We start from the raw sequence: 56,554 nt of genomic DNA, 5'->3' as shown, positions 1-56,554 counted from the left end.
TTCATATTCCTCATGCTTTTCTTTGACGTCTTTTATAATTATACTGCTTGTTCTTTTGTCAGTGCTTATAAATCCCATACTGGTAAGAACCTTGGCAGTTTCAATAGTGGATTTGACCTTGTCAACATCGGCGTAATTAATCGGGTAAACCCTTGTCTCAATGTCGCCTGATTTTATCTCCGCCTCTTTTGCCTTTGCCAGATCTTCGCCTTCCCGCGCTAAAACATTTGTCGGCGCAATACGAATGATATTGCCTTCAACTATTTTTGACAGGCTGTAGTTTCGGAGTATTATGTCAAGCGCCTGGTCCCAGGGCACATTTAAAATCCTCATTGAAAATTTGCCTTTTACCTCTGGATGTACGACTATGTTATAGCCGCTTACATCGGCAAGCAGTCTAAAGATGTGCAGGAGGTCCGCATCCTGAAAATCAAGGGATATTTTTTCTCCTGTATATTTTGCCCCGGCCTGCGGCGCTGCTTCAGGCTTTGACGCTTTTGGTTCTTCCTGAGCGGCAACTGCGGGTTTTTCCTTTAGCGCTTCTTTTGCTGATTCATCAGCGGAGGCTGAAGCGTCTTGCATTTCTAAGGCAGGCGGCTCGGATTTTGGGAAAGAAAGGACTAATGTGTTACCTCTTAGTAAAGGTTTTACTTCTACAGGCGACGAAAGGGCAATCTCAAGCCTGACTGTCTTTGCCGCGCCTTCAACTTCCATCGGGATTATTTCCATGACGCCGGACTTATCAAGGACCATCTTGTCTTTGAACCTGCCCAGTCCGACATCGCGAAGTTCAACCACAACCCTGAAAGGGTCGGAAGGTTTATATATTGTATAAGAAAGCGAAGCATTGCTGTCTATACGGATTTCAGTAATACTATCGCTTTCCTGCACGTCTATGCCTGTAATAACAGGACTCTGGGCCGCATCTTCAGCTTTTGCAATTCCTGTTGATGTACAGCATACAGCTAAAACAAATAAAAATAGAAATGCGCCCGTTAAACTGAAGAACGCTTTTAAATCTGATTTTATCATTCTGCCTCCTTACCCTTGCGGAGTTCTAAGACTACTTCGCGGGGTCTTGTTTTACCCGTATAATCTATACTATATTCAATTATTATTACTTTGTCATTTGTTATTTTTTTGACCGTTCCTTTATACAGTCCCAGGACAGTCCCTTCTTTTACGGTATAAGACTTGTTGTCAGGCGAAAGGATCAGCCCGTAACGCACGCCTTTTTTTTCAGCAATTGCCGCCAGCGTAAAATCATTTATGTCATAACCCTCAAGAGTCCCTGCAGTGCGTGCCTTCTTGCCTTTATCTAAACCGACGGCGATAAGCGGCGTAAAGGGGTCGCGCCGTCCCCTTGGGTCATAGGTGTAGCCAAGTTCTTCCGGCTTTGCGGATTCCGGAGGCAGCGGCTGTATCTGGGCTTCTTTTTTTACGGTCGCTGCGCCTTTTGCCTTCTGCTTTGCCTCTTCTTTTGAGCATCCGTATGCTGAAAGCATGAATGCCAGCGAAATTAAAACCGCAAAGGCCCTCATGGTTTTTTTGCCCCCTTAGTCACCGCAGGTTCAGGCACGGCAGAAAAAGTAGTGGCGGTAAAATTGGCAGTTAATACCCTGACTCCTTCCTTCAGCGCAGGATTAGAGAGCTTTATGCCTGATATATTGACAATTCTCGGCAGTCTGCTGATATAACTGAAGAAAACGCCGAGATTATGATAGCCCGTTACAACCTCTACGGTTACAGGTATTTTTACATAGAGACCGCTCGGGTCAGGTGATCTGCCTTCAGGTTTCCATAAAATGATTTTAAGCCCTGATTTGAGTCCCAGTTCTGAGATCTGCCTTAATAGACCCGAAACTTCATTTTCCTCCGGTAATTGCTCCTTTAATTTCGCAAGGCGTGTCTTTAATCGTGCATTTTCAATCTTGAGGTCGGCTAATTTCTTTGCCTTTATCTCGCTGGTTGCAATTTCGCTGTCAAGTTTGGCTATGCTGTCTTTCAGGCCGTTAATCTCAGCGCCCTTTGGCATATAAAGCAGGATGATGAATAAAATAATCAGCACAATTGAGGGCGCAGATAAAACGATTGCCTTTAAATAAGGCGGAAGATTTTTCAGCTTTGCATTTATTTTATTAAAATTAATGTTAAGAGCCATATTACACCTTCACCCTGAAGGTTAATTTAAATTGATAGACAGAAATATTGTCAATCGTTGCATTCCGCGATTCCAGCAGTGCAGCCTCTATAAGTTTTTCTGATTTTTTAAGGTTTTCCACATAATTGACGATATCAGGATTGGTATATGCATAGCCGGATATATTTACAACGCCTCCGGACTCATTTAAAGAAGTGAGCCATACGCCTTTTGGAAGCAGTTCGCTTATCTCATCCAGCAAAATTAAGGGTATGTTCTGATTTTTCCTCAACTGCTCAATAATGTTATTTCTATCCTGAAATGACTTGTTGTCTTTTTCGTAGTCTTTGATTTCTTTTATCATTGTTTGCAGTTCAGCAAGTCGCTTTTCTTTTAATGCCTGATCAGCCTTAAGGTCTGAGATTTTACTGGTTAAAAAAAATGTGATGCCTCCCAGCACAAGGATTGTCGCTACCGTAATAAAGGTGCTGATGACAAGGACTCCTGGTAGAGGTTTAACTTTTTTCCTTTGTTCCGGTGGAAGAAGGTTTACCCTTATCATCTGTCTCCAAGTCTCCTTAAAGCCAGTCCCAGCGCCACAACGGCAATAGGCCCCATTTTTTTAAGATGCGCTTTGTCAAAACTCTCGGGGATTTGGATATTTTTAAAAGGCTCTATGATTTTTACGTCAGCGCCGATTTTCTCATTCAGCAGTGAGGCAAAATCTTTTATCAGCACGCATCCGCCGCTTAGGATAATCTCGTGGATATCGTTCTCATTCGTGGCGCCCCTGAAGTAGTCAAAAGACCTGGCAATCTCGGCAATAATATCCTCGGAAGCGGAATTTACGGCCGGTGGTACGTTTTCCTTTGGAATTCCTTCAATGGACTCTCCGCGTTTTAAGCGTTCTGAATCGTTATATGAAATGCCGAACTCCCGCTGAACGGCCTCTGTGTGAAGATTGCTGCCGACCGGACTGTATCTTGTAAATACGGATACGCCGCCGTTCAGGATATTTATATTAATTGTCCCGGCTCCGATATTAACAAGGGCGGTATTTTCTCCGGGCTTTGACTCATAATTGACTTCATAGATATTTGCGAGCGCAAAAAGGTCTACATCAACTATTACAGGATTGAGTCCGGACTCCTTGACGACGGATACGTATTCGTTTATCTTATCTTTTTTAACGGCAACGATAACGACATCCATCTTGTTTTGTTCTTCGCCTGTACCGAGTATCTGGAAGTCAAGATTTACATCGTCTATGTCAAACGGCACATACGGCTCCGCCTCAAATTTTATTGAATCGTTCAACTCATCTTCGGTCATCTGGGGCAGGGATATCCGTTTGATGATTACAGAGGAATGTCCTGATACTGAGATGGCCGCATCCTTTATTTTTATCCCGGACTCCGAGATAAGCCCTTTTATTGCCTCCACGACACGCGGCGAATCTATGATGGAGCCGTCAACGATTAATTCAGGCGGAAGTGTGGCGATATTTAAACGCTCTAACTGATAGCCGTCTTTGACGTCTTTAAGCTGAACGACCTTGATGTGTCTGGAACCCACATCTAAACCTATGACCCCTTTGCTACGAAGTAGCATAGCATATAAATATCAAAAAGATACGATAATGTCAAGGGTTTTTCCACTTATCCTGAAGTAAATGGACAACGAGCGTATTCCCAGTGGTCTTGCTGCGGGGTTAGCGAGCGCATGTAATAAAAAGAAATTCCTTACATTAGATTCCCTGCGGTCTCTGACGCAGGGAAGATCAATTAAAAAGTTTTTAGAGCAAAAATACCATCTGACATAATAATCAGGGTAATGTAAAATATCATCAGAGGGCAAAAAAAGATGATCAGGAGGATCCGGATTTGTGGGTGATATATGCATTTCTGACTGCATTCCTGCTCGCTACGAGCGATGCGCTGACCAAGCGTCTTTTATTTTCCGTAAAGGATGAATATCTCGTTGCATGGCTGCGGCTGTTGTTTTCACTGCCTCTTCTTATGATAAGTCTTTTATTCGTCGGGATACCGCCTCTTGACGGAACGTTCTGGACGGCCGTTTTGATTGCGCTTCCGCTTGAGATTACAACCGTCATACTTTATACAAAGGCGCTTAAGGTTTCTCCGATGAGCCTTACAATGCCGTTTCTTGCATTCACACCGCTTTTTTTGATACTTATTTCATATGTGATTCTGGGCGAGAAGGTTTCTTTAAGCGGCGCAATTGGAATTATCCTCATAACAGGCGGAAGTTATGTGCTCAATATTCACAAGGCACGATACGCCTTGATTGAGCCGGTAAAGGCAATGTTAAAAGAAAAAGGCTCTGTGATGATGATTATAGTTGCGGCGGTATTCAGCGTTACATCAACTCTGGGCAAGCTGGCAATAGAACATTCATCGCCGGTTTTTTTCGGCAGTTTTTATATCGTGCTGGTGACTGCCCTCTTTACGCCCATTGCTATTGGAAAAAACAGGGACAGGTTTGAAAAGACCCATACCGGGATTATCATCACAAAAAAAGATATTATACTGTTAATTCTCATGGGGGCTTCCTATTCGCTGATGATTATCTTTCACATGGTTGCAATAAGCCTTACAAAAGTTGCATACATGATCTCGGTAAAACGCATGAGCCTTATCTTCAGCATTATTTACGGGTATATTCTTTTTAAGGAAGAAAAAATTGTCGTAAGATTTTTCGGCGGCGTTATGATGCTCGCAGGTGTTGTGCTGATTGTCTTAAGCGGGTAAAGGCGATAATCATTGACGGAAAGGCGCTGTTGGATTATTATATCTGCACGTCGTTTTATTTTGGAGGTGTATTTTGGATAAGAAAAAATGCCTGCTCTCAAAAAAAATCAGACATTTTGACCCGGTAAAAAACAGCAGGGTTAAAGATGTCCTTGAAGCCTTTCACAGCACGTCTTTTCAGAGCAGGAACTTAGCCAGGTGTTTTTCAGTTTTTAAAAATATGCTTTCGGATAAAAACACCGTTATCTATTTTGGATTGTCCGGCGCAATGGTCCCTGCCGGGATGAAAAAAGTTGTCAGGGACATGATTGCTCATAACATGATAGACGTGCTTGTTTCAACCGGCGCCAATATGTATCATGATTTTTTTGAAAGCCAGGGGCATAACCATTATGTGGCAGAGAGACATGTCGGTGATGAGGAACTCAGGGAAATGCGCATTGACAGGATTTACGATACCTTTGCCGACGACAATTTATTTATTAAAGTGGATGCCTTTTTTACTGCTCTCCCTAAAAAACTGGAGAAAAGGGCTTATTCCTCAAGAGAGTTCCTTTCAGAGATGGGAAAGAGGATTAAGGACCCCTCGTCAATAATAAGGACTGCTTATAAGACAGGCACTCCTGTTTTCTGCCCGACAATACATGACAGCGGCATAGGCATAGGATTGGTGGCTTATTGCTTCAGGGACAATCCTGACAGCGGATTTTACATAGACCTCCTGAGGGATAATTATGAGATTATGCAGATTGCAAAGAAGGCAAAATCCACGGGCGTGTTTTACATAGGGGGCGGTGTGCCTAAAAACTACATCCAGCAGATAGAGCCGATGCTGGAGGTGTTTGGTTATAATAATCACCCCGGGCATCAGTTTGCAATTCAGATAACAACGGACGACCCCAAATGGGGCGGGCTTTCCGGATGCACCTTTGAAGAGGCAAAGTCGTGGGGCAAGATAAAATATTCCGCAACTTCGGCAACGGTTTACATAGACGCCACAATAGGGCTTCCACTGCTTGTATCAGCCATGATGCAGGAAAAGGCTATCTTAAAAAACCGCGCAAAAAGACAGTTTGCGTGGAAAGGCTCGGAGCTGAAACAGATTAAGCTGGTGTAAGCCATGAGGCAGCCTTTAGATTTCTTTTAGGGTATTGCTACTTCCTTTTCTTTTACAAGACTGGAAAGAGAATTGAGAATAAAGTCTTTTGCATCCAGTATTTCAAGAAGTACCGGCTCGCCTTCTTTTGAAAAATGGACAATCATCTGCCCTTCTTCTTCAGCGTAATCTATCTTTTTATCTGAAAGTTCAATAAGAAGGGCGTCAACATCTTTACTATATTTAATCTTTCTCATATCGGGACCTCCTTCCCGGATAAACAGTTACGACGTAAAGTTTGTCTGGTAATGTTTCATAAACTACTCTAAGGACACGAGTTGCATCAAAACCCTTTTGAGCAATTAATCTGTTTTTATAGCCTACTTCTATTTTATCAGGGTTTTTGACAATATTTTCAATAATTTCTTTTGTTACAGGTAGATCGTGAGCCTTCAGTATCTCAATTTTCAGCAATGAATGTAAGCTAAAGTCAATATCTGTTGGCATAGAACTATTTTACCTCAATATATGAATTTTCTTTGCCCCTGTCGTCAACCGTCAGTTGCAGGCAGTCTTTAAAAAAACCGTTATGATAGTCCATTACCCATGTTTTGCCTCTTAAAGAAAGTATTTAAAAAATATCGTATATAAGGCGGTAATTAAAATCAAGTGAATTTTTATAGTTGCGAAATTGCCCCCGCATGTTTTTAAAAAGATATTGACAACAGCAATACCTTTAGGTAAAACTAATTTTGCAGTGAAGAAATTACCTGAATTAAAAACAGAGAGGGAAGAAAGAGAGTTCTGGAGGAAACACTCAATCGCTGATTATTGGGAGGAACTGCAGGAAAGTTCGGATATATTTAAAAGACCAAAGCTTGCGCCTGTCACATTGAAATTTGACCCGCTTGTGCTCAAGAAGATAAGGATGCTTGCAAAGAAAAGGGGCATATCATACAACGCATATATACGGTATCTGCTTGCCAAAAGCGTTGAATGTGATCTGGTGGCTGTTAGCAGATAACCTTTTGTGCGAGCCTTAAATCCTACAGCTTTGCTGACTGCATCTCGCTTGCAATGACCGTAATGCCCGAATTGTCCATGTGCGCCCGCATGTAATGCTCTTTACTGCCTTCTCCGATATGAACGCCCTCTTCAATTACATTGCAGCAGTCCACGATGACCTTGTTTAACCGGCAGCCTTTTTTGAGCGTTACGCGGTCCATGATGATTGAATCTCTGACCTCAACACCGTCTTCAATGGTAACGCCGCGCCTTATGATTGAATTTACTATCTGAGCATTTTTTATAAGCGCGCCTGAGGAAATCATGCTGTTTACAATCTCGCCGCTTAATATTTTTGCAGGAGGCATTTTACTGTAAGATGGTTGGATGGGCCAGAGTTCATTATGGATGTCGAAAACAGGTTTTTCGCCGAGCAAGTCCTGATGCGCTTCCCAGTAAGCCTTAATGGTCCCGACGTCCCTCCAGTACCCTTTTTCCTCATAAGGCTTAATGCCTTTGATAACATTTGTGGAGAAGTTATAGGCGAAGAGTTGTTTTGTTTTTACGAGATTTGGAATTACATAAGCGCCGAAATCATGCTGTCTGTTTTTCTGCGCATCCACAAGCGCATCAATAAGCACGTCTGTATTAAAAAGGTAATTGCCCATGGAACAGTATGCGTGCTTTGGGTCGTGCGGTATAGGGGTCGGCTTTGCCGGTTTTTCCTCAAAGCCCTTAATCCGGCCGTCGTTGTCAGCGGCAATAATGCCGAAGGAACTGCCCTCGCTTATGGGTATGGGTCTCGCAGCCACAGTAACATCGGCATTATTCTGGACATGGAAGTCAATCATCTGGCGTATGTCCATGCGGTATATGTGGTCGGCGCCAAAGATTGCCACGAGGTCGGGTTTGTGCTGGCGGATAAGATTGAGATTCTGAAAAACCGCATCGGCAGTGCCCTGAAACCACTCCGGTCCGATGCGCATCTGCGGTGGGACTACAGTGACAAAATGATCCTGTATGATGGATGACAAGACCCAGTTTTCCCTCACATACTCTATCAGGGACTGGGATTTGTACTGCACAAGGAGGTAAATGGAAAATATTCTGGAGTTGATGAGATTGCTTAATACAAAGTCAATTATACGGTAGCGTCCGCCAAAAGGGACAGCAGGTTTTGACCGCTCAAATGTGAGGGGAAAGAGCCTGTTGCCCCTTCCGCCTGCCAAGACTATTGCTAAGACTTTCTGTCGTGCCATAGTAGAATAAGATACATGATAAAGGATGCAAGATGCAAGAGTGAAAGAAACAGTATGCAATGATCAATTATCAATGCAAAATTATCATTTGATGACAATGAAAAGCACTCAAATGGATAGCGAGCCTGCCTGCCGGCAGGCGTATTCCACGTGGTCTTGCCACAGTGAAGATTAATTTGAAATGATAATTGTTAATTTTGCAATTTGAGATGATTTGGATAAGGCATATATGCCGTTATGCAGGTTGCGAGGATTGTGTTTCATAACTTTTAACTTATAACTCTTAACTTTCAGTATTGGTGGAGGCGCCGGGATTCCTCCTCCAAAACCCCCTCCTCACGCCACGCATTTGTTTGGGCTTCCAATTTTTTCAGCAGACTTATTTCGCAAACCTTCCTATCAAAGCATTTTGTTCAAACTCAAAATCTACTTCACCACTATTTCCAATACTATTGAAGTATGTGCCGATAAGCTTGTTCTCATTCGATAAATACTTAAGTTTGACAGTACCTTTGTGTGCTTGCATTGCACCAGATTTTAGTGAATTTGGCGCACTGTCGTAAGTGTAAAACAGATAATTTTCACTATTTAGTTCAGCAAAATTTGCGACCACACTTTCCGATTGTGATCGCTCATAGTAAGCGTACACAAAGATTTTTGAGAAGGTTTGCGAAATTTCCAAAGCCTGCTGATGTGTCCTATTGGGGTTACCCCTAAACAACCACTTCAGATCACTAATCTCAGCGTAGTTATTTGCCTTTTCAGGTTCTCTCATTTCATTCCAAATTGTAGCAATAACAGCCCTTGTTGTTGCAGTGTAAGTGCTTTTCTTGAAAAGAGTGTTCGGTAAAACATTCCAAACCAGGCATTCAAGAAAGAAAGAGGGCATACTGTTGGGCAAGATAGTTCCTTGACCCATAAGTTCATTCCGAATATTTTTAAGAATACGCGCCACTGATTTATACATTTTTTCGGTATCGTTGTTTTTTGTAACACCATTATCATAATGTTGTTTCGGAAAACTATGAATATGAATACCAGCATCAGAGACTAACTCAACACCCTCCACCTCTACAGATGAGAGCGCGCAAAATCGTTTATGGACAAAACAAGGAACAACATCAGCGTTTACCCTATAATCATTACCATTTACTCTAATACATTTATTTTTTCTGGTTACCATACTTGTCCCGAAAGTATCTTTCAGTAAAGCATGAATATCATTTTTGAATTGGGGAAATGTGTAATTGGATTCAGTGAAATTTTTCCAATAAGCTGTCTTATCGGATTCTGATAACCCACCAACATCAGGAAAATAATAGCTCTTATGTAAAACGACTATATCCACATCGCTATCTTGTCTGACATTTGTCCGGTTGCGATATGAACCTTGTAAAAACACTGAAACATCATTGCCAAATTTATTTTTCACGATTTCCGTAATCCTGTTTATAGTATTTTGGCACTTTCCTTCTTCTGTTTCGCTTGGTGCTTTTGCCCACCGACTTAGTTGTTCTTCTGATATGTTCATTATGGTTTGGGATAACTTGGCTTTGATTTTCTATTTTGTTTCGATTATACTAAAGAATATAAAAAATTTTCAAGTCTATGATTACAAAAAAACAAAAAGAAGTCCTTGACTTCGTAAAATCTTACTCAAAAAAGAAGGGCTACGCACCGTCTCTTGAGGAGATATGTAAGCATTTTAAGCTTTCCTCGGTTTCTACTGCCCATTTTCATATATCTAAGTTAAAAAAAGAGGGTTATTTGGAAAGGTTAAAGAATAGGGCGCGCGCAATTAGCATTCCAGAAAAGGAATATTTGGTAAAAATCCCTCTCTTGGGAACTATTGCCGCCGGTGAACCCATTGAAGCAATTCGCCAAAATGAGTTTATAGCAGTAGCCAAAACAAAATTACCCCAAAATGGCGATTTCTACGCCTTGCGAGTGAGCGGAAATAGTATGATTGACGAAAATATAAAAGACGGCGATGTTGTCTTGGTTAAACAACAAGAAGTTGCTGAAAATGGACAAAGGGTGGTTGCTTTAATAGATAATTATGAGGCGACGCTTAAAAAATTTTATAAAGAGCGTAATCAGATTCGGCTTCAGCCGGCAAATAGCGCATACGAACCGATTATTATAAGGAAAGATCGAGATATACAGGTTCAAGGTATTGTTATTGACGTCATACAAAACGAGTCACAACATGTAGAGGAGTTATTGACAACATCCTCGTTAAAAAGAAACAAGACGCTTCCATTAAACAAAATAATTTTAGGCGATGCACTCGCAGAACTTAAAAAACTTCCTGACGAAAGTTGCGATGTCGTAGTAATTGATCCGCCCTACAATATCGGCAAAGATTTTGGGAACAATCTTGATAAACGAGAATTGAGCGAATATGTTGCGTGGTGTAAAGAATGGATCAGTGAAAGCATCCGAACAATGAAACCAACTGGGACAATGTTTATTTACGGCTTTAGTGAAATTTTAGCTTATCTTTCTATTGAAATTCCTATAAACAAACGCTGGCTTATTTGGCACTATACGAATAAAAATGTTGCCTCTCTTAATTTTTGGCAGAGAAGCCATGAAGCAATTATCTGCGCATGGAAAGACACCCCAATTTTTAATAGAGATGAAGTGAGAGAACCATATACGGAAGGATTTTTGAATGGAGCAGCTGGAAAGGTACGAAAAGGAACAGTTGGCAGATTTAGCAAGAGTGGAATAGAAACTGTTTATAATGCCCATGAGGGTGGCGCATTACCGCGAGATGTCATCAAGGTCGCAGCTTTGGCAGGTGGGGCCGGAATGATTGAGAGGTGGTTTTTGTGTAAAACTTGCGATAGTGTTTTTGAACCGCGGCAATTGCAAAAACACAACGGTCACGAAATTATGAAACACCCGACACAAAAACCACTTGAACTTTCGAAAAAATTAATTAGATCAGCTATGCCTAAAAAAGACGGCGTTGTCTTAGTGCCATTTGTGGGTACAGGTTCAGAATGTGTTGCCGCCAAAGAATTAGGGCAATCATATATTGGTTTTGAGATTAATCCAGATTATGTGCGAATGGCGGAAAAGATGATAGATAGCACAAAGGTTGTACCGAAATTATTTTGATGATTGGTCTACCTCGTTTTTCTTTTGCTCAAAGATATGGGGTGTAAAGACAACAAAACCGTTTGGAAATACAGCAAGCATTTTGGTTTCTATGTACTTATTAGCAAAATCAGTATACGCTTTCTTATATCCCTCTTCTCTTTTCTTTTTTGGATATAAAATAACATCAAGGTTTGGAACCTCATACCGAATGGGAATCTTTTCTCCTGGAATTGGACGTTTTGGAGTATGCCCGCGCCCCATTACCCCCGTGTTTGCTATCTTTTTCACATCATAATTAAGAATAATTCCTTTATAATTTACTTGAATATCAGCGCCTTGACGGTCCAGTTCCTCTGACATTTTTATAGTGTTGGGACCAAATACTTGTTCGGCAACATACCCTGCGTGAATTTGTGTAATTAGTCCTGCCCATGTTCTGTATGTTCTTGCCCTTATTCCTTTTTTAAAGCACTTTGCGCACATGCCGGTCTTTTTTTGAAATTTGTGGAGATCTCGCACTTTTTCCTTTTCATAAATTTTATAAAAATTCTCAAAATCGATAAATTCCTTTTTGTCCCAATATACACGATATAACAGCTCAATTGCTTGAATATTTTTAGGTAAATTCATTTCCACAATCTTAATCGGCATGTATTTTTCTCTATATGCCTTAAGATCAACCGCTCGTAGAAATTTTTCAAATTTATTTAACAGCATGGTGATTATATAAAATAAGATACCGGCTTTTTATAAAGTTCTGTTAATTTTTTAAGCTCGGCGACATCAAGCCGTCTCTCACCGGATTCAATTTTTGAAACATAAGATTGTGGTTTCCCGAGTTTATCGGCTACTGCTTGTTGAGAAAGTCCCGCGTCAGTTCTCGCTTGTTTTAGGCGATTAATAATTTCCTTGTAATCTTTTGTATAAATTGATTTGCTCATATTTTTTAGTATATATCCTATTATGGTATAATCCCAAAATAGGATTATATATTTCAGAGAATTCTTTAACCTTTTCTGTGTTGGGAGTGCGAGATAAGGAAAAGAAAAATCCAGCGTAAAAATTGCTGTCGGAAGCAAGGGTATGGCGGAAAAGAGATGATGGTGGAGGCGCCGGGATTTGAACCCGGGTCCGGAAGCACTACATCTAAGCGTCTACATGCGTATCCTGCTTATTTAAGTTTAAGAATCAGGTCTGCCGGCAGGCAGGCTTTACTGATTCCGGCCCCCTCTTAAGTTTCATCCAAAGGTCAAGGGAGGATACCTTCAGACAAGCCCGCTTTCTGACGCCTCTTCTGAGCCGCAGACAGTCTCAGGGAAGCGTGCCGCTTAATTAAGCAGCAAGTGCCAGTTCGTGATTGGCTTTTGTGTTTTTGTTCTGCCTTTTTACGTGGTGACAGAGCCACGGCATGCAGCGTAGACCTCATAACCCCCGTCGAGGCCTGTCGCCCCCTATGTATTATTTATTATAGCATAAAGTGATTTTTAAGGTAGTTTTATATGGCGATAACATTAAATTATAAGGCAGAAAAGCTGTTGACAAAGGGCACTTAAAAGTATAAAGTAAAACGCCTTGTTTATAGTTAGAATTGTAAAAAAATAATAGGCAAACCAGAACGCTGAAAAAATATTCATTGTAAATTTAGCATTGCAAAGTTAGCATTTAAAATTTGCATTTTGAAATGATAATTGATAATTTTGCAATGCTAAGCACTCTGTGCACTTTGTGGTTAATTTTTGACAACATATCAATTTAAGGAGGTATTTTTATGAAACTTGCTGTTTTTGTCAGTGACCTTAGGAATACGGTTGACACATTGGACAGGCTGAAGGCTGAAAAGCTGGGCATAATACTTATTCAAAACGGCGTATATCATGCAGCCATAAAAGAAAACGGCGGCGCTTCTCCGCTTCTTAAAAAGTCTGCTGATTTTTATGCGCTCTCCGAAGACCTTGAGACAAGGGGTTTGAGCAGTTCCAATATTGCAAGCGGCATAAAGGTCGTAAATTACAGCGATGTGGTTGACCTGATATTCAACAACTACGAAAAATCAGTCTGGTTATAGGAGGAATTGGAAAATGGGGAAACTTACGATTGGTTGTTTTTCTTCACTTGTCGGCTCCATGAGCCTTGATTTTGCCGTAAAGCTTGCCGGGGCGGCTGTAGACAAGGGGCATAAGGTTGATTTATGGGTCTCAGGCAACGGGACCATGCTGTCAATAAAAGGGCAGAGGGCATTTAAAGATTACTCTCATCTTGAAAAAACCCTGAAAGAGCTGATGGGCAAAGGGCTTACCGCAACTGCCTGCGAGGCCTGCGCAGAAGCCAGAGGCTATCACAAGGACGGCACAATGGAAGGTTTTAAAAGACACAGCATGGACTGGTACCTTGCAAGCGCCTTTGATGCAGACAGGGTGCTTCATATAGGAGGTGAGTAACAATGGCAACTACAAAATTGGGTTTTATTGTTCAGAGACCGCCTTACAAGACTGAAAATCCGAAACTGGCCCTGACGCATGCAATCGCAAGCCAGTCGGTTGAGGTTTATCTGAAGGACGGCGATTTGGTTACGGCAGACCTCGCCTTTATAGGCGACGGGGTTTTAAACTGCATAAAAAACCAAAAGGCAACAGAGCACTACAATATTTCAAGCACAGAGTCGCATATTAAAAATTCGCTTCTCCTAGACCTGAATGTTCTTGTATGCAAGGAGGACCTTGAAAAATTTGGACTGTCTGAAAATGATATTATAATGGATGCTGAAGAATTCGGAGCCGACATGAAGGTTAAGGTTGTACCTTTTGCTGAGATTAATAAGATGATGGAAGACATGCACCATCTTCTTTTCTTCTAAAAAACTATTAAATATAGGAGGTAATGATTAATGGCGGATTTAAAGTCAATGACACCGACCGAAACACTTGATGTGCTTGGCAGGGTGTGCCCATACCCGCTTGTACTGACCAAGAAGACGCTTGAAAAGGCGGCGGCAGGCACTATTCTAAAGGTGCTTTGCGATGCCCCTGCATCTGCTGAAGACACAATCCCCAAGTACTGCGAGAAACATGGATATGAGTTTGAGTTAATCAAACTTGAAGATAAAGGTTACTGGGAAATCTTTATTAAAAAGCCTTAAGGAAAAATTAAGAAGAATAAAAAAAGGCGTTCCCGAAGCATCGGGACGCCTTTTTTTTATTACATTTCAGTTACAGTAATGGCTTTGTTAGGGCATGCCTCTATACAGCTCAAGCAGTAAGCGCATTCGTCTGACTTATGCGGGGATGATTTTCCGTTTTCAAGCTTGAAGACTTCAACCGGGCAGATATTTATGCACTCCTCGCACCCGTCGCATTTTTCATTTTCAATCGCAACTACATACATGTTGTTCACCTCCTGTTTTTTTGATTCAAGCCAATCCCTGAAAAATTAAGAGGCATTAAAGCCTAATGAGGATAAGGCAAGAATAACATTTATTAGCTAAAAACCTGTTTTTTAATTATACATAATTATTTTATTAAAAATCTACATGTAACATTGACGGGGTATAGATGCCTGAAAAATATTAGGGCAATACCATAATATGCGATGTTGTACGGCATACCCTATGCATTTACTATGAATTTTCTAACAAATTACAACATCGCATCTAATAATCTTAATTGCTTTTCTAAAATTTTGAAGGTATTTGTGCCCCGTCAGTGTCATTTACCCGCAAGGGCTGTTTTTAGTGAAGCTCGGGCCAGGAGCTTGTCTCTTCCCTCACTGTAACGGCTATTTTGTAAAGTATAGTGAGTATCAGGAACCCTATGCACCATACCGCAAGGGAGATTAACGCCTCTGGCAGTGTGGGCCAGTACTCTGTTACCCCTTCAAACGGGTTGGGAACAAATCCTCCGATAACCAGTCCGAATCCCTTGTCAATCCACAAGGATATAAAGACCGATGCACAGGTGAAGGCAAGAATATTTTCATTTTTCCTCATATTCGGATTAATCAGGAGGATAAGCGCCACAACTGCGAGTATAGATGACGCCCACATCAGCGGGACCAGTTTGGCATGCCCTTCAAGACCGGCATAGAGATAGTGGAAGGGATGCATGTGCCCCGGTATATTGCTGTAAAATGCAGTAAAAAACTCAAGTCCAAGCAGAAATACGTTGGCAAACATTGCATATGTGACTATTTTTCCCAGAGCCTGTATCGGCTCTTTGCCCGGGTCAAATTTGCTGACCTTTCTTACAATCAGGCATAAAATAATAAGAAGCGATGGTCCGGAAGCAAATGCCGATGCGAGAAACCGTGCCGCCATGACTGCAGTCAGCCAGAAATGTCTTCCGGGAAGGCCTGCATAAAGAAATGCCGTAACCGTGTGGATGCTGATTGCCCACGGTATTGACAGATATATCAGGGGTTTTACCCATGCTGAAGGCGGAACGCCTTTGCGGTCGGCGCCGAGGGTAGTCCATCCGACAATAATGTTAAGAAACAGATAACCATTTAATACAATGGCGTCCCAGAAAAGTATTGAGTTGGGAGTGGGGTGCAGTATGACATTCATAATCCTCATAGGCTGTCCCATGTCCACAAAAATAAACAGCATGCACATTGAAACAGAGGCCACAGCCAGAAATTCCCCGAGGATGACTATCTTTCCGAATTTTTTAAAGTCATGCAGGTAATACGGTATGACAAGCATAACGGCTGATGCCGCAACCCCGACAAGGAATGTAAACTGGGAGATATAAAAACCCCAGGAGACGTCCCTGCTCATGCCTGTAATGCCAAGTCCGTAGCTAAACTGGCGAAGGTAGTTAATAACACCGATGCCTATCAGGGCAAGCAAAAAGAATATCCAGACCCAGTATTTTTTACTGCCGGTCAGCGCCTTTTCAAGCATTTTCACTACCTCCTATAATGTAATAAACACTGGGCTGCGTTCCGATTTCCGGTTTGCGCCTGATGCTGTAATGTGTGCTTAAGACCTTTCTAACCTCTGAATTGGGGTCAGACAGGTCGCCGAATATCAGCCCGCCGTTGGACTTTTCCACACAAGCCGGCTGAAGACCCTTTGCAAGCCGTTCAAAGCAGAAGGTGCATTTTTCCACGACACCCATAGTCCTTGTGGGATATTCAGGGTTCTGCTCTTTGATAAACGGTCTTGGGTCTCTCCAGTTAAAGCTCCTTGCGCCAAAAGGACATGCCGCCATGCAGAACCTGCATCCGATACAGCGATGCTGATCCATCATGACAATCCCGTCTTTTCTTTTGAATGTAGCTTTTGTCGGGCAAACACGTACACAGGGAGGCTGTTCGCAATGATTGCACAGAAGGAGGAACGGTTTGTGTTTTAAGCCCTCAGGCATGTATTCATTTCCCTGCCCTGGAAAGGTGTGCTCATATGTGTCGGTCCATATCCATTTAACTTCATCTTTGGGATTTCCGATGTCAGGCACATTGTGTATGCTGTGGCAGGCCTGAACCACATTTTTATAGTCTGCCTCTGTCTTAAATTTACTTATGTCAATAACCATAGCCCATCTCTTTGCTGATAAAGCCTTCTCATCAACCATAACGTGCGATGCCCCGGCGCTGGTTTTAAGAAGCTCCTGTACTGCCGTTATGCCTCCAAGCCCTAACAGCGTGGAGGCCCCTGCAAATTTTAAAAATTCTCTTCTATCTATGCTCATGTCTTATTCTCCTTCGGCGCTATATGGCAGTTCCAGCAGTACGGCTTTACATTTGCGTAGGTGTGGCATTTATCGCAAAATTCAGCCTTGTTTGAATGGCAGTGCATACAGGTATTCTGAAGGCTTATGGTGAACTGTTTGCCCTGTGAGTTTACATAAATCCTGCTGCCGTCGCGTACGGCAGAATCTCTCCAGTCATTCAGAAGCTGCATATGGTTGGCCTTCATAAATTCCCTTGGTTCAACGCACTGTTTTTCAGCAAGCTGCCGGATTGCCGGGGTGTCAATACCGGGCTCCGGCTTAACAGAAGTTTTGCCGGAGTTATAAAAGAAAGGAGTCGCAACCAGCCCGACAAAGATGATGAGTCCGGTGATTATTTTCCCGCTGTTATACATTATTCCTTGCCCTCCATTCCGGAAAGGGGCTCGCCGCGCAGATTAGTCGTCCTCTCTTTTTCACCCGTCATGACGAGCGCATTTGCAACGAGTTCGTGAACGCCTGTGACAGCAGTTCCGGGCACCCAGTAGTCCATTATTGCCGGAAGCGCCGCCCTGTCAATGGCGCAGATATTGGCTAACATGTTTACGCCGTATTTTTCTACAACGTCTTTTACGGCATTGGCCCTCGGCAGTCCGCCCCTCATCCTGAGTTCCATGTTCTCGCTTGCATTTAGTCCCGAGCCGCTGCCGCAGCAGAAGGTCTTCTCCCTGATGGTATGTTCATCCATCTCGTAGAAATGATTGCATACGTTTTTGATAATGTAACGGGGCTCTTCAAAAATACCCATGCCCCGCGCGGTGTTGCACGAGTCATGAAAGGTTACCTTCAGGTGGTCGTTTCTCTTTGGGTCCAGCTTCAGTTTCCCGTGTTTTATAAGGTCCGCGGTGAATTCTGCAATGTGAACCATCTTGGTGGATTTTGCATTCTCAAATATAGTGCCGGTTATCGGAGACTTAGGCATCTGGAGAAAGTCTGCAGGACCGTTCCATGTGTCCATGTATTGATTCAGCACCCTCCACATATGGCCGCATTCACCGCCCAGAATCCATTTAACGCCGAGTCTTTTTGCCTCTGCGTATATTTTTGAATTCAGCCTCTTTGCAAGCTCATTTGATGTGAAGAAACCGAAGTTCCCGCCTTCTGAGGCATAGGTGCTCCATGTGTAGTCAAGCCCCAATTCATGGAACAGCATGAGATAACCCATTGCAGTATATGTGCCCGGGTCTGCAAAAAGGTCTCCGGAAGGCGTTACAAAAAGGATTTCAGCGCCTTTTCTGTTGAATGACGGTTTTATTTTTATGCCGGTTATTGTTTCAATATCATCCAGCATGTATTCAAGATTGCCGACAATTGTATGCGGCTCAAGACCGAGGTGGTTGCCCTTCATATAGCAGTTTGCGGCAGGCCCTGAGATCCAGTCTGTGTTTAATCCGAGTAGGTTAAGGAGCTCCCTGGCCATCATGGTGATTTCAGCAGTGTCAATCCCGTAAGGGCAGAAGACAGAACAGCGGCGGCATTCGGTGCACTGAAAGAAATAATACCACCATTCTTTAAGCACTGAATAAGTAAGCTTGCGCGCGCCAGCAAGTTTTCCAAGTATCTTTCCCGCTGTTGTAAAATTTCCCCTGTACACGGAGCGGAGCAGTTCCGCCCTTAAGACAGGCATATTCTTCGGGTCGCCTGAGCCTATGAAGAAGTGACATTTATCAGCGCAGGCCCCGCACCTTACGCATATGTCCATAAAGACCTTAAATGAACGGTATTTATCAAGCCGCTCTTTAAGCCCGTTCAGTAAAGTTTCCTGCCAGTTTTCGGGCAGTTTCCAGTCCTCATCCGCAGGCGACCACTGCCTTGGATTGGGAAACTCTAAAGTCTCAAGATTTTTGGGCTTTGAGCCATAGCACCACATGCCCTGCTTGAGTTCAGCGGGCGTGTCCATCCATCCGGTCTTAGGCGGAGTATAATCTACTTTAGACAGTTCATCCGGTTTGGGCGTTTTTGACATAATTACTCCTTCTCCACAGGGATTCCAGCCTGTTTCATTTTTTCCCTGAAATCGTTTTCATATTCTTCATAAGTGTGAACATGGACAGGATAATTCCACGGATTTATGTGCCGCTCCATACGGCTGTTATTAGGCATATTTCTGGTTGGACTTAATAAGACTCCGCCCAGATGCATAATTTTGCTGAAAGGTATGTAAGCAAGCAGGGCGCTTACAAGGAACAGATGAATGTAAAAAACGACGCTGATTCCTTCGGGGATTGCGGCATTAAAACTGACTAATCCCATTGTCAGCGCTTTTACGCCTACGATATCCACCTTTGTAAAATACCGCATGATGATGCCGCTTAAGGCAATGCTTAATATTAAAAACAGCGGAAAATAATCCGCCGCAAGCGAGATGTAGCGGACTTCGGGGATAAAAACCCTTCTGAGAAAAAGATATGTAACCGCAAGCAAAAGGACTACGCCGCTTATTAAAAGTCCGGGCGCGCCTATCTGCAAAAATCCGTCAAGAACTTCAAGCTTATTCAGGCATGAAGGCACAGGCTCTGTAAATAGTCTCAGGTGCCTGATGAGGACAATGAAAAAGGACCAGTGAAATGCCAGTCCGCCAAGCCAGAGCCACCTTGTGGAGCCGTAGGCTAACTTAGGGCCTTTTCTTAATTCAAATGTCGTATTGCTGAATAACGAACGGAACAAAAGGACCTCAAGAAGCATTCTTCCGATGACTCCTGAGGTTGTAGACGGGTTGTCAAGTTTGGACTGTTTAATCCATGGCAAAGACTTCTGCTGACCGCAGGTTGTTGGTATGCAGAATGGAACCGGCGAGCGCCCCCACTTTAAAACCCGTGAGATTACGCCGATGAGGAATACGGCAATAGCCGTATAGGGCACAGCTATTCCGAAGAGGAAATGAAGGTTTGCCGTTTTGACTCCCAGTAAAGCAATCAAAACTAATACTATTACGGCAATAAGGGAAAGAATGGCATTCATCTTGGTACCTCTTTTCTTCCAAATTCTATTGTTTCATTATAGATGTCTTTATGGACACATTCCTGCTTATATACTTCATCTGCTTTCTGCAGTCTCCTGAAGGTCCATCTCTGCAGTTCATTGACTTTGAGCTGATAAATCTTTTCCCTGCATTTCATATAGTTGTCAAAGGCAAGCAGGGAGATTTCGTCTATTTTATTTTCAAATGCCTGCAATTCATCAGAAAGCCAGCGCTCAGAGATTTCATTTATAAATGTTTCCCTGATGATTTTTTTCAGATGGAGGATAAAACCAACAGCTTGCGAGGGGGTAAAGTCCTGAATTGCCCTGATTCTGACGATATTGTCAAGGTGCAGGGAAATATTTTCGCTCCATGTCCCGCTGAGGAGTTCTTCAAATAGGTTCTCCATCCCCTGATATATTACAGCCCCCACAGGATTATGAAAGGGATTCTGCTGCCCTTTTAAAAAACGTGAGGTATCAGGCGGATAAGTTTTAACTATTGCATCAAACCATTGACTGACAATAGCAGATTTATTTTCTGACAGAAGATTATACAACTCCATGGTTAAGCCGTATAAACCGCTCCTCTATAAATTTGAACTTGTTAATTACTAACAGCTTGCTACAAGGTCTCTCATTCTGTCATTCTGGCTTGTCCAGAATCATTTTCTTATTCTCAAGAAGCGGAAAGATTCCCGACAAGCGGGAATGACAACAACAAAATAACCACTATCTTTCTGATACCATGTAGCTTGCTACATGGTATCTCATTATTTATACGCAGCCGGTCGGCTTTGGGAGCCCTGCATATCTGCACGCCTGCTTTGCAGGTCCGGCCGGATAAAGTTCATATAGATACTTGGTATTGCCCTTTTCAGGACCAAGAGACTTGCCGATTTCCTTGACAAGAATCTTAATCATTGGCGCTATCTGGTATTTCTGGAAATAATCCCTCAGAAATCTGATAACATCCCAGTGCGCAGATGTCAGATCAAGTCCGTCAAGTTTTGCCATGTGGCCTGCAAGCCCTTCGTTCCAGTTTTGCCAGTCTGAAAGATACCCTTCCTCATCAACGTCATAGCTCTTTCCTTCAAATTCTAATGTTGCCATTTTAAACTTCCTCCTTTTATTTTGTATTGTTTGTATTTGTCTTAGCCTGTGTATTTTTTATGAAAAATAGGCTGTACACAGCAACCAAAAGGTCTTAAATTCGTGGTAATAACCCTCAAAGTAAGGAACCACAGACCTAACACTTTAATATAACAGTCCATAAACGGTCAAATTAAAAAATTTTATAAAAGTATTTAGGAAAAAATACTTTTAATTTAACTGTAGTTCCCCGCTGTTTACAGGAATTGCCGCAAGCCTGTTCACCGCTTTTTTGCCTTTGCAAGCTGGATCCGTATCTTCCTGCCGTTGATAACGGCATTATCAACGGCGTCTATTACCCTTGAGGCGAGGTTGTGAGGCACTTCCACAAAAGTGAATTTGTCAAAAATAGCGATGTTCCCGATTTTTTCTCCCGGGATGCCTGCGGCAGATGCAATAGACCTGACAATGTCGCCGACCTTTACCCGGTCTGTTCTTCCGATAGTCATGAAGAGCCTTGCGTAATTATTTTTTGAAGATAAATCAGGCATGCCGATTTCCTCTATCTCCTCGTCTTCAATGTCTGAAAAAATGAGGCTCAGGGCAGATGCGGCTATATCGCGGAGCGGATATTTCTTGGACAGCTCATCCGTCAAATTCAAAAATCCCGAGTGTTTTGCATTTTCAATTACATTGTCAATCTCATTGATTACCTCCTGCTCGCGCGCCTTTTTGACGTCGGCAATCGTGGGCAGTTTCGCTTTTTTAATCTTTGTCTTTGCGGAAAGCTCTATGAGCCTTAACTGCCTGAGCTCTCTCGGCGTGACGAATGTGATTGCAATGCCGGATTTGCCCATCCTTCCTGTACGTCCTATGCGGTGAATGTAGCTGTCCGGGTTTTGCGGGATGCTGTAGTTAATTACATGTGAAACGTCTGGGATATCCAGACCCCTTGCGGCCACGTCTGTGGCGACAAGCACGTCAATATCACCTTTTTTGAATTTATACATCATCTCATCCCTGTGAGACTGGGTAAAATCTCCGTGTATCGCGCCTGCGGAATATCCCATCTGCTGGAGCTTGCCCGATACCTCATCCACTTCATTTTTGGTATGGCAGAAGACGAGCGTAAGAGAAGGTTCTTCAACATCAAGCAGTCTTGTGAGCGCCGTTATCTTGTTATCGTGCCTGACTTCGTAAAACACCTGATTAATTTTCGTAACAATCATGCTCTTTGCATCTACGGCGACCTTTTTGGGATTCCGCATGTATCTGGCGGCTATGTTTACAATCTCCTTAGGCATGGTCGCTGAAAAAAGCATGGTCTGGCGCTCTGCGGGGATTTCCTTTAAAATGAACTTAATGTCTTCAATAAAGCCCATATTGAGCATTTCATCCGCTTCGTCAAGGACTAAAAAGCTGATATTTTTAAGGCTGAGCGTCTTTCTCTGCATGTGGTCCATCACGCGTCCGGGCGTGCCGGCGACAATATCAACCCCTTTTTTAAGCGAGCGTATCTGCCTGTCAATGGATTGTCCTCCGTAAATGGGGACTGTTACTATGCCCTTGTTTTTGCCGAGCCTGTTCAGCTCCTGCGCTACCTGCACCGCAAGCTCGCGCGTAGGCGCAAGGACAATTGCATACGGGGTCTTGCCTCTTCTGCCTTTTTCAATCAGCGGGATGCCGAATGCGGCAGTCTTCCCTGTGCCAGTCTGCGCCTGACCGATTATGTCAAGCCCCTCCATGGCAGGAGGAATTGCGATTTCTTGTATGGGTGTGGGCTGTTCAAAGCCCATCTCAGAGACGGCGTTAAGCACCTCGTCCGAGAGATTGAAATTGTAAAATCTTTTGTACATGTTTCTCCTTTTTTAAACCACAGACCTGCCTGCCGGCAGGCAGGGGGCACAGAGTCGGCAGAAGATACAGATTAAAAAAAATTTTTGAAAAATCTGTGTTAATTTGTGTAATCTGTGGCTAAATTCAGTTTTATTTTTCTCTGAGTTCTCAGTGGTTAATTTCAGTGTTTGTGTTAATTCAAATAAAAAAGCCGCAAAGTCAAAAGCTTTGGCGGCTTGTTATTCGTCAAAAACTTCAGAAAGCTGGTTCAGTATGGCATAGACAGGGGAGTAAAAGCAAGCACGGCAGACAATTGTCTGCCGTGCTTGCTTTTACTCCGCGTTCAAAAGATATTTTGCTGCGACTGTCTGGATAGTGCAGGAGGCTTGCTGTCCCTTGCTGATCTGCCGGAGCACGTCTAAATCCGATTCCCATGCCAGATTTCCGAGCGCAAGCAGGCATACACTGCCGGGCTCGTATGTTTTGAGAACCCTGTCGTCTTTAAAATAAAAAAATTCCTCGCTCTGCCGTGTTGTGTATATGCGCATGGAGGTAGGGATGTCGTTTGGTTTGAACCAGAGCTTGATTTCGCGCTCAGCCTCTTCTATTGTCGCAGAAGCATGAATCAGATTATCCATACGTTCGCCAATTTTCTCTCCCTTGTCATTCAACAGCGGCACGACAGTCCCGAGCGAGCGGATACATCCGGGCTTCTGTTCCCGTGCAAGATGCGGATTTGTGGGACCTGCAATATCGCGTATCTTCCCCACTGCGTTTAGTCCCTGATAGACAATTGCAATGACCCTTTGCCTTTCAGGTTTGCCGGGATAATGAAGCTGTCCCATGATATATTCAATGAGCGAAGGAAAGAATAACTTCCCGCGGTGCTCCGAATAATGCTCCTCGGCAAGCATCTTTGAAACGTGGACTATCTTGGTGCCGGAAAAGCATAAGCCTGAATGGAATTCAGAAAGCTGTGAAAGCACATATCCGGTCAATGAATTCTTCAAAGCATCCGGTTTAATTAATACGAGTGTTTGTTCAAGTTCTTTATTCATAGCTTTTCTCCTTCTGTTATTTCTTAATTTTTAATTTTGATAAGAGATTTTTCAGCTCTCTGCAAAGATTTTCATACGGAAAATCTGCGTCATCAAAAGGGAATTAAAAAACTCCCCCGAGAAATCGGGGTCAAACAGTTTTAATTCCTTTTTCTTTTGATTTCCTTGATTTTCCTAAAATCTTTGAATGTTCGCTTGAAGAACCTCTTATCAATAACCCCTTATCAAACTAAATTCCTATTTTTTTAATCAGCTCCCTCACTGCCTCTGCTGACTTCATGAAGCCCTGTCTTTCATCATCAGACAGTTCAATTTCTATAATTTTCCCGGCGCCCTTTGAAGACAGCCTTACAGGCACGCCGGTGTAAACACCTTTTACTCCGTATTCGCCGTTCAGATAAACAGAGCACGGAAGTATATCACTTTTCAGTCCGAATATTGTTTCTATCATCTCAACTACAGAGGCGGCAGGCGCATAGTATGCACTGCCTGTCTTTAAAAGCCCTACAATCTCGGCGCCTCCGTTTTTTGTCCGCTCAATGATTTTTTTAATTTTCTCAACAGGCAAAACATCTGTTATTTTTTTACCGCCGGCAGTCGTTGTTTCAAACAAAGGCACCATAAGGTCGCCGTGTCCGCCTAAGACCATTGCACGAACGTCTTTGGGAGATATATTCATCTCAAGCGCAATAAAAGTCCGCATCCTCGCAGAATCCAGCACCCCGCCCATGCCGATAACCCTTTGAAAAGGAAAATTCGTAACCCTCTGCGTAAGTTGCGCCATTACATCCATGGGATTTGTGACAACGATGATAATGGAATTGGGAGAAAATGTGGCAATATTTTCCGCAACGCCTTTTACTATGTCAGCATTGGCTTTAAGCAGGTCGTCCCTGCTCATGCTGGGTTTCCTCGCAAGCCCTGCAGTTATGATGACAATATCAGAATCAGCAGTGTTAGCGTAGTTATTTGTGCCTGTGACTTTTGAAGAAGAATGCCACAGCGGGCATGCCTCCTGAATGTCAAGCGCCTTGCCCTGCGGTATGCCCTCAACGACATCAATAAGCACAACGTCCGCGAGGTTTTTCTCTGCAATAAGCTGCGCAGTCGTTGCGCCGACATTGCCCGCGCCAACGACAGTGATTTTTTTATTCAACCCGCCCTCCATGGTTTTGTCATTCCTGCGAAAGCAGGAATCCAGACACCGTTAAATAGTTAAGAATTATAGCCTAAGGGAGAAATTATTAACAAGAGGGTTTTGGGGAAAACTCATACCTTTGAAAACGTCCTGTTCAGAAGCCGGAGAAACCTGCTCTATAAAACTTATGGAATTCAATGCAGAACAAGGATATAATAATATAAGGATATTAATATGAGCAATAGAATCACAAAAGAAGAAGCCCTGAAGTTCAAAAAGCGCTGGGAAATGGTTAATGAGGCGGAACGGCAGGAATTGCGTAAAACTACTGCCAAACAAAAGCTGCAGCAGTTGACTGTTCTTATGGGATGGGTAGATGATTTCAGGTGGGGCAGCGCCTTAAAGGCAGAAGAAATAGAAGTAAGGGAATTGTGGATAAAACTCAAAAGGCTCTGTCATGTCTGAAAAGGAACAGGTGCAATTGCCTTTTGCCGTCTTGCGGGATTTTGTCAACTGGCTAAAGGAGGCAGGTGTTCTTGGCATTGTGACAGGCGGCGTAGCAGCCTCCCGAGAGATTTAGCAGATATAGAATCAGTCCTTGATGCCAATCCGGGTCTGGATTTACAGCGAATCCGGTCGTGGGTAAATGAATTTTCCTCTGTTCTGGAAATGCCGGAGATATCAGACGATCTGGAAAAAATTTTAAGCCGATACCCTTGAAAACGTCCTGTTTAGCAGCCGGAGGGCTTTTTTGATGAGTCGGAGGTCTTGAGGGGAGAACTTTGCCAAGGGGTTATTTTCTTTTACAGAAACCTTTTGCACTGAAATCTTTTCTTTTGAAAATAAATCGCCTATTTTTACCTCAAGCGCACCTGAAATTTTTACGATAGAATCAAGACTTACGTTTACCTGCCCTCTTTCAAGTTCGCCTATAAACTTATAATTCAATTCTGCCTTCTCGCCTAATTCTTCCTGTGTAATCCCTGCGGATTTTCTTAATTCCCTTATCCGACTGCCAAATTTCTTTCTTATATCGCCTGCCGCCTCTTTCATAGAGAGATTATATGTTCTTTTCAATACTCAATAAACCATGTATATCCATCTGATTATTCTTTTGACAAATACCACATATATATGGTAAAAACAATTAACAACATAGAGTTGGAATAGTCAAAATATCTACACACTGAAACTTGCTGCAATATGGTAAGAATAACAATGGGGTGAATAGTCTCCACAATCAGCCTTATACAGAGTTAAGACGTAATCATTAAATTTGAATGACGAGGGGCACTGCTATGTATGCGTGCCCTTTGTATTTTTTAGAATATCGTTAATTATGAATTGGGGGGGAGAAAATGAAAAAGGAAAAAAGATTAAGTATTGTTATTTGCTTACTGAATGTATTGTTCCTTGTAAATATTGCTTATGCAGTTGAATACACTTACACGGAATTATTTCCCGGCACAGATGCCAGAGGACTCAACAATTTCGGTGTAGTTGTAGGAAGTCCAGATGGCAGCGGTACACAGAGGACAGGCTTTATTTATAGCAACGGTTCTTACAGTGAATTGTTACCTACTGGCCAGACCTATGCGTCTGCTTATGGTATTAATAATAATGGAGAAGTTGTTGGAACAGGCTCTACTGCTTTGGGCTATAGAGGTTTTCTCTATAGTAATGGTTCTTACACTGAGATAAGGCCTTCTGGCTGGGGTGAACATGTTGTTGCCGTAGACATTAATGACAGTGGGGCTATAGTGGGATATGGCGAGCACAATAATGAGGGGTCAATGGGAAAAGGGTATTTATACAGTTCAGGGAATTATACCGAAATACTTCCTTCCGGTTGGTCAGCGTCAAGAGCTGTCGCGATAAATAACAACGGGGATGTAGCGGGAGATGGTTACGGATTCGGTGCATCAAGGGCTTTTGTCTACAGTAACGGTTCTTACACTGAGTTCATGATTCCGGGGTTATCTTATTTGACCCTTATTGATATCAATAATAATGGGGATATAATTGGCAATGGCTATGACGGGCAGGGATATAAATCATTTCTTTTCAGTAATGGCTCTTATTCAATATTACATATGCTGGGTTCGTTAGAGGTGGGCCCACAATGGCCATATACAGACGTTAGAGGACTAAATAACAACGGAGACGCAGTTGGGTGTGTATATGGTAGCAATAACACCATTAAGGGATTTCTTTACAGTGGTGGTACATATACCGAAATATTGCCTACCGGTTGGTCAGAGTCAAGTGCACAGGCAATTAATGATAACGGAACTATAGTTGGGTGGGGAAAAGACAGTACAGGCACTTCAAGAGGATTTATTGCATCGCCTGTTGTTCCCGACAATGATAATGATGGTTATCCCTCAGATGTTGATTGTGATGACAGCAATCCGGCAGTCAATCCCGGTGCGACTGAAATTCCCAATAATGGCATAGATGACGACTGCAACCCATCAACACCAATTGCCTCAGTTTCAGGCAATGCTTACAATTATCCGATACCGTTATTCCGTGCAAGCATGAGTGTTAATGTTAACGCATCTTCTCTTGGGACAAGTTATCTCAGATATTATTACACCCGAAACAGACTGAGCCTTGTAAGCACATCAATCACGGGAATTTCAGCGTCAGGAGGCACAGCGATAGTTACAGGCGTTGGAACGATTAATGGAGCTTCAGGCTACACGTTTACTGCAACAATTACTGATGGCAGTCCTGTCGGAGACTCGACTCTACGAGATACAATGGGCTTAGAAATCAAAAAACCTGACGGGACGAATTATTTCAGTGCGAGTAAAACCATTTCCTTAAAGTCATTTAAAAAATTACCTGTTTATTCATGCTAAAATAAAAACTAATGGGAAAAGTTTATAAGGATAAAAAATCCAAAGGCTGTGCCCTTTGCAAACCGCACAAACACGGTTGGGCGCCAAAGAAAAAAATAAAAGTCAGGGCTTTTGAGGAAGAGACGGATAAGGAAATAAAGCATGCGGCAGGCAATTCTAGTATTGTAAAATAAAACTGCGGGAATATATCCGCTCAAAACCCCATCGCTGACATTTTGGCAAGTTCTATGAGCACTGACGGAAAAACTCCTAAGATAAGTGTTGCTGCGGCGGTTACGGCAAGGGCGATGTATAACGCCGGAGTTGTTGAAAGGCTGACTTCTTTCTGAGGCTCTTTCATGTACATATACATGACGACCCGTAAATAGAAAAATGCGGAGATTGCGCTGAATATGACTGCGACTATCACCAAGGGCAGATAGCCTGCCCTGACCGCCTCCATGAAGATATAAAATTTAGCGATGAAGCCTGCTGTCGGCGGAATCCCTGTAAGCGAAAACATGAAAATAAGCATTAAGGCGGATGCAACAGGGTGGTTTTTTGCAAGCCCTTCATAATCCGATAATTCCTCGCCTCTGAAACCTTCACTCCTGAGCATAATCACAACTGCGAATGCTCCTATGTTCATAAAGGCGTAGATAAACATGTAGTTCATCATGCCCGAGAGCCCTCCTGATGTTCCTGCGATGATGCCTAAAAGCGCATACCCCGCATGGGCTATGGATGAATATGCAAGCATTCTTTTGATATTTGTCTGCGCAATGGCAATGATGTTTCCGGCAGCCATTGTAATAATTGACAAGGGGATCAGGATTTGCGACCACTGCACATGCATGGCTCCGAATGCATCAAACAGCACCCTTCCCAAAACCGCAAACCCGGCCGCCTTCGGGCCGATGGACATAAAGGCTGTGACAGGCGTGGGCGCTCCTTCATAAACATCAGGTGCCCACATATGAAAAGGCACAAGCGCAATCTTAAACCCGAAAGCCACGATCAGAAAAATCAGCCCTAATGAAAGAATAGGATTTTCCAAAAGGTTCAGCCCCTGCAATGCCATGGCAATCTCTTTCAGGTTTGTTGTGCCTGTAAGGCCATAGGTAAGGGAGATTCCGTACAGGAGGAATGCCGAGGAAAATGCTCCAAGGAAAAAATATTTTACCGCGGCTTCTGACGAGCGAATCTGTCTTCTTGTTATCCCTGTGAGTATGTAGGTTGAAAGTGCCATCAGCTCAAGCCCTAAGTAAAGCACGATTAAATCAACGGCTGACGCCATAATCATCATGCCTGATGAGGCAAAAAGGATGAGCGCATAGTATTCCCCGAATGATGCGCCGTCTAACGCCATGTATTTAAGGGAGATAAAGATTGTAAGGATGACATTGATATAGAAAATTAATTTAAAAAAATTAGCATATCCGTCAAATATAAACATTCCGGACAATATACTGCCCGACCAGCCCAGAGCGCACAGTCTGATATTCACATAAAAAGAGAGCAGGGCGCCGATGATGCCGGCAAAGGCAACCGTCTCTTTTCTTTTGACAAGCAAATCAAGCAAAAGGAGTATCAATGCCGTGCATATCAGTATAAGTTCAGGCGCAAGTATCCTGATAAGATTTAAATCCATCCCAAAATCTCCTTTATGAATTGTGCCAGATTGTTTGTTTCGGCTCCTGAGCCTGCCTGTTCAATAAGGTGTGTTACAGAAGGACGCATGAAGCTAAGGAATGCATCAGGGTAAATGCCTATCCAGAAGACAAGGATAATGAGCGGCGTTAATATTAATACTTCCCGCAGGTTTAAATCTGTTAGAGGGTGATGTTCGTAATTGGGATTAAGCTTTTCAAAAAACACCCTTTGATAAAGCCATAACATGTATCCTGCGCTAAGGATAATCCCTGCTGCCGCAAGCGCGCCTGTAAGCATTTTCACCTTGAATGCGCCGAGTATTATCAGGAATTCACCGATGAAGCCATTTGTGCCCGGAAGCCCTATTGATGCAAGGGTGAATATTATGAAAATTCCTGAGTACCAAGGAACGGCAGATGCAAAGCCTCCGTAGTCTGAAATTACCCTTGTGTGTGTTCTTTCATAAATGATTCCAACCATCAGGAAAAACGCGCCTGTGATAATGCCATGGTTTATCATCTGAAGTATCCCGCCCTCAACGCCCTGCTGATTAAGGGCGAAAAGCCCGAGTGTGACAAATCCCATATGGCTTACGCTTGAATATGCAATGAGCCTTTTTAAATCCTTTTGCGCAAGGCATACAAGCGCACCATAGATGATTGCAATTATGGACAGCAGAAGGAGCGGTCCTGTGAAAAATTTTACTGCGTCTGGGAACATCGGCATGGAGAATCTTAAAAATCCGTACGCGCCCATTTTAATTAGAATGCCTGCAAGTATGACGCTCCCGGCAGTCGGCGCCTCTGTATGGGCGTCAGGAAGCCATGTGTGAAACGGGAACATCGGGACCTTTACGGCAAAGGCGGCAAAGAAGGCAAGGAAAAGCCAGAGTTGAAGCTGAACCGGATACCTGAGACTGCTCAAGGCAAGAATATCAAGCGTTTTCCCTCCGTAAAAATACAGCACTACAATGCCTGCAAGCATGAGCACGCTTCCGACAAGTGTGTAAAGGAAGAACTTTATTGCCGCATAAATCCTCTGAGAGCCGCCCCAGACGCCGATTAAGAGGAACATCGGTATCAGCATTGCCTCCCAGAAGATGTAAAAAAGCAGGAAGTCCAGAGAGACAAAGACGCCTAACATTCCTGCCTCCATAGTTAAAATGGCAATGTGAAATTCCTTGACCTTTGTCCCGATAGCCCTCCATGAAACAAGCACGGAGAGGATGCTCAAAAGCGCGGTGAGAAATATAAAGAGTATGCTGATGCCGTCTATTCCCACAAAATAGTTTATGCCCCATGACGGAATCCACGGATACCTTTCCACAAACTGCATTTTGTATGTAGTCTTGTCAAAATTGCTTAATACTGGAAGTGCTGATAAAAACACGGCTGTGGTCACAATAAGCGCAGCCCAGCGTATTGCATTGTTGTTTTTCAAAAATAAAATAAGCAGTGACCCGATGACAGGGAGGAACACTATTACGCTGAGCACAGGATAATTAAGCTGATTTAAAATTATATTTTCCATTTTCTTTCAATATACTCCCCCTTGATGGGAGAGAAATACCTTATGTTCCCTCCCCCTTGACGGGAGAGGGTGGGGGTGTTTAAAAAGCTATTTTCACCCTCCCCTTCATCCCCTCCCGTCAAGGGAGGGGAGACTTTCTGTGTTAATCTGTGTAATCTGTGGCTAAATTCAGTTTTGTTTTTTTCTGTGCCCTCTGTGGTTATTCCTCCTATTTTGCAAAAATTACAATGCCGATTATAATCACTGCCCCGAGCGCCATTATCAGTCCGTAACCAGAAAGTATGCCTGTCTGCACCTTCCTCAGTTTTTGGCTGAAGGAGCCGATAAGCGCCGGGACTCCGTTTACAACTCCTTCTATAATCTTTCCGTCAAAGAATCCGAGTATGACTTTGTCAGATGCCTTAAGCACAGGCTGTACAATAGTTTTGTCGTAAAGTTCATCAATATAGTATTTGTTATAAAGCAGTTTATAAAGCGACTGAAATTTAGAGATGATTTTATCCGGCAGTTCTGTATTTTTTACATACATTTTATGTGCGATAAACCATCCGCCTAATGCAACAAGTATGGATATTCCCATTACCATTAATTCTTCTGCATGCGAGCCTTCCCCATGCGGATGACCGAGCGCAGGCGCAAGAAATTCTCCGACTCTGTCACCGTGCTCCATAAGAAGCGGCGGTATGCCGACCCAACCGGCGCCTACAGCGCCTATGGCAAGGAGCATCAATGGGATAGTTATGACCGGCGGTGACTCGTGGAGGTGATGCTCCTGTTCATGTGTTCCGCGGAACTTGCCGTGGAACGTCAGAAATATCAGTCTCCACGAATAGAATGCCGTTAAAAGGGCCGCTGACGCAGCCAGAATCCATAAAAATTTTCCAAGGTCACTGCTTGAGTAGGCCCTCCAGAGGATTTCATCTTTGCTGAAGAAACCTGCAAATCCCGGAATGCCTGTAATGCTCAGTGTGGCTAAAATAAATACTGTGTAAGTTACAGGCATATATTTTTTTAATCCGCCCATGTTTTGCATGTTCTGCTCGTTATGCAGGGCGTGAATGACGCTGCCTGAGGCGAGGAAGAGCAAGGCCTTGAAATAGGCATGTGTATAAAGATGAAATATTCCGGCAGAGTAGGCGCCTACGCCGAGGGCCAGGAACATATAGCCTAACTGACTGACGGTGGAATATGCTATGACACGTTTTATATCATTTTGCACAAGCCCGATTGACGCCGCAAATATTGCGGTTATGCCGCCGACTATAGCTACTGTGTTCATCGCAACTGCCGAGAGATTAAAAAGCGGATTACAGCGCGCAACCATGAACACGCCTGCCGTGACCATTGTGGCCGCATGAATCAATGCAGAGACAGGCGTCGGTCCTTCCATTGCATCTGGAAGCCATACATGAAGCGGCATCTGCGCGGATTTTCCGACAGCGCCGCAGAAAAGCAAAATGCAGATCAGGGTAATAGTGTTTATATCATATCCGAAAATGTTTGATGTCATGCCTGCGGCGCTTCCTGCATTTGCAAATACATTTGCGTACTCAACGCTCCCGTAAGTGAGAAATATAAGCATAATGCCCAGTCCAAAGCCGAAGTCTCCGAACCTGTTTACTATGAATGCCTTTTTGCCTGCATTGGCAGCGGATTTTTTTTCATACCAGAAGCCAATGAGGAAATAAGAGCATAAACCGACTGCCTCCCAGCCAAAGTAAAGGAGCAGGAAGTTATTTGCCATGACGAGCATGAGCATTGAAAAGACAAAAAGGCTCAGATACGCAAAGAACCTGTAATAGCCTTTGTCTCCGTGCATGTAGCCCACGGAGTAAATAAATATCAATGAACTGATGGAAGTGACGACTATGAGCATTATTGCCGTAAGCTGGTCTATGAGAAAGCCGATAGGCACGCTGAAACTTCCTGATATGACCCAATTGTAGATGTTTATATTGATGATATTCCCCGAGGTTACTTCAAGGAATGCGCTCACTGCAAGGGCAAAGGAGCCGAGGACCGCAGGCACGGCTATCCAGTGCGCCTTGTCTTTGATGTAATTGCGTCCGAATAAAATATTTATCGCAAACGCAATTAACGGAAGCAGTGGTATGAGTATGTATTTAAGCATTTTCTATTTTACTTATACAAAACATTGCAAATTGCAAAATTAACAATTATCATTTCAAATTTAAGTGCTTATCATTGTCAAATGCTAATTTTGTATTGCTAATTGAACATTGAATATTGCATCCTTCATCCTTTCAAAAGATTTATCTCATCCGCTTTGACCGTCGGATTATTTCTGTAAAGCGCTATCAATATCGCAAGCCCGATTGCCGCCTCGGCGGCAGCCACAGTAATTACAAAAAAGACCATAATCTGACCCCTTATGGACTGAAGATAATGACTGAATGCGGCAAGGCTGATGTTTACGGAATTCAGCATCAGCTCTATGGATATGAATGCAATAATCAGATTGCGCCTTGAGATAAAGCCTATGACGCCTATGCTGAAAACCACTGCGCTGAGCATTATGTACCAGCTTAAAGGAACCAATTAACCTCCTTAAAGACCGTAATCCGTTATGTGTAATCCGTAATGGGTAAAATCTTTATACTCATTACGCTTCAGTTTATATTTTTTTCTTTGCCAGCACCACTGCCCCGATTATTGCCACCAGAAGTATTACTGATGCGATTTCAAAGGGCAGCAGATATTCTGTATATAAGACCTTTCCTATAACCATGAGATTGCCTTCTGACTGCATCGCCTGAATACTGTACTGTCCGGGCGCCGGGAATACTGTAATCTTACGCAATATCAGTATCAAAAATACTGCAAAAAGCGCTCCGGCAAACGTGCTCAGCGCCCAGTGCCCTTGAAATTTCCTTTCGGTCTCTTCCTTCTTTAGGTTCAGGAGCATAATGACAAAAAGGAATAATACCAAGATTGCGCCTGCATAAACAATTATCTGTATTGCCGCTAAAAATTCGGCATTCAGAAATATGTAAAGCGCTGCTATGTGAAGGAAAAGCACGAGCATCCAGATGACGCTGTGCACTGGGTTTTTCCTCGTTATCACAAGGATTGAGGTCCCGGTAATCACAGCCGCAAAGTATGCAAAAAATATCTGTGGAAGCATAATCTCCTAAATTATGCTGTCATTCCTGCGAAAGCAGGAATCCAGAAGACATAAAAATCTGGATTCCGTGTCAAGCCGGAATGACAGAAGTTTGTTTATTTCTTCTGTGCGAAGTCTTTACTCATGGGACTCCAGAATTTTTTAAAATACTCCCTGCCTTTATCGCCTGACATGTATTTATCCCAGTTTTCCAAAAGCCGTTCTTTTGTATAGTAAAAGACACCCCTTGAATAGTTTGAATATTCGTAATGCCCTGTGAGCGCAACTGCGCCGTAGGGGCATGCCTCTACGCAGAATGCGCAGAAGACGCATCTTAAGACGTCTATTTCATAGCGGTCAACAATTTTCTTATAATCCTCGCCCTCGCTTGTATAAATATGTATGCACTGCGACGGGCACATTGCAGCGCAAAGACCGCAGCCCACGCACTTTGCCTGACCTGTTTGCTCATCCCTCACAAGCGCATGAAGCCCTCTGGCACCCGGGAATGGTTCCCGTTTTTCCGAAGGGTACTGCCTTGTGACGGCAGGAGTAAATAAATGCTTAAGAGTCAGGGCAAGACCCTGAAGGATTTCAATGAATAGAACTTTTTTTGTAAATTCTTTAACTGTCATTGACCCCTTGACTCCATTCTTCTCATAATAATTTCACGATTCCCGTCAATACTATATTTGCCAATGATAAAGGAATAAACAACTTCCACCCAAGCCCCATGAGCTGGTCATACCTGTATCTCGGAAGTGTGGCCCTTATCCAGAAATAGAAAAATATCAGGGCATAGACTTTCAGTAAAAACCATGCAACCGGAGGAATGTATGACAAAATCCAGAATTGCGGACCGCTCCATCCGCCAAAAAAACAAATAGTCACCATGGCGGACATGACGAACATAGCCGTATACTCAGCCATGAAAAACAGGCCCATGCGTATCCCGCTGTATTCAACAAAGTATCCTGCGACAAGCTCGCTTTCCGCCTCCGGAAGATCAAACGGCGCTCTGTTTGTCTCCGCAACCATCGCTATAAGAAATACAAAGAAAGAAATCCACATGAGCGGGTTTGCTATGAAAGGATATGCCGCCTGTGCCTTTACTATGTCTGCAAGATTTGCGCTTCCTGCCTGCATCATTACAGGCACAAGGCTTAAGCCCATTGCAATTTCATAGCTTATGACCTGCGCCGAAGACCTCAAACCGCCGAGGAACGGGTATTTTGAATTAGAAGCCCAGCCTGCGAGAATGACACTGAAAGCGCCTACAGAGGAAAGCGCCAATATGTAGAGAACGCCGATATTGATATCGGCAATGGAAAACCCGCGCCAGAATGGAATTACGGCAAGGGAAGATAAAACCGCAACCAGCCCGATGACAGGCGCAATATAAAATATGGGTTTATCCGATTGCGAGGGAATGATGTCTTCCTTGAAAAAAAGCTTTATGCCGTCTGCAATAGGCTGCAACAGCCCATGCGGACCGACCCTCATAGGTCCGAGCCTGGCCTGCATGTGGCCTATGACCTTGCGTTCAAAATATACCACATAGGCTACGTGCAGAAGTGTTATTAAAATAACAATTGCAATTTTAATTATGATACTTATTATATCCGTCATAGTTTATTAATTGTAACCTCACAGCCTTCTATCCCCGGAATGTTTGTAACCGGGTCAATATTATAACCCATGAGACTGAATACGCCCGCGCCTTCAAAATTATTACTGAGCAATGCCTTGTTGTCTTTTATTGTAGGGTCAATTGAGACAGGGACCTTGACACTTCCATGCGCTGATGAAACAGAAACGGCGTCACCTTCTTTCAGGCTGAGTCTTCCGGCATGATGCGCGCCGATCTTTAACAAGGGCTTAGGATATATCTTTCTCAATGTAGAGGCGCTTCTTGAAAGGGTTCCTGAGTGAAATAGTATGTTTTCAGGCGCAATGTAGAGGTCGGCATTGTATTTTTTAGGCTTGACAGATGCCGCAGGCACCTCGCCGAGCCAGCCCCTTAACGGCTCTCCATGATAGGGCCACAGGCAATTGCCTTTTGCAATCTCACTGTAAGTAAGGTCTTTGTAAAGCGGAGAGACGCGCGCAATCTCCTGCATTATTTCCTCAGCATCGGAATATGCCATTTTACACCCCATTTTCCCGGAAATCGCGGCGATAATCTTCCAGTCCTCCATGCCGGGTGATGTGTTTACTGCCTTTTTAAGAAGCTGTATCCTGCGTTCAAGGTTGGTGAAGGTCCCTTCTTTCCCGGGCCAGCAAGCCGCAGGAAGAACTACATCGGCAAGTTCTGCGGTTTCGGTCAGGAAAATATCCTGAACCACAAGAAAATCAAGCGAGCTTAAGGCTTCTTTTATTTGGGCGTTGTCCGGAAGATTGAATGCGGGGTTTTCGCCCATTATGTACATCGCCTTAATTTTTTTTTCTTTAGCCGCCTCTATAATTTTCATAAGGGTAAGCCCTTCTTTTGCAGGCACGGCTGTTTTCCATTCAGTCTCAAACCTTTTTCTGAAATCAGAGATGCCGAGAGGTCTTCCACCCGGAAGCGTATCAGGCAGACAGCCCATATCAATAAGCCCCTGTTCATTAGGCTTTTCTGAAAGGAGATAAAGTCTTGCCTCAAGCAGGTAGGTTAGTCCGGCGATTGCAAAAAGCGTTCTGTGTCCGTCTTCCCGGCGGGCGGCGTCAGCGCCCAGAACGATAGAAACAGACCCTGAGCGAAGAAGCACGTCTGCAATTTCTTTAAGCCCTTCAATATGTTGTTCAGGAGAGTTTTGTGAAATCCCGGCGATCATGCTGTCTATCGCTGGTTTTTCACCCCGTACACCCTTACCCTTAGCTACTGCAGCAAGCAAGGCTTCAAGTATTTCCGCCTCTTTAAATAAAGGAGGGATAACTGTATGCGTCTTAAACCGTTTAAGCCCGGGCATATTTCCAATGACGGCAATTTTTGCGCCTTCCCTTGCCGCGGCCCGTATTGATAAACCAAGAACGGGGTTTACGGCGGTAGGGTCTTCGCCGGCGGCCAGTATTGCATTGGAGTTTTTAAGCCCTGCTATCAGGTTTGACGTAATCCCCTGTCCTAAGAGGTCTTCAAAATATTTCTGCATGCCTGCAAATCCGGCCCTTGAAACCGAATCTATATGATTTGTGCGGCATGCTGTCCTCATGAACTTCTGAAATACATAGTTATCCTCGTTTGTGCATCTTGCCGAGGCAATGCCTGCAATTGCATCGCCGCTGTTTTTATCCCGTACAGCCGTTAATTCTTCAGCGATTATGCTTAAAGCCTCTTCCCAAGATGCTTCGCGAAACTGAGAAGCTGAGAAGTTATGAAGTTGAGAGGCTGAGTTTTTATCTTCTAAATTTCTTATCTTCTTAACTTCTATCTTTTCTTTTGGCGCTATCCGGACAAGCGGTGTCTTGAGTCGTTCGGGACTTCCGGCAAATTCATAACCAAACCTTCCATTTGAGCACAGGAGTCCGTTATTTAAACCGAGTCCTAATTTCGGGACTGCGCGCTTTACTGACTCATCCCGGACCTGAAGAACTAAAGAACACCCTACGCCGCAGTAAGGGCAGATGGTCTCAACTTCCCTGTCAATCTGCCATAACCTGTAACTGTGCAGATGAATGCGGCTCAATATTGCGCCCACCGGACATGCCGTAAGACAGTTGCCGCAGTATTCACAGTTAAATGATGTTGATGAAAACGGCTCAACTCTTGAGCCGCCCCCTCTGCCGATGACTGAAATTGCGAATGCGCCCTGTACTGTATCGCAGGTCCTCACGCATCTTGTACAAAGTACGCATCTTTCCATATTTCGCGAGATGATTTTATCTTCATGACTTGCAGGAACCTTTCTTTTTTCCTCTTTATACCTGCCTGAGGCAGCACCGTATTTGCCGACGAGGTTTTGCAGTTCACACTCGCCTGCCTTGTCGCACTGCGGGCAGTCAAGAGGATGGTTTATGAGAAGCAATTCCAGAAGACCGCGCCTTACATCGGAGATGGTATCGGATTCAGTCTTTATGACCATGCCGTCTGCCGCCATTAAGGTGCATGCGGTCTGGAGTTTCGGCAATCTTTCTACTTCTACAATGCAGAGCCTGCATCCTCCGTAGGGTTCAAGCAGTTCATAGTTGCAGAGAGTTGGTATTTTTATCCCGGCGCGCTTTGCGGCATTAAGGACGGTCACCGGCTTGTCCAGAGTAATCTCTTTTCCGTTGATGGTTATGGATATCATAATTTTAAATGACAAATGTCAAAATCCAAATAACAAAGCAATGCTATACCTATTCTTTTTTGGCATTTGAGCTTTGACATTTTGATTTTCTTTTTATGTGTTCCTCAAATTCTCCCCTGAAATGTTTTAGCATTGACTGCATCGCGCATGCCGCACCGTCTCCAAGCTGGCAGAAGGTTTTGCCCAGCATGGTTTCTGCTATACCGGATAAAAGTCCGAGGTCATCTTCCCTTCCTTTGCCGTGTTCAATTCTCTGAAGTATTTTTTCAAGCCAGCTTGTTCCTTCCCTGCACGGGATGCATTTGCCGCAGGACTCATGTTCAAAGAACTTCATTGACCTGTGCGCAACCTTCACCATGCAGACGGATTCATCCATGACAATGACGGCGCCTGAGCCGAGCATGCTGCCGTATTTTTGTATTGAGATAAAATCCATGGGGCAGTCTATTTTATCCACAGGAAGCACGGGTGTTGAGATTCCTCCAGGAATTACCGCCTTAATTTTTTTTCCTCCTCTAATACCTCCGGCATGGGTGTAAATAATCTCCCTGAGGGAAATCCCCATGGGGAGTTCATAAACGCCGGGTTTTTCAACGCATCCGCTTACGCTGAACAGCTTTGTGCCCGGACAATCTTTACTGCCTATTTTTGAATATGCTCCGGCTCCGGCGTCAATAATGTAGGGCACATTAGACAGCGTTTCAACATTATTTACAATAGTCGGCATTTTCCACGCGCCGGCATTTACAGGGAAGGGAGGCTTCAGCCTCGGATGCCCTCTTCTGCCTTCAAGCGATTCAATAAGCGCGGTTTCTTCACCGCAAATATACGCCCCCGCGCCCTGATACACGGCAAGATGGAATTTTATTTTTCCCCCGAGGATGCCCTTGCCGAGAAATTTTTTTTCATAGGCCTGTCTTATAGCCTTTTCCAAAATATCTTTTGCATGCGGATATTCACCTCTGAGGTAGATATAACCGTATTCAGAGCCGAGCGCAAATCCCGATATAACCATCCCCTCTATTAATAAATGCGGATTCTTCTCAAGTATATGCCTGTCTTTGAATGTGCCGGGCTCGCCTTCATCTGCATTACAGACAAGATACTTGGGGAATTTGGAGTCTGCGGCGGCAATGCTCCATTTCATGCCTGTCGGGAAACCTGCGCCGCCCCTGCCTCTTAGACCTGATTTCTTTATCTCCTCAATAATGTCAGACGGCTTTAGTTTAAATGCCTTTGGAATGCCTTTATAACCGCCGGTTTTGATGTATCCGTCAATGTCGGCAGAATCAGCGTTTTCAGTATTTTTCAATAATATTTTTTCCATTTTTGTTTATTAAATACGTTCAAATAGTTTAAACGGTTCAATTCGTTCAATTTAAACAATATTGAACCATGTTGAACCCTTGAACAATTATTTATATGTATTTAGTATCTCTCCTATCCTTTTTTCAGTAAGATTATCATAAAAATCCGTGTTAACAAGCATTGCCGGACCTGTGCCGCAGGAGCCTATGCATTCCATTATCATGAGAGAAAAACGATTGTCTTTGGTGGTGCCGCCTGATTCAAGACCGTATTTAGACTTGAGGAAATCCGCCAGTTTTTCAGCGCCTAAAATCATGCATGACACATTTGTGCAAAGCTGTATGAGATGCCTCCCCATTGGATTATGCTTAAACATCGCATAGAAAGATGCAGTCCCCCGCACTGCCGCCTCAGGCAGGTCTATAGCATGTGCAACGCACTGCATAGCCTCATGGCTCAGCCACCCGAACTCTTTCTGCGCAATATATAACGCCGGGAGCAGAGCGCTCCTCGGATTAGGGTATTTTGTTTTTATGCTTTCAATTTCCTTTAACACGGTTTCAGTAAACATCACCTGTCGCATTCTCCCAAAACTATATCTATGCTTCCGATATTTGCAACGACATCTGCAATTAGGCTGCCTTCACAGAGCTTGGGCAGGACTGATATGTGCACAAATGAAGGCGTACGTATCCTCAGGCGATAGGGTTTCCCCTCGCCGTTGCTTACTATATAAAAACCGAGCTCTCCCTTCGGGGCCTCTGTGGCAGCATAAATTTCGCCTTCAGGGGCGGCGTGATAGCCTTTTGTTATAAGTACAAAGTGATGTATGAGATGCTCCATATCAGTTAAAACCTTGTCTTTGGGCGGCAGTAGATATTTGGGGGCGTCAGCCATCACAGGACCCTGAGGGATTTTTTCTATGCACTGCCTTATGATGAAATTTGACTGGCGCAGTTCCTCCATTCTCACGCGGTAACGGTCGTAAACATCCCCGTTTTTACCCGTAGGGACTTCCCATTTAACCCTGTCATATGCCGCATACGGCATAAATTTTCTTATATCATACGGCACGCCTGAGCCCCTGATTACAGGGCCGCTTAATCCCCAGTTTATTGCCTCTTCGGCAGAGATAACTCCGATTCCCTTGGTCCTTCTGAGCCAGATGCGGTTCTGGTCTATGAGTGTTTCATACTGCTCAATCCTCATTGGGAATTCTCCGGTGAAATCGTAGAGGTCCTCCAGCCATTTTGTATCGGCGTTATTCCGTACGCCGCCTATCCTTGGATAGCTTACTGTAAGCCTTGCGCCGCAGAGGCGCTCAAACAGGTCAAGGAGTTTTTCCCTTTCCCTGAAGCAATAAAGGAATACTGTCATTGCGCCTATGTCCAGCGCATGCGTTGCAAGCCAGAGAAGATGGCTTGATATGCGGGACATCTCAGCCGTGATAGTTCTGATGAACTGCGCCCTTTCAGGCGGTTCAATTCCGAAAAGTTTCTCTACCGCAATGCAGTAGCCGATGTTGTTAGACATTGATGCTATGTAATCCAGCCGATCGGTGAGGGGTATAATCTGGAAATAGTTCCTGTGCTCCGAGAGCTTCTCAATGCCCCGGTGGAGATAGCCGATATAGGGAGTGCATTTGACCACGGTTTCGCCGTCAAGTTCAAGCACAAGCCTGAGCACCCCGTGCGTGGCAGGGTGCTGGGGACCCATATTGAGCGTCATTTCCTCAGTCGCTATGCGGGAAGTCCCCTGTGATTTATCTTCTATATTTTCCATAACAAAGACTATAGTTCAACATTGTTCAAAATTGTTTAAATAGTTCAAATTGTTCAACATGGTTCAAGATTTTATATTCCACTCCTCATCGTGTTTGTGCAGTTCCCTTGCTTCTTCATATCCCCTGTATTCCTTCCCCTCGGCGCCTTTCAGAGGATAATCTTTTCTAAGGGGAAAACCCTCCCAGTCCTCGGGCATAAGTATGCGCCTTAGGTCAGGGTGGTTGTTAAAAACAATGCCGTACATGTCGCAGGTTTCTCTTTCATGCCAGTTTGCGCCTGCCAAGACTGATACAATACTGTTAATTGACAATTCTTCTTCAGGGATAAGCGCCTTCAACCTCAGCCTGTGGAGGTGCTTTAAGGAGTAAAGATTATAAATCACTTCAAAACGGGGTTTCCTGCCCGGGTAATCAACGCCGCACAGGTCTGACAGATAATTCAGACAAATTGCCGGGTCGTCATGCAGGTACCGGCAGATATCAATAATTCTGCCACGTTTGACAATGACAGAGACCTGCTCCCCTGACTGCGTCACTCCGGCAACTTCATCAGGAAACTGCTCTTTCAGCCTTTCTGCAATCTCTAAAGGTTCCATTTAACTTAAATGCAGTGAATAATTGTCAGTGAATAGTATTTAGTCAATAACTGTTTACTGTTCACTGTTTACTGTCCACTGTATTTTTACCTCCACCTGCTCCATCTGAGATGTTCTTTCTGTATTTTGTCCTGAAGCTTCAGGATTCCCTCCATCAAGGCCTCGGGTTTTGGGGGACAGCCCGGGACATAGACATCAACCGGCAAAAAAGTATCGCACCCCTGAACAACGGAATAAGTATTGAATATCCCGCCGGAACATGCACAACTGCCCATTGCCATTACATACCGCGGCTCCGGCATCTGATCATAAACCCGCCTTATGACAGGCACCATTTTTTTTGTTACTGTCCCTGCGATAATCAGAAGGTCTGTGTGCCTTGGTGATGCCCTGAAGACAATTCCGAAACGGTCAAAGTCATAGTGGCTTGCGCCTGTTGCCATCATCTCAATTGCACAGCAGGCAAGACCGAAAGTCATGGGCCATATTGATGATTTTCTGCCCCAGTTGATGAGTTTATCAAGAGAGGTAATGATAGTATTTGCACCGGGGATAATTTTTACCCTGTCTTCTATTTCAATAACATCAGGCGATGCATTTATCAGCACTGCGCAAACCTCCGTAATTCGTCCTTTTTATTTATGTCATTCCGGGCTTGACCCGGAATCCAGTCTTTTTCTCTGGATTCCCGCTTAAGAACTGCGGGAATGACGAAAGGACGGACATTCTTTATACATTTTTCAATAATAACTTTTAACTTTCTTCATTCCCACATAAGCGCGCCTTTTTTCCATACATATATGTAACCGATTAAAAGGATGAATATGAATATCATCATCTCCACGAAACCGTACAGCCCGATTTTATCATATGCAACTGCCCATGGATAGAGGAAGACCGCTTCAACATCAAATACCACAAAAAGCATTGCGATAATATAAAACCGCACTGAAAACCTGTACCTGGGCTCTCCAACCGGCGGGTTGCCTGATTCATAAGGGGAGAGCTTCAGCGGATAACGCCTTGCAGGCCTGATGAGTATGCCTATGAGCAAAGGGGCTAAGCCCACAGAAGCGGCAATGATTATTATTATTAATACCGGCAGGTAATTTATTGGAATATATGTTCCTGGCATTGTGGGCTATTTTTATATATATTGTTAATCCATGTCAATACTATATTTGATACTATTTAACATGCTTATTCGTAATTTTAACTTACTTATCAGCCTGCCTCTTGAAGATCGCACTTTTTAAAAAAGTGGATTTTTATTATAATTTAAGGCAACCATGAAGAATATTTTTCTTCATCCCAAAAAGTCTCTCGCGGCAAAACTTATTATTGCCATAGGCTTATTGATGGCATTGGGAAGCTTTGTTTTCTGGTATGCTCTTTCTAAGAAGCAGGAAAAAGATTTTGTGGTAATTGCCGTCAGATACGGCGACTCCTTCATAGACTTCATAAAAAACAGCACTCGCTACAGCATGCTTACGTTTCACAGGGCTGCAATTCAGCAGACCATTGAAGATGTGGGCGCGACAGAGGACGTAAACATGGTAAGGATTTTTGACCACAAGGGGACGGTATTTTTTTCCTCGCAAAAGGGAGAAATCGGCAGTGAAGTTGACAGGGCGTCTGTTACATGTGGTGGATGCCATACAGAACCCGGGCGGTCATCCAGACTTTTGCCAAACCCCCAAAGGTGGGCTATCTACAAAAGTTCAAATGGTGTAAGGGTGCTGAAGGTCATCGGGACTATTCCCAACGAACCGTCCTGTTATACCGCAAGCTGCCATATTCATTCTGAAAAACAGAAGATCCTCGGATTCGTGGAGGCGGATTTATCACTCGGGCTCCTTGATAAGGCGCAGTTCAGGCAGGGGCTGGCCCTTACGGGCTATGTTGTGATGTTTATTGTGATGATTTCCGTATCGCTTGCCATAATCCTTTATAAAATTGTTTCCAGTCCTGTCGGTCATCTTGTGCACGGCATGAAAAGGGTTTCTGCCGGAGACCTTGATTATACAGTGCCCGTAGCCACTGAGGATGAGATCGGCGTTCTTGCCAATACATTTAATTCAATGATAAAGGACATCAAGGCGGCAAAGGAACAGCAGGCGCGGTGGACGCATGAGCTTGAGGCTGAGGTTGTCAGAAAGACGGAAGAAATACGAATAACGCATGCTGGGCTTATGCAGACGGAGAAACTTGCATCCCTCGGCAGAATGGCGGCAGGCGTAGCGCATGAAATTAACAACCCCCTGACAGGCATTGTGACTTTTGCCCATCTGATGCTGAAGCGCGTACCGCCTGAGGGCCTTGACGCAGAGGACCTTAAGATAATTATTGAGCAGGCTGAAAGGTGCACGAAAATAATCATGAACCTTCTTACATTTGCAAGGGCCATACCGGCTGAAAAGGGAGAAGTGGCTATTAACGATGTAGTAAGCCATACAGTTGATTTGGTTAAAAATCAGGCAAAATTCCATAACATAAAATTTGACATTAATCTGGACAGCCGGAGATTTATTACCCTCGGCGATCCGTCCCAGTTCCAGCAGATATTCCTGAATATGCTGATAAATGCAGCGGATGCGATAAGCGAACGCGGGACTATAACTATTGCAACGCGCAGGGTTGTGGCGGATGAAAAACCTTTTGTGGAAATAGAATTTACCGATACCGGAAGCGGCATACCGGAAGATTTGCAGAAAAGGCTTTTTGAGCCCTTTTTTACAACAAAACCGGTAGGCAAGGGAACAGGGCTCGGGCTCTCGGTAAGTCATGGAATAGTCAGGCATTACGGAGGCAAGATTAATGTAAAAAGCGTTGTTGGAAAAGGCACGAGCTTTTTTGTTAGACTACTGCTGATAGAAAAGGCAAAATGAAAAAAATACTGGTCATAGACGATGAGACAATTATAGGGTTAAGCTGTGAAAGGGCGCTTGCGATGGAAGGGTATGAGGTAAAGTCCGTATTAAGCGGCAAAAAAGGACTTGAACTGCTTGAAGAAGAGCCCTTCGGCATAATACTTCTGGACCTGAAAATGCCTGATATGGACGGCATGGAACTGCTGAAGACAATTAAAGAGAAATGGCCTGAGACCAAAGTCATCATGATAACAGGCTACGCCAGCGTTGATACGGCAGTGACTGCGCTTAAACTCGGCGCCTTCAATTATATTGAAAAACCATTTGACCCCGATACCCTGTTTAACGCAGTCAAAGAAGCCGGTGAGTGAAGGCTCTACGTTTTGCTTGTCATTCCCGCAAGCGAAGCGCGTCGGGAATCCTTCTTGAAGAAAGATTCTGGGCAGGCTGGAATGATGGTGTAGATACACCGCCCCGAAATATCGTGCCTGTGGAGTAAATTATCAATCACTCAAAAAATCAGGTATGATTTTGGGGGCATACTGAGATTGTATAATTACTGGTAATGTCCATTAAATTTATGGATGACACAAACGAAATAAATTACGGTCTTAAGCTATTTAATGAAAAAGCAGATAAACTCTTTCGCCTAAGCTTTGTTGAAACGATGTTTAAGGCTAAAACCGGAGTTTCTTTTTCAGGAAAAACTAACGATGATGGGACAGTTGAATTTACAAGCTCAAGAAGAGGTCCAGATGAGGAAGCTATTGATGCATTTGTACTTACATTCAGATTCTTTATTCAAGATAATGAAAAGAGTTCATTTCGAAACTTAGCCAAATACTACGAAAATTCTAAAATCGACAGTTCATTAAAAAATGACTTTAACAATATTAGGAAAGAGATTAATGACTTTCTTGATAAATCTGCAACTATTGTGTTTAAGTTTAACAATGAGCAACTCACAAGACGAAAAATAATGGAGACATTTCTTTATGGTGAATTAAGCCATTCAAACGACATAAATAAAAAGAGAATGTATGATGTTTGGATGCATATGCCTCCATTCACCCACATGATTGAAAATGAATTTGTATATACTTTAGCAATAATATTAAAAGGAATTGAAATAATTAAGGAGATAAATAAAAAGGCATTAGAACAAATCATGAATTAGGACATAACAACCAGATAGATGTGAACGAGTGCCGCAGGACGCTTTTCCATGTAACATTGTTATGATTGGAGATATAAAAAACTATGGGCTTCCGATTCTACAGGCGAGTTAAGATTTTACCTGGTATTTCGTTGAATCTCAGCAAAGGTGGACTTTCGCTGTCAGCCGGTGTACGTGGTGCAAGGCTTACTTTTGGACAGCGTGGGATTACCCGTTCTCTAGGAATTCCTGGCACAGGACTATCAGTTCGAGACACAATCAGTTCTGGTTCCCAATATATACAAAAGAGCAAACAACTTAGCACTGGGGATCGCCAGAACGACGAGTTTGTAAAAGACCTTTTGAAGTCAGGTTCTCGTAGAGTTTCGTTAAACACACAAGAACTCAAAGAGATGTATGATCGGATAAAAACAGATGATAGAATTAAAGCTGTAAATCCTTCAACTGGACGGAAGGTTTCATTGCGTGAACTTGAAGCAAAAAATACGACAGATGGAAATACAAGATCGCATAGGCGAAAATCAAAAAACAATTGATGACGAGGAAAAACTTTATCACGAAATCATTAATCATTGGGAAACAATCCCGAGAATTCCTAAAAATGAAGAAGTCATAAATGCCCTCAATCCTTTACCTTTTAATCCATCAGATACTCCTCCACATATGTTTGATTCTTCACGCGAGAAAGATATGTTATTTGAACAGATTACTACCGAAATAAAATGTAAGTTCCCTTTTTATATGCTACCAAGGTGGTTTGCTGCCAGAAAAGCTAATACCATGATTGACTCTGAATGGGCAAAGAAAGAGCAAAATCTAAAAGAAACTTATGAAAGACACTTGGAAGCTTATGAGCTAAAAGTTGCTGACGGGAAAAAAGAATGGGATAAGACTGAACAAGAACGCATCAGGCGTCTACAAGCAATTCTCGACCGGAATTTATCAGAAATCCATGCAGCATCTATTGAACTGATACAGACGATTCATTTTCCCTATGAAACATCTTGTGACATACATGTAGATGATGATGCAATTTTGTATATCCACCTCGATTTGCCCGAAATTGAAGATGTTATCCCAACTCATCGCAAGACCGTTTTTAAAAATGCAAACATAAAGGAGATCAAAATTGATAAACTTGCTCGAAACCGAGACTACTTTAATTTGGTTATAGGACAAAGTGTTCTTATTGCTTGCACGCTTTGCTCTGCACTACCGAGCGTCCCAAGTGTTCACATTGCTGCATATACTCAGCGCAAGAGAAGGACAGAGTTTGATGCAACCGATACATATGTTTATGATATTATATTCCCGAGAGAGAAACTTTCAATTTTTAATCCCGAGAAGACTTCATTGCAACAATTTATTTCAAATTTACATCCTGTGATGGATATTACAGGAGATATGCACCTATCAGCAATTCAACCTCCGGGATGGATAAAGCAGGTAAGTAAAATTAATGAGTCTGCAAATAAATAAAAAAACCTCTATCAATCAGACGGACAAGAACAAGTACCACAGGATTTTTTCAGCCTGCATTATATTGCAGAAGTGTAAATTAGCTTAGGTTTTTGTTTATCATACGGTGGCACCCGTCAGTTATTAGGGCGTTATACCATAAATATATATAGATTAAGATAAGATGTCATCGATAAGTTGCAGGTTTACTAAGAACAAGTAATAACGCTGAAGGAGATATGAATTTGCTCAGTATCGAAAGTCTACAAGCTTTAGATCCGATAGAATTTGAAAATTTAATAAGAGTTCTTTTTGAGAGGATGGGCTTTAATGCAACTACCACTAAGGCTTCTGGTGATGGGGGCATAGATGTAGTTGCAATTAATGAGCAGCCCATCGTTGGTGGCAAATACGTAATCCAATGCAAAAGATATACAAAAGGCAATAATATCGGTGAACCAGTTATTAGAGAACTCTACGGCGTGATGCATGCCGAGAATGCGAATAAGGGTATTTTAGTAACAACATCAGATTTCACTAAACAAGCAATTGCTTTCTCACAAGATAAGGCAATTGAACTCATTAATGGTATGTATTTATTAAGCCTGCTAAGCAATTATTGTCCAGAACTGGGCATTGAACAAAGTACTATCAGCACTATTTCTAATATTCAAAATGAGCCCACAGGCTTTAACGGAATTGACTGGGGGACAAATATTCAAAACTTAAGTGATATGATTCCTTATGAGCAAACAGATTGGTATGGTCAATATAAATCTTTTGACCGCAAGACAGATGTATTGATAATCGGAGATGCTAAGGTTGAAAGTATGTTGTACAGTTTTTTTAAAGATGAACTTTATTCTGTCCAAGTGATATCACGTGGATGGGAAAATGGCCAAGCACTTTTCAACTATTTACGTTCTTTACACGGTGATGATTTCAAATTAAATGAGGATGATGTATGGCGTAGATACAAATGGCTGGGGGGGAAAGTAGAAATTAACTTTAACTATGGTAAAACATCAAATGACGGTGAAATAATTTACAGGTATCTGCCTTTATGGGATGAAGCAAAGATGCAGAATGAAATGGCATATCAAGAGCACCTCCAAAAGTCACAATTTGAATTACCAAAGAAGAGTATTCCCTCAGGACAGTGTTTTGTAGCAACAGTTGTTTATGGTTCTCCGTCTTCATCTGAAGTTGAAATACTGAGGCGCTGGAGAGATAACTTTTTGGCCCGAACTTCAATTGGGCGGGATCTCATAGAAATTTATTATGAAACTGGACCCTCATTAGCATGGTTTGTTGAAAGAATGCCAATTATTAAGGGTGTGCTCAAAGTTGCTATAGATATTTTTATCCGAGTCCTGCGTAAGAGGAATTATGCCTGAGATAAATCTGATTAGAGAAAACACAGGCTCCATTTCCCACATTGTTATCCAAAGCTGATGAGGTTATGTTTTTTCCATTGAATAGAATAGACAAAAAAGAGATGGTGATTGTCTAACACTTCAAGATTAGCCTTATCAATTTCTACTTGCACAATCTACGCCATTGACGTATAATTAATTATGACCATTATTGAGACACCGATTTTCACACGACGAATTCAGGTAATGCTCTCTTACGAAGAATATCGGCTCTTGCAGGCTCATTTGGTCAACAAACCGGATGTCGGGAAGGTTATGTCGGGAAGCGGAGGTATGAGAAAGCTTCGATGGTCAGCAAAAGGGCATGGGAAAAGGGGCGGCATCAGGGTTATATATTACTGGTTCATGTCAAAAGACGTCATTCTTCTCCTTTTTGCCTATGCCAAAAATGAGCAGGATGATTTAACAAAGGAGCAACTCAGGCAACTGAGAAAAGTCATTGAAAAGGAGTACCTATGAAAAAAGAACTATTTGAAGAACTGCTTGAAAGCGTAAAACAGGGCGGTGCAATTATGCAAGGGGTGATGAAGCCTTCACGCATTATTGCATTCCCGGAATCAGAGGTGCGAAAGATACGTGAGCATTACGGTCTATCTCAGGACAACTTCGCCTCTCTTATGGGAATAAGTGTTGCAACGCTTCGCAACTGGGAACAGGGGCGCCGGAAACCGGAAGGTCCAGCTCGTGTTTTATTAATGGTTGCTGCGAGGCATCCGGAAGCCTTGCTTGATATCTCAGGTGTTAAAAAGGATAGAAAGAGGGTCTAACCAATTAAGCCTGGCAGACGGGCAGTAGCCCAGCGCTGATTTCAAACATTGACACAACAATCCGGCATGACGTACACTATATCGTACGCTTATGGGAGGTGAAATTATGACTACTATTACGGCAACTGAGGCAAGGAAGAAATTGTACCGCTTGATAGACGAAGTATCAGAGTCGCACGAGGCGGTATATGTTACCGGAAAGCGCAGCAGGGCAGTGATAGTTTCTGAAAACGATTGGAGCGCTATTCAGGAAACTCTTTATCTGCTTTCAATCCCGGGCATGGGTGAATCAATACGCAAAGGTTTGAAAACGCCGGTCAAAAAATGTTCAAAGGGGCCTCGCTGGTGATATGGAAGATTGTCTACACTAAGCAAGCGCGAAAAGATGCAAAAAAGATTTCCGCTTCAGGACTGCGCCCTCAGACAGAAAAGTTGATTAAGGTATTGGGAGAAAACCCTTATCAGGACCCTCCGCCCTTTAAAAAACTTGTCGGTGATTTGGAAGGCGCGTATTCCAGGCGCATAAATATCCAGCACCGGCTTGTCTATCAGATTCTTGATAAAATTAAAACAGTTAAAGTCATACGTATGTGGACGCACTATGAATAAATGCAGGCTGAACGCCGTTTGGTTTTGTGTAGTGGTATAATGTCCTAATAGTATGGCGGATAAAAAACGCTATGAGACATTGGACATATTCGGTGATGTCGGGCTTAGGGTTTTCGGCAATACGCTGAATGAACTCTTTGAAAATGCCGCTTTGGGCATGTCAGGACTAATCACAGATACTGAGCAAATCAGGGAAACCGAGAAAAAGCAGATTGCCGTTGAGGCGGATAATTATGAAAGCCTGTTTGTACGCTGGCTGAATGAATTGGTTTTTCTCTTTGATACGCATGGTTTCATAGGAAAACAATTTTCTGTAAGTTTAAATGGCAATGCCGTTGAGGCTGAGGTGTCAGGCGGTTACTTTGACCCTGAGATCCATGAACAGAGGCTCCTTATTAAAGCCGCGACATATCACAGGCTTTTCTTAAAGAAAAATGATTCGGGATGGCTTGCAGAGGTGATTTTTGATATATAATCTATTTAAGGAGATTATAACTTGAAAACTATCAAAATGAAGCTGCTGCTCTCTTTAGGGCTGATAGCTTTTATTGTCCTCTTCGGCACTCTGGGCTATATTGTCATAGAGGGATGGAATGCGCTGGACTCGCTTTACATGACGATAATCACCATTGCTTCTGTGGGATTCAAGGAAGTCCATGATTTATCATCAGGCGGCAGGATATTTACAATCATACTAATAATAAGCGGCGCCGGCACGATATTATTTACGCTTAATACAGGCGCAAAGTTTGTCCTGGAGGGAGAGCTTCAGGACATACTGGGGAGGAAGAGATTGGAAAAGCAAATTAAAGATTTAAAAGGCCATTACATTATCTGCGGTTATGGAAGGATGGGAAAGATAATCTGCAAGGAGCTCAGAGGGAGCGGCGTGGAGTTTATTATTATTGAGAAGACGCCTGCCCTGATTCAGGAAAAGGAAGACATCATACTTCTTGAAGGCGATGCCACTCAGGATGAAGTCTTGAGGGAGGCGGGCATTGAAAAAGCAAAGGGGCTGATATCAGTTCTGCCGACTGACGCTGAAAATCTTTATGTTGTTTTGACTGCAAGGGGATTAAAGCCTGCCCTTATGATAGTTGCGAGGGCCGGTGAGGAAGGGTCAGAGCAAAAACTTGTGAGGGCAGGCGCCGACAGGGTTGTATCGCCGTATCACATCGGAGGGCTAAGGATTGCGCACACTGTGGTAAAGCCTGCGGTTGTTGATTTTATTGAATTTGCCACAAAGAGCGGCAACATAGACCTTCAGATGGAGGAGATAACAATTCAGAAAGGCTCAAAGCTTAAAGGGCTTACGCTTGACGAATGCGGCATTGGGAAAGATCTGGGGGTTATAATTGTTGCAGTCAGAAAGCCCGGCGGCGACATGAAATTTAACCCGACTTTCCGCACAGCCATTGATATCGGAGATACCCTTATAGCGCTCGGGGAAATTTCAAAACTGAAGGTGCTGGAAGACAGGGCAGGGGCGTGAGGTTGAAGGATGAAAAAACAAGCAGGAAAGGAGTAATCCTATGTCTATTGAAAGACTCCATAGAATTGACAGCGCAAGGCTTGAAGTTCCCAAAGACTACAAGCATGGAATGAGGACAAAAGGCATAATCTATGTTGATGAGGTCCTTGAAAAAGGGCTTGAGGCGCACTCAGTTGAGCAGGTTGCAAATGTCGCAATGCTTCCCGGCATTGTCGGCGCATCGCTTGCAATGCCTGACATCCACATGGGCTACGGCTTTACTATCGGCGGAGTGGCTGCGTTTGATATTAAAGACGGCATTATCTCTCCGGGCGGTGTGGGCTACGACATAAATTGAGGTGTGCGTCTTCTGAGGAGCAGCCTCAAAAGACAAGAGGTTGCGCCCAGAGTCAAAGACCTCGTGGAGGTCTTACACACCCAAATCCCCTCAGGCGTCGGCTCAAAGGGCAAGATACGCCTCGGCTCTGAAGACGAACGCAAACTGCTTCTTAAAGGGGCGCGGTGGGCGGTGGAGCAGGGTTTTGGGGACAGGGAAGACCTTGAGCATACGGAATCAGGCGGGTGCATTGACGGCGCCAACCCTGATTTAATAAGCCAAAAGGCATATGAAAGGGGAAGGGCGCAGCAGGGCACTTTAGGCTCAGGGAATCATTTTACTGAAATACAGTATGTAGATGAGATTTATGATGAAAAGGCCGCAAACAGTCTCGGGTTATTCAAAGACCAGATTACTGTAATGATTCATACGGGTTCAAGGGGATTCGGGCATCAGGTGTGCACGGATTTCCTTGAGGTCATGGAAAATGCAGCGCGGAAATACGGCATTGAACTGCCTGATAAAGAGCTGGCCTGCGCGCCGTTTAACAGCCCTGAGGCGCAGGATTATCTTTCAGCAATGAGGGCTGCCGCCAATTATGCATGGGCCAACAGGCAGTGCATTATGCATTGGGTCAAGGAATCCTTCTTGCATGTATTTAATGCCTCGCCTAAAACCTTAGGCATGAGCCTGATATACGATGTGGCACACAATATTGCAAAGGTTGAGGAGCATACCGTAAACGGCAAAAAAACAAAACTCATTGTCCATAGAAAAGGCGCAACGCGCGCATTTTCGCCCGGGCATCCTGAACTTCCAATTGCATACAAACATATTGGTCAGCCTGTCTTGATTCCGGGCGATATGGGCAGGGCGTCTTTTGTCCTTTTAGGCACAGAAAAGGCGATGCAGGAGACTTTCGGCTCCACGTGCCACGGCGCCGGAAGGGTGATGTCAAGGCATCAGGCAATAAAGCGTGCAAAGGGCAGGGCCATATGGAGAGAGATGGCGGATAAAGGCATTATCGTGCGGTCAGCAGGCAGGGAAACCCTTGCAGAGGAAATGCCTGAGGCTTACAAGGATATTACAAATGTCGTTGATGTTGTGCATAACGCAGGCATTTCCAAAAAAGTGGCAAGGCTTAGACCGATGGGAGTGATAAAGGGGTGAGAGGGTTGAATGACTAACAAAAATTCGTCATTGACCCGAAAATGCCTTTAAATTTGTCATTCTGGCTTGTCCAGAATCTTTCCGAAGAAGGATTCCCGCCCTGTATACATATCATTGCATTAACTTATCAAATATGATATGTAAGTAATATGAAATTAGCTAAATACAGAGGAAATACAGGCTCTGTGTCCCCACATTTCCCGTCCTATGTGCGCCCCTTTCTGGAACGCGAGCGCGACCTTGCCCTTGTGACCGCTGAGACAATCAGCCATCTGCTGGGGAAGGGAGGGAAAAAACAGGAGGTGAAAGAAAGATGAAATTCCAAATCCGAAATGCTAAGAATGGTTTGGTGTTGCGCATTGAATCAGAAGATCCGGAAGCTGAAACTGAGGAAATTGTCTATCAGGAATCGGAATCAGGCGAAATTGAAGCCTTCGCGGAGTTCCTGCAGGTCTTGTTGGACAACTACGGACCGAGTACCAGCCGATACTCGCCCAAACGCATCCATATTGTTGTAGAGCCGGGAGATAAATATGAGCCGCCCCCGGGCCAGCAGAAATAAAATTGGGGATGTGGAGCCATATTTTCCCATTCTTAATAGGCATTTTACGCAAACCCATCCATTTTTTGTTATCTCTCTTGTAAAACCATCTGCGCTTCCTTGCACCCATTCTCATGCCCCATATCACATGCCTTTTGAAAATCAGAGATTGCCTTGCCCATATTTCCCTTATTATAATAAACCTTCCCGCGATTGTAATGGGCCTCAGCATGTTTTGGATTTATTCCAATTGCTCTGTTGAAATTCTCAATCGCCTTGTCATACTGACCTTTGACAGCATAAGCATTCCCACGATTGTAATAGGCATCTGCAAGTCTTGGATTTATTTCAATCGCCCTGTTGTAATCCTCAATCGCTCTGTCATACTGACCTTTGTCAGTATAAGCATTCCCACGATTATTATAGGCATCAACAAGTTTTGGATTTAATGTAATTGCCTTATTGAAATCCTCAATTGCCTCGTCATGTTGTCCCTTTGCGTTATAAGCATTTCCACGATTATTATAGGCCCCTGCATTTTTTGGATTTAAAGTAATTGCCTTATTAAAATCTGCAATAGCCTTGTCATATTGATTTTTGTCATCATAAGCAAGACCACGATTATAATATGCATCAGCATCTTTTGGATTTAATACAATCGCCTTATTGTAATCCTCAATCGCCCTGTCATACTGACCTTTGCCTTTATAAGCATTCCCACGATTGGAATAGGCAATCGCATCTTTTGGATTTAATACAATCGCCCTGCTGTAATCCTCAATCGCACTGTCGTACTGGCCTTTTTCGTCATAAGCAACCCCCCGATTATTATATGCCTCTGCATGGTTTGGATTTAATGCTATTGCGCTTGTGTATGCCTCTATTGCTTTATCATATTCATTGGCTAAATAATATTCATATCCTTTATCAAACCACTCATTTGCCTGAAACAATCTCTCATCATCAGCAATCTTTGCCTCAACTTGTTTCTTCTTTTCGCCCGTTGCCTGTGCCAACTGTTTCTTTAATTCTTCAATGTCCTTTTGGCTCTTTTCATAAGCCTCCTGAATTTTTTTGTAATCATCAACAAGAGATTTTTCTTTCAGCTTAATTTTATTAGCCATCTCCCCGATTTTATCCGGATTAACCTTTGCCTTTATCTTTACCCAGAAATTAAAGCCGTCGCCGACAATAGTTCTTTTTTTATCAAGTATCTCCACTTCCATAATGCCTGATGCCAAGACCTGTATTTCGTCTTTAGTCAATTGGAGATTTTCTACTTTTGTATAACTCTCCACATAAGTCCCTGCCTGTTCAAGGGCAATCTGCTTTGCATTAAGCAAGGCTCTGCTTTCAGCAACGGAAGGGGTTTCTCCATCGCCCATGTTGTATGTGCCTTCTGAAATAATTTCTTTTGTCTCAGACAAAGCAATGGCGGGAAGGAATAAAATTAAGGAAATAAAAATTATGGCGATGTTCTTCATGTCATACCTCGCTTAAACGAATAAATGGTCTTTTAACCCTTGCTATAATCTACTTGCCCCGAATTAAGATTTCAATGAAGCTGTACGTTTTTCTACTCCCCTTGAAAGGAGATAGATTACAAATTGGTTAAGGCTGACTCCTTCTTCTTTTGCCTTCTCCATAAGTATCCTATGAAGTGATTTGGGAGTCCTTGCAAGTATCCTGCCGCTGTACGCTTCTTCTGATGAAGGGCGCGGTATTTTTCTCCCCTCTTTTTTTGCTGTTTTTACCCACAATTCCTGAGCAATCTTTACCTGTTTTATTGCCTCATTTTCCGTCTCTCCAAAAGCTGAACATCCGGGCAGATCAGGAATCACGGCTATAAAACCCTTATCTTCATCACTGTAGAATACTTTTATCGGATAATGCATATTATTGTCCCTCCTTAATTGTTAAATTGTGCTCTTCAATAATTTTCAAAAACTGCTTTACCTGATACGGTTTTGCCTTACCTCTGACGTTTTGAAAATTCAATATTTCCGTAATTCCTTTTTTGCTGTACACCTTATGACTTCCTTTTCCGCCTTTATACCTGAAACCAAAAATCTCTGCCAACTTGCAGATTTCATCAAATCTGATATCCTGCGGATTATTTTTTACTTTATCAAATAACTTCTCAGTTTTACTCATAGCGTATACTATCATATATGATAGCATGTGTCAATTTTAGCGGTAATGCATTAAGGAGAACGCTCAGGAATATTTTCTGGAAATTAGGAAAGAATTAAAAATAGCCTGATGGCGAGCGGTAATCCTTCTGAAGAAAGTCGGTACGACTCGTTCCGAGATTCCGGACAAGCCGGAATGACAACTAAGAAAAGATTCTATTCCCTCTCTGTGCCCTCTGTGGTTTGCAGTAAATACTCCTGCAATTTCCTCAGCGCCCTGCCTCT

General features: G+C 43.3%; 65 protein-coding genes, 1 other RNA gene and 2 pseudogenes. 27 read left to right on the top strand and 41 right to left on the bottom strand.

Going from position 1 to position 56,554, the window contains the following annotated elements:
* From HZA10_02445 to pilM, 5 genes are all read right to left on the bottom strand, one after another.
* Positions 1–1,032, bottom strand: a 1,032-nt coding sequence (locus HZA10_02445; GenBank protein MBI5195162.1) for a secretin and TonB N-terminal domain-containing protein, incomplete at its 3' end; no start/stop codon positions are given.
* Positions 1,029–1,541, bottom strand: coding sequence for a pilus assembly protein PilP (locus tag HZA10_02440; protein ID MBI5195161.1), 513 nt, complete (start codon positions 1,539–1,541; stop codon positions 1,029–1,031). The genes HZA10_02445 and HZA10_02440, both read right to left, overlap by 4 nt.
* Positions 1,538–2,161, bottom strand: coding sequence for a type 4a pilus biogenesis protein PilO (gene pilO / locus HZA10_02435; protein ID MBI5195160.1), 624 nt, complete (start codon positions 2,159–2,161; stop codon positions 1,538–1,540). The genes HZA10_02440 and pilO overlap by 4 nt, the downstream gene beginning before the upstream one ends.
* Before the next feature lies 1 nt (position 2,162).
* A complete protein-coding gene (locus tag HZA10_02430; GenBank protein ID MBI5195159.1) occupies positions 2,163–2,702 on the bottom strand; it encodes a PilN domain-containing protein in 540 nt (179 codons plus the stop codon).
* Complete coding sequence (pilM, locus tag HZA10_02425; GenBank protein ID MBI5195158.1) at positions 2,699–3,715, bottom strand: type IV pilus assembly protein PilM; 1,017 nt, start codon at positions 3,713–3,715, stop codon at positions 2,699–2,701. Before pilM ends, HZA10_02430 begins: the two co-directional genes overlap by 4 nt.
* Positions 3,716–4,023: 308 nt before the next feature.
* On the opposite strand from pilM, the gene HZA10_02420 reads away from it, so the two are divergent.
* Entirely contained in the window at positions 4,024–4,911 is an 888-nt protein-coding gene (locus HZA10_02420) for an EamA family transporter (protein MBI5195157.1), read from the top strand.
* 73 nt (positions 4,912–4,984) lie between these two features.
* Positions 4,985–6,028 carry a deoxyhypusine synthase family protein gene (locus HZA10_02415; protein MBI5195156.1) on the top strand — a complete coding sequence of 348 codons (1,044 nt, stop codon included), beginning with the start codon at positions 4,985–4,987 and terminating at the stop codon, positions 6,026–6,028.
* Between the two features lie 26 nt (positions 6,029–6,054).
* Here HZA10_02415 and HZA10_02410 read toward each other — a convergent pair whose 3' ends face one another.
* Together HZA10_02410 and HZA10_02405 are read right to left on the bottom strand one after the other, a co-directional pair.
* On the bottom strand, positions 6,055–6,264 hold the full coding sequence (locus HZA10_02410) for a DUF2283 domain-containing protein (GenBank protein MBI5195155.1): 210 nt from the start codon (positions 6,262–6,264) through the stop codon (positions 6,055–6,057).
* Entirely contained in the window at positions 6,251–6,514 is a 264-nt protein-coding gene (locus tag HZA10_02405) for a DUF4258 domain-containing protein (GenBank protein MBI5195154.1), read from the bottom strand. Before HZA10_02405 ends, HZA10_02410 begins: the two co-directional genes overlap by 14 nt.
* A 211-nt stretch (positions 6,515–6,725) precedes the next feature.
* Between HZA10_02405 and HZA10_02400 the strand changes: the two genes are divergently transcribed.
* Positions 6,726–7,031 carry a hypothetical protein gene (locus tag HZA10_02400; GenBank protein MBI5195153.1) on the top strand — a complete coding sequence of 102 codons (306 nt, stop codon included), beginning with the start codon at positions 6,726–6,728 and terminating at the stop codon, positions 7,029–7,031.
* Between the two features lie 22 nt (positions 7,032–7,053).
* Here HZA10_02400 and glgC read toward each other — a convergent pair whose 3' ends face one another.
* Positions 7,054–8,271: a glucose-1-phosphate adenylyltransferase gene (gene glgC / locus HZA10_02395; GenBank protein ID MBI5195152.1), complete on the bottom strand. Its 1,218-nt coding sequence runs from the start codon at positions 8,269–8,271 to the stop codon at positions 7,054–7,056.
* A 379-nt stretch (positions 8,272–8,650) separates the two neighbouring features.
* Positions 8,651–9,802, bottom strand: a complete 1,152-nt coding sequence (locus HZA10_02390; protein MBI5195151.1) for a nucleotidyltransferase domain-containing protein — start codon at positions 9,800–9,802, stop codon at positions 8,651–8,653.
* A gap of 77 nt (positions 9,803–9,879) precedes the next feature.
* On the opposite strand from HZA10_02390, the pseudogene lexA reads away from it, so the two are divergent.
* Both lexA and HZA10_02380 read left to right on the top strand, forming a co-directional pair.
* Positions 9,880–10,470: pseudogene (gene lexA, locus HZA10_02385) on the top strand (transcriptional repressor LexA).
* 138 nt (positions 10,471–10,608) lie between these two features.
* Positions 10,609–11,400 carry a site-specific DNA-methyltransferase gene (locus tag HZA10_02380; GenBank protein MBI5195150.1) on the top strand — a complete coding sequence of 264 codons (792 nt, stop codon included), beginning with the start codon at positions 10,609–10,611 and terminating at the stop codon, positions 11,398–11,400.
* Here the strand turns inward: HZA10_02380 and HZA10_02375 are convergent.
* From HZA10_02375 to ssrA, 3 genes are all read right to left on the bottom strand, one after another.
* Positions 11,392–12,099, bottom strand: a complete 708-nt coding sequence (locus HZA10_02375) for a TaqI family restriction endonuclease (GenBank protein MBI5195149.1) — start codon at positions 12,097–12,099, stop codon at positions 11,392–11,394. The two genes, HZA10_02380 and HZA10_02375, sit on opposite strands and share 9 nt — an antisense overlap.
* A 5-nt stretch (positions 12,100–12,104) precedes the next feature.
* The gene (locus HZA10_02370) at positions 12,105–12,323 is read right to left on the bottom strand and encodes a helix-turn-helix transcriptional regulator (protein ID MBI5195148.1); all 219 of its coding nucleotides are present in this window, start codon (positions 12,321–12,323) and stop codon (positions 12,105–12,107) included.
* A gap of 160 nt (positions 12,324–12,483) precedes the next feature.
* Positions 12,484–12,834: a transfer-messenger RNA gene (gene ssrA / locus HZA10_02365) on the bottom strand.
* A gap of 316 nt (positions 12,835–13,150) precedes the next feature.
* Here ssrA and dsrH point away from each other — a divergent pair.
* The 4 genes from dsrH to HZA10_02345 are packed head-to-tail and all read left to right on the top strand — an operon-like array spanning position 13,151 to position 14,518.
* The gene (dsrH, locus tag HZA10_02360; protein ID MBI5195147.1) at positions 13,151–13,447 is read left to right on the top strand and encodes a sulfurtransferase complex subunit TusB; all 297 of its coding nucleotides are present in this window, start codon (positions 13,151–13,153) and stop codon (positions 13,445–13,447) included.
* A 13-nt stretch (positions 13,448–13,460) separates the two neighbouring features.
* Positions 13,461–13,820 carry a DsrE family protein gene (locus HZA10_02355; GenBank protein ID MBI5195146.1) on the top strand — a complete coding sequence of 120 codons (360 nt, stop codon included), beginning with the start codon at positions 13,461–13,463 and terminating at the stop codon, positions 13,818–13,820.
* 2 nt (positions 13,821–13,822) lie between these two features.
* A complete protein-coding gene (locus HZA10_02350) occupies positions 13,823–14,236 on the top strand; it encodes a DsrE family protein (protein MBI5195145.1) in 414 nt (137 codons plus the stop codon).
* 30 nt (positions 14,237–14,266) lie between these two features.
* Positions 14,267–14,518 carry a sulfurtransferase TusA family protein gene (locus tag HZA10_02345; GenBank protein ID MBI5195144.1) on the top strand — a complete coding sequence of 84 codons (252 nt, stop codon included), beginning with the start codon at positions 14,267–14,269 and terminating at the stop codon, positions 14,516–14,518.
* A gap of 59 nt (positions 14,519–14,577) precedes the next feature.
* Here HZA10_02345 and HZA10_02340 read toward each other — a convergent pair whose 3' ends face one another.
* From HZA10_02340 to mdh, 11 genes are all read right to left on the bottom strand, one after another.
* Positions 14,578–14,763, bottom strand: coding sequence for a 4Fe-4S binding protein (locus tag HZA10_02340; protein ID MBI5195143.1), 186 nt, complete (start codon positions 14,761–14,763; stop codon positions 14,578–14,580).
* Positions 14,764–15,106: 343 nt separating this feature from the next.
* On the bottom strand, positions 15,107–16,279 hold the full coding sequence (nrfD, locus tag HZA10_02335; GenBank protein ID MBI5195142.1) for a polysulfide reductase NrfD: 1,173 nt from the start codon (positions 16,277–16,279) through the stop codon (positions 15,107–15,109).
* Positions 16,272–17,069, bottom strand: coding sequence for a 4Fe-4S dicluster domain-containing protein (locus HZA10_02330; GenBank protein ID MBI5195141.1), 798 nt, complete (start codon positions 17,067–17,069; stop codon positions 16,272–16,274). Before HZA10_02330 ends, nrfD begins: the two co-directional genes overlap by 8 nt.
* Positions 17,066–17,464 (bottom strand): sulfate reduction electron transfer complex DsrMKJOP subunit DsrJ, encoded by a 399-nt coding sequence (gene dsrJ / locus HZA10_02325; GenBank protein ID MBI5195140.1) that lies wholly within the window; start codon positions 17,462–17,464, stop codon positions 17,066–17,068. Before dsrJ ends, HZA10_02330 begins: the two co-directional genes overlap by 4 nt.
* Positions 17,464–19,074, bottom strand: coding sequence for a (Fe-S)-binding protein (locus HZA10_02320; protein MBI5195139.1), 1,611 nt, complete (start codon positions 19,072–19,074; stop codon positions 17,464–17,466). The genes dsrJ and HZA10_02320 overlap by 1 nt, the downstream gene beginning before the upstream one ends.
* 2 nt (positions 19,075–19,076) lie before the next feature.
* Positions 19,077–20,069 (bottom strand): sulfate reduction electron transfer complex DsrMKJOP subunit DsrM, encoded by a 993-nt coding sequence (gene dsrM, locus HZA10_02315; GenBank protein ID MBI5195138.1) that lies wholly within the window; start codon positions 20,067–20,069, stop codon positions 19,077–19,079.
* Positions 20,066–20,635, bottom strand: a complete 570-nt coding sequence (locus tag HZA10_02310; GenBank protein MBI5195137.1) for an RsbRD N-terminal domain-containing protein — start codon at positions 20,633–20,635, stop codon at positions 20,066–20,068. Before HZA10_02310 ends, dsrM begins: the two co-directional genes overlap by 4 nt.
* Before the next feature lie 211 nt (positions 20,636–20,846).
* Positions 20,847–21,182: a TusE/DsrC/DsvC family sulfur relay protein gene (locus HZA10_02305; protein ID MBI5195136.1), complete on the bottom strand. Its 336-nt coding sequence runs from the start codon at positions 21,180–21,182 to the stop codon at positions 20,847–20,849.
* Between the two features lie 260 nt (positions 21,183–21,442).
* On the bottom strand, positions 21,443–23,017 hold the full coding sequence (locus HZA10_02300) for a DEAD/DEAH box helicase (GenBank protein MBI5195135.1): 1,575 nt from the start codon (positions 23,015–23,017) through the stop codon (positions 21,443–21,445).
* 312 nt (positions 23,018–23,329) lie between these two features.
* Entirely contained in the window at positions 23,330–24,055 is a 726-nt protein-coding gene (locus tag HZA10_02295; GenBank protein ID MBI5195134.1) for a nucleoside-diphosphate kinase, read from the bottom strand.
* 229 nt (positions 24,056–24,284) lie between these two features.
* On the bottom strand, positions 24,285–25,211 hold the full coding sequence (mdh, locus tag HZA10_02290; GenBank protein ID MBI5195133.1) for a malate dehydrogenase: 927 nt from the start codon (positions 25,209–25,211) through the stop codon (positions 24,285–24,287).
* Positions 25,212–25,427: 216 nt separating this feature from the next.
* Here mdh and HZA10_02285 point away from each other — a divergent pair, with 216 nt between their 5' ends.
* Complete coding sequence (locus HZA10_02285; GenBank protein ID MBI5195132.1) at positions 25,428–25,658, top strand: hypothetical protein; 231 nt, start codon at positions 25,428–25,430, stop codon at positions 25,656–25,658.
* 237 nt (positions 25,659–25,895) lie between these two features.
* Here HZA10_02285 and HZA10_02280 read toward each other — a convergent pair whose 3' ends face one another.
* Entirely contained in the window at positions 25,896–26,270 is a 375-nt protein-coding gene (locus HZA10_02280) for a helix-turn-helix transcriptional regulator (GenBank protein ID MBI5195131.1), read from the bottom strand.
* Positions 26,271–26,551: 281 nt separating this feature from the next.
* Between HZA10_02280 and HZA10_02275 the strand changes: the two genes are divergently transcribed.
* Together HZA10_02275 and HZA10_02270 are read left to right on the top strand one after the other, a co-directional pair.
* Positions 26,552–28,060: a hypothetical protein gene (locus tag HZA10_02275; GenBank protein MBI5195130.1), complete on the top strand. Its 1,509-nt coding sequence runs from the start codon at positions 26,552–26,554 to the stop codon at positions 28,058–28,060.
* 11 nt (positions 28,061–28,071) lie between these two features.
* Entirely contained in the window at positions 28,072–28,233 is a 162-nt protein-coding gene (locus HZA10_02270) for a hypothetical protein (GenBank protein ID MBI5195129.1), read from the top strand.
* A 20-nt stretch (positions 28,234–28,253) separates the two neighbouring features.
* Here HZA10_02270 and HZA10_02265 read toward each other — a convergent pair whose 3' ends face one another.
* From HZA10_02265 to ndhC, 14 genes are all read right to left on the bottom strand, one after another.
* Complete coding sequence (locus HZA10_02265; protein ID MBI5195128.1) at positions 28,254–29,690, bottom strand: NADH-quinone oxidoreductase subunit N; 1,437 nt, start codon at positions 29,688–29,690, stop codon at positions 28,254–28,256.
* Positions 29,681–31,222, bottom strand: a complete 1,542-nt coding sequence (locus tag HZA10_02260; protein ID MBI5195127.1) for an NADH-quinone oxidoreductase subunit M — start codon at positions 31,220–31,222, stop codon at positions 29,681–29,683. The genes HZA10_02265 and HZA10_02260 overlap by 10 nt, the downstream gene beginning before the upstream one ends.
* Positions 31,223–31,430: 208 nt before the next feature.
* Positions 31,431–33,353: an NADH-quinone oxidoreductase subunit L gene (nuoL, locus tag HZA10_02255; GenBank protein MBI5195126.1), complete on the bottom strand. Its 1,923-nt coding sequence runs from the start codon at positions 33,351–33,353 to the stop codon at positions 31,431–31,433.
* Positions 33,354–33,478: 125 nt separating this feature from the next.
* On the bottom strand, positions 33,479–33,781 hold the full coding sequence (nuoK, locus tag HZA10_02250) for an NADH-quinone oxidoreductase subunit NuoK (protein ID MBI5195125.1): 303 nt from the start codon (positions 33,779–33,781) through the stop codon (positions 33,479–33,481).
* 76 nt (positions 33,782–33,857) lie between these two features.
* Positions 33,858–34,367, bottom strand: coding sequence for an NADH-quinone oxidoreductase subunit J (locus HZA10_02245; protein ID MBI5195124.1), 510 nt, complete (start codon positions 34,365–34,367; stop codon positions 33,858–33,860).
* Between the two features lie 95 nt (positions 34,368–34,462).
* Positions 34,463–34,981 carry an NADH-quinone oxidoreductase subunit NuoI gene (nuoI, locus tag HZA10_02240; GenBank protein ID MBI5195123.1) on the bottom strand — a complete coding sequence of 173 codons (519 nt, stop codon included), beginning with the start codon at positions 34,979–34,981 and terminating at the stop codon, positions 34,463–34,465.
* Between the two features lie 22 nt (positions 34,982–35,003).
* Positions 35,004–35,975, bottom strand: coding sequence for an NADH-quinone oxidoreductase subunit NuoH (gene nuoH / locus HZA10_02235; GenBank protein MBI5195122.1), 972 nt, complete (start codon positions 35,973–35,975; stop codon positions 35,004–35,006).
* Positions 35,972–38,629 carry a molybdopterin-dependent oxidoreductase gene (locus HZA10_02230; protein MBI5195121.1) on the bottom strand — a complete coding sequence of 886 codons (2,658 nt, stop codon included), beginning with the start codon at positions 38,627–38,629 and terminating at the stop codon, positions 35,972–35,974. Before HZA10_02230 ends, nuoH begins: the two co-directional genes overlap by 4 nt.
* Before the next feature lie 34 nt (positions 38,630–38,663).
* A complete protein-coding gene (gene nuoF, locus HZA10_02225; protein MBI5195120.1) occupies positions 38,664–39,941 on the bottom strand; it encodes an NADH-quinone oxidoreductase subunit NuoF in 1,278 nt (425 codons plus the stop codon).
* Positions 39,942–40,028: 87 nt separating this feature from the next.
* Complete coding sequence (nuoE, locus tag HZA10_02220; protein ID MBI5195119.1) at positions 40,029–40,493, bottom strand: NADH-quinone oxidoreductase subunit NuoE; 465 nt, start codon at positions 40,491–40,493, stop codon at positions 40,029–40,031.
* Complete coding sequence (locus HZA10_02215) at positions 40,493–41,704, bottom strand: NADH-quinone oxidoreductase subunit D (GenBank protein MBI5195118.1); 1,212 nt, start codon at positions 41,702–41,704, stop codon at positions 40,493–40,495. The genes nuoE and HZA10_02215 overlap by 1 nt, the downstream gene beginning before the upstream one ends.
* 63 nt (positions 41,705–41,767) lie before the next feature.
* Entirely contained in the window at positions 41,768–42,301 is a 534-nt protein-coding gene (locus tag HZA10_02210) for an NADH-quinone oxidoreductase subunit C (GenBank protein ID MBI5195117.1), read from the bottom strand.
* An 86-nt stretch (positions 42,302–42,387) separates the two neighbouring features.
* Positions 42,388–42,906, bottom strand: a complete 519-nt coding sequence (locus tag HZA10_02205) for an NADH-quinone oxidoreductase subunit B (GenBank protein MBI5195116.1) — start codon at positions 42,904–42,906, stop codon at positions 42,388–42,390.
* Positions 42,907–43,064: 158 nt separating this feature from the next.
* Complete coding sequence (gene ndhC, locus HZA10_02200; GenBank protein MBI5195115.1) at positions 43,065–43,436, bottom strand: NADH-quinone oxidoreductase subunit A; 372 nt, start codon at positions 43,434–43,436, stop codon at positions 43,065–43,067.
* A 154-nt stretch (positions 43,437–43,590) separates the two neighbouring features.
* On the opposite strand from ndhC, the gene HZA10_02195 reads away from it, so the two are divergent.
* From HZA10_02195 to HZA10_02125, 15 genes and pseudogenes are all read left to right on the top strand, one after another.
* Positions 43,591–45,189 (top strand): HAMP domain-containing protein, encoded by a 1,599-nt coding sequence (locus HZA10_02195; GenBank protein MBI5195114.1) that lies wholly within the window; start codon positions 43,591–43,593, stop codon positions 45,187–45,189.
* Positions 45,186–45,542, top strand: a complete 357-nt coding sequence (locus HZA10_02190) for a sigma-54-dependent Fis family transcriptional regulator (protein MBI5195113.1) — start codon at positions 45,186–45,188, stop codon at positions 45,540–45,542. Before HZA10_02195 ends, HZA10_02190 begins: the two co-directional genes overlap by 4 nt.
* A gap of 209 nt (positions 45,543–45,751) precedes the next feature.
* The gene (locus HZA10_02185; protein ID MBI5195112.1) at positions 45,752–46,348 is read left to right on the top strand and encodes a hypothetical protein; all 597 of its coding nucleotides are present in this window, start codon (positions 45,752–45,754) and stop codon (positions 46,346–46,348) included.
* 83 nt (positions 46,349–46,431) lie between these two features.
* Positions 46,432–46,884 (top strand): DUF4236 domain-containing protein, encoded by a 453-nt coding sequence (locus HZA10_02180; GenBank protein MBI5195111.1) that lies wholly within the window; start codon positions 46,432–46,434, stop codon positions 46,882–46,884.
* Complete coding sequence (locus tag HZA10_02175; GenBank protein ID MBI5195110.1) at positions 46,841–47,827, top strand: hypothetical protein; 987 nt, start codon at positions 46,841–46,843, stop codon at positions 47,825–47,827. The genes HZA10_02180 and HZA10_02175 overlap by 44 nt, the downstream gene beginning before the upstream one ends.
* Positions 47,828–48,045: 218 nt before the next feature.
* A complete protein-coding gene (locus tag HZA10_02170) occupies positions 48,046–49,203 on the top strand; it encodes a restriction endonuclease (GenBank protein MBI5195109.1) in 1,158 nt (385 codons plus the stop codon).
* Between the two features lie 180 nt (positions 49,204–49,383).
* Positions 49,384–49,701 (top strand): type II toxin-antitoxin system RelE/ParE family toxin, encoded by a 318-nt coding sequence (locus tag HZA10_02165; protein MBI5195108.1) that lies wholly within the window; start codon positions 49,384–49,386, stop codon positions 49,699–49,701.
* Positions 49,698–50,009 (top strand): helix-turn-helix domain-containing protein, encoded by a 312-nt coding sequence (locus tag HZA10_02160; GenBank protein MBI5195107.1) that lies wholly within the window; start codon positions 49,698–49,700, stop codon positions 50,007–50,009. Before HZA10_02165 ends, HZA10_02160 begins: the two co-directional genes overlap by 4 nt.
* Positions 50,010–50,115: 106 nt before the next feature.
* On the top strand, positions 50,116–50,358 hold the full coding sequence (locus tag HZA10_02155) for a type II toxin-antitoxin system Phd/YefM family antitoxin (protein ID MBI5195106.1): 243 nt from the start codon (positions 50,116–50,118) through the stop codon (positions 50,356–50,358).
* Entirely contained in the window at positions 50,334–50,618 is a 285-nt protein-coding gene (locus tag HZA10_02150; GenBank protein ID MBI5195105.1) for a Txe/YoeB family addiction module toxin, read from the top strand. Before HZA10_02155 ends, HZA10_02150 begins: the two co-directional genes overlap by 25 nt.
* 52 nt (positions 50,619–50,670) lie before the next feature.
* Positions 50,671–51,093 (top strand): archease, encoded by a 423-nt coding sequence (locus tag HZA10_02145; GenBank protein MBI5195104.1) that lies wholly within the window; start codon positions 50,671–50,673, stop codon positions 51,091–51,093.
* Positions 51,094–51,129: 36 nt separating this feature from the next.
* Positions 51,130–52,110 (top strand): potassium channel protein, encoded by a 981-nt coding sequence (locus HZA10_02140; protein ID MBI5195103.1) that lies wholly within the window; start codon positions 51,130–51,132, stop codon positions 52,108–52,110.
* 40 nt (positions 52,111–52,150) lie between these two features.
* Positions 52,151–53,596, top strand: a pseudogene (locus HZA10_02135) (RtcB family protein).
* Between the two features lie 149 nt (positions 53,597–53,745).
* Positions 53,746–53,913 carry a hypothetical protein gene (locus HZA10_02130; GenBank protein MBI5195102.1) on the top strand — a complete coding sequence of 56 codons (168 nt, stop codon included), beginning with the start codon at positions 53,746–53,748 and terminating at the stop codon, positions 53,911–53,913.
* Positions 53,910–54,158 carry a hypothetical protein gene (locus tag HZA10_02125; protein ID MBI5195101.1) on the top strand — a complete coding sequence of 83 codons (249 nt, stop codon included), beginning with the start codon at positions 53,910–53,912 and terminating at the stop codon, positions 54,156–54,158. The genes HZA10_02130 and HZA10_02125 overlap by 4 nt, the downstream gene beginning before the upstream one ends.
* A 68-nt stretch (positions 54,159–54,226) precedes the next feature.
* Here HZA10_02125 and HZA10_02120 read toward each other — a convergent pair whose 3' ends face one another.
* The 3 genes from HZA10_02120 to HZA10_02110 form a co-directional block, all read right to left on the bottom strand.
* Positions 54,227–55,621: a tetratricopeptide repeat protein gene (locus tag HZA10_02120; GenBank protein ID MBI5195100.1), complete on the bottom strand. Its 1,395-nt coding sequence runs from the start codon at positions 55,619–55,621 to the stop codon at positions 54,227–54,229.
* 63 nt (positions 55,622–55,684) lie between these two features.
* The gene (locus tag HZA10_02115) at positions 55,685–56,032 is read right to left on the bottom strand and encodes a type II toxin-antitoxin system HicB family antitoxin (GenBank protein ID MBI5195099.1); all 348 of its coding nucleotides are present in this window, start codon (positions 56,030–56,032) and stop codon (positions 55,685–55,687) included.
* Between the two features lies 1 nt (position 56,033).
* On the bottom strand, positions 56,034–56,291 hold the full coding sequence (locus HZA10_02110; protein MBI5195098.1) for a type II toxin-antitoxin system HicA family toxin: 258 nt from the start codon (positions 56,289–56,291) through the stop codon (positions 56,034–56,036).
* Between the last annotated feature and the right edge of the window lie 263 nt (positions 56,292–56,554).

The sequence above is a fragment of the Nitrospirota bacterium genome (assembly GCA_016212185.1).
Taxonomy (GTDB): domain Bacteria; phylum Nitrospirota; class Thermodesulfovibrionia; order UBA6902; family DSMQ01; genus JACRGX01.
Note: the sequence above shows the minus strand (reverse complement) of the source record. Positions and strands in the feature narration are given on the sequence as shown.

Bases quoted from the DNA above. Each gene is read 5' to 3' on its own strand.
- HZA10_02190 (MBI5195113.1), top strand. From the start codon at position 45,186: ATGAAAAAAATACTGGTCATAGACGATGAGACAATTATAGGGTTAAGC.
- HZA10_02175 (MBI5195110.1), top strand. From the start codon at position 46,841: ATGGAAATACAAGATCGCATAGGCGAAAATCAAAAAACAATTGATGAC.
- HZA10_02260 (MBI5195127.1), bottom strand. From the start codon at position 31,222: ATGGAAAATATAATTTTAAATCAGCTTAATTATCCTGTGCTCAGCGTA.
- HZA10_02155 (MBI5195106.1), top strand. From the start codon at position 50,116: ATGACTACTATTACGGCAACTGAGGCAAGGAAGAAATTGTACCGCTTG.
- HZA10_02110 (MBI5195098.1), bottom strand. From the start codon at position 56,291: ATGAGTAAAACTGAGAAGTTATTTGATAAAGTAAAAAATAATCCGCAG.
- nrfD (MBI5195142.1), bottom strand. From the start codon at position 16,279: ATGCTTGAAAAGGCGCTGACCGGCAGTAAAAAATACTGGGTCTGGATA.
- HZA10_02375 (MBI5195149.1), bottom strand. From the start codon at position 12,099: ATGCTGTTAAATAAATTTGAAAAATTTCTACGAGCGGTTGATCTTAAG.
- pilO (MBI5195160.1), bottom strand. From the start codon at position 2,161: ATGGCTCTTAACATTAATTTTAATAAAATAAATGCAAAGCTGAAAAAT.
- HZA10_02265 (MBI5195128.1), bottom strand. From the start codon at position 29,690: ATGGATTTAAATCTTATCAGGATACTTGCGCCTGAACTTATACTGATA.
- HZA10_02130 (MBI5195102.1), top strand. From the start codon at position 53,746: ATGAAATTAGCTAAATACAGAGGAAATACAGGCTCTGTGTCCCCACAT.
- HZA10_02295 (MBI5195134.1), bottom strand. From the start codon at position 24,055: ATGAATAAAGAACTTGAACAAACACTCGTATTAATTAAACCGGATGCT.
- HZA10_02195 (MBI5195114.1), top strand. From the start codon at position 43,591: ATGAAGAATATTTTTCTTCATCCCAAAAAGTCTCTCGCGGCAAAACTT.
- dsrJ (MBI5195140.1), bottom strand. From the start codon at position 17,464: ATGTATAACAGCGGGAAAATAATCACCGGACTCATCATCTTTGTCGGG.
- HZA10_02440 (MBI5195161.1), bottom strand. From the start codon at position 1,541: ATGAGGGCCTTTGCGGTTTTAATTTCGCTGGCATTCATGCTTTCAGCA.
- HZA10_02275 (MBI5195130.1), top strand. From the start codon at position 26,552: ATGAAAAAGGAAAAAAGATTAAGTATTGTTATTTGCTTACTGAATGTA.
- HZA10_02320 (MBI5195139.1), bottom strand. From the start codon at position 19,074: ATGTCAAAAACGCCCAAACCGGATGAACTGTCTAAAGTAGATTATACT.
- HZA10_02180 (MBI5195111.1), top strand. From the start codon at position 46,432: ATGGGCTTCCGATTCTACAGGCGAGTTAAGATTTTACCTGGTATTTCG.
- HZA10_02120 (MBI5195100.1), bottom strand. From the start codon at position 55,621: ATGAAGAACATCGCCATAATTTTTATTTCCTTAATTTTATTCCTTCCC.
- HZA10_02170 (MBI5195109.1), top strand. From the start codon at position 48,046: ATGAATTTGCTCAGTATCGAAAGTCTACAAGCTTTAGATCCGATAGAA.
- glgC (MBI5195152.1), bottom strand. From the start codon at position 8,271: ATGGCACGACAGAAAGTCTTAGCAATAGTCTTGGCAGGCGGAAGGGGC.
- HZA10_02305 (MBI5195136.1), bottom strand. From the start codon at position 21,182: ATGGCAACATTAGAATTTGAAGGAAAGAGCTATGACGTTGATGAGGAA.
- HZA10_02285 (MBI5195132.1), top strand. From the start codon at position 25,428: ATGAGCAATAGAATCACAAAAGAAGAAGCCCTGAAGTTCAAAAAGCGC.
- HZA10_02185 (MBI5195112.1), top strand. From the start codon at position 45,752: ATGGATGACACAAACGAAATAAATTACGGTCTTAAGCTATTTAATGAA.
- HZA10_02115 (MBI5195099.1), bottom strand. From the start codon at position 56,032: ATGCATTATCCGATAAAAGTATTCTACAGTGATGAAGATAAGGGTTTT.
- HZA10_02350 (MBI5195145.1), top strand. From the start codon at position 13,823: ATGGCAACTACAAAATTGGGTTTTATTGTTCAGAGACCGCCTTACAAG.
- HZA10_02310 (MBI5195137.1), bottom strand. From the start codon at position 20,635: ATGGAGTTGTATAATCTTCTGTCAGAAAATAAATCTGCTATTGTCAGT.
- ndhC (MBI5195115.1), bottom strand. From the start codon at position 43,436: ATGCCAGGAACATATATTCCAATAAATTACCTGCCGGTATTAATAATA.
- dsrH (MBI5195147.1), top strand. From the start codon at position 13,151: ATGAAACTTGCTGTTTTTGTCAGTGACCTTAGGAATACGGTTGACACA.
- HZA10_02150 (MBI5195105.1), top strand. From the start codon at position 50,334: ATGTTCAAAGGGGCCTCGCTGGTGATATGGAAGATTGTCTACACTAAG.
- nuoF (MBI5195120.1), bottom strand. From the start codon at position 39,941: ATGGAAAAAATATTATTGAAAAATACTGAAAACGCTGATTCTGCCGAC.
- HZA10_02300 (MBI5195135.1), bottom strand. From the start codon at position 23,017: ATGTACAAAAGATTTTACAATTTCAATCTCTCGGACGAGGTGCTTAAC.
- nuoI (MBI5195123.1), bottom strand. From the start codon at position 34,981: ATGACAGTTAAAGAATTTACAAAAAAAGTTCTATTCATTGAAATCCTT.
- HZA10_02330 (MBI5195141.1), bottom strand. From the start codon at position 17,069: ATGAGCATAGATAGAAGAGAATTTTTAAAATTTGCAGGGGCCTCCACG.
- HZA10_02165 (MBI5195108.1), top strand. From the start codon at position 49,384: ATGACCATTATTGAGACACCGATTTTCACACGACGAATTCAGGTAATG.
- HZA10_02145 (MBI5195104.1), top strand. From the start codon at position 50,671: ATGGCGGATAAAAAACGCTATGAGACATTGGACATATTCGGTGATGTC.
- HZA10_02405 (MBI5195154.1), bottom strand. From the start codon at position 6,514: ATGCCAACAGATATTGACTTTAGCTTACATTCATTGCTGAAAATTGAG.
- HZA10_02210 (MBI5195117.1), bottom strand. From the start codon at position 42,301: ATGGAACCTTTAGAGATTGCAGAAAGGCTGAAAGAGCAGTTTCCTGAT.
- nuoH (MBI5195122.1), bottom strand. From the start codon at position 35,975: ATGACGGATATAATAAGTATCATAATTAAAATTGCAATTGTTATTTTA.
- HZA10_02355 (MBI5195146.1), top strand. From the start codon at position 13,461: ATGGGGAAACTTACGATTGGTTGTTTTTCTTCACTTGTCGGCTCCATG.
- HZA10_02430 (MBI5195159.1), bottom strand. From the start codon at position 2,702: ATGATAAGGGTAAACCTTCTTCCACCGGAACAAAGGAAAAAAGTTAAA.
- HZA10_02160 (MBI5195107.1), top strand. From the start codon at position 49,698: ATGAAAAAAGAACTATTTGAAGAACTGCTTGAAAGCGTAAAACAGGGC.
- nuoE (MBI5195119.1), bottom strand. From the start codon at position 40,493: ATGTTTACTGAAACCGTGTTAAAGGAAATTGAAAGCATAAAAACAAAA.
- HZA10_02125 (MBI5195101.1), top strand. From the start codon at position 53,910: ATGAAATTCCAAATCCGAAATGCTAAGAATGGTTTGGTGTTGCGCATT.
- HZA10_02390 (MBI5195151.1), bottom strand. From the start codon at position 9,802: ATGAACATATCAGAAGAACAACTAAGTCGGTGGGCAAAAGCACCAAGC.
- dsrM (MBI5195138.1), bottom strand. From the start codon at position 20,069: ATGAATGCCATTCTTTCCCTTATTGCCGTAATAGTATTAGTTTTGATT.
- HZA10_02140 (MBI5195103.1), top strand. From the start codon at position 51,130: ATGAAGCTGCTGCTCTCTTTAGGGCTGATAGCTTTTATTGTCCTCTTC.
- HZA10_02245 (MBI5195124.1), bottom strand. From the start codon at position 34,367: ATGCTTCCACAGATATTTTTTGCATACTTTGCGGCTGTGATTACCGGG.
- HZA10_02215 (MBI5195118.1), bottom strand. From the start codon at position 41,704: ATGGAAAATATAGAAGATAAATCACAGGGGACTTCCCGCATAGCGACT.
- HZA10_02270 (MBI5195129.1), top strand. From the start codon at position 28,072: ATGGGAAAAGTTTATAAGGATAAAAAATCCAAAGGCTGTGCCCTTTGC.
- nuoL (MBI5195126.1), bottom strand. From the start codon at position 33,353: ATGCTTAAATACATACTCATACCACTGCTTCCGTTAATTGCGTTTGCG.
- HZA10_02340 (MBI5195143.1), bottom strand. From the start codon at position 14,763: ATGTATGTAGTTGCGATTGAAAATGAAAAATGCGACGGGTGCGAGGAG.
- HZA10_02410 (MBI5195155.1), bottom strand. From the start codon at position 6,264: ATGAGAAAGATTAAATATAGTAAAGATGTTGACGCCCTTCTTATTGAA.
- HZA10_02345 (MBI5195144.1), top strand. From the start codon at position 14,267: ATGGCGGATTTAAAGTCAATGACACCGACCGAAACACTTGATGTGCTT.
- HZA10_02370 (MBI5195148.1), bottom strand. From the start codon at position 12,323: ATGAGCAAATCAATTTATACAAAAGATTACAAGGAAATTATTAATCGC.